Annotated in this window: 63 protein-coding genes and 1 pseudogene; 20 read left to right on the top strand and 44 right to left on the bottom strand. The window is 38.7% G+C overall.

Going from position 1 to position 56,878, the window contains the following annotated elements; all coding sequences use genetic code 11:
* The 3 genes from DRW42_RS29095 to DRW42_RS17880 form a co-directional block, all read left to right on the top strand.
* Nucleotides 1-253: hypothetical protein (locus DRW42_RS29095; RefSeq protein ID WP_208643584.1), on the top strand; the 253-nt coding region annotated here is incomplete at its 5' end.
* 176 nt (nt 254-429) lie between these two features.
* Complete coding sequence (locus DRW42_RS17875; protein WP_158544365.1) at nt 430-1,386, top strand: lipid A deacylase LpxR family protein; 957 nt, start codon at nt 430-432, stop codon at nt 1,384-1,386.
* Nucleotides 1,386-2,495 (top strand): acyloxyacyl hydrolase, encoded by a 1,110-nt coding sequence (locus DRW42_RS17880; RefSeq protein WP_113950199.1) that lies wholly within the window; start codon nt 1,386-1,388, stop codon nt 2,493-2,495. The genes DRW42_RS17875 and DRW42_RS17880 overlap by 1 nt, the downstream gene beginning before the upstream one ends.
* Here DRW42_RS17880 and DRW42_RS17885 read toward each other — a convergent pair.
* The 3 genes from DRW42_RS17885 to DRW42_RS17895 are packed head-to-tail and all read right to left on the bottom strand — an operon-like array spanning nt 2,492 to nt 4,905.
* A complete protein-coding gene (locus DRW42_RS17885; protein ID WP_113950200.1) occupies nt 2,492-2,851 on the bottom strand; it encodes a CoA-binding protein in 360 nt (119 codons plus the stop codon). The two genes, DRW42_RS17880 and DRW42_RS17885, sit on opposite strands and share 4 nt — an antisense overlap.
* A gap of 11 nt (nt 2,852-2,862) precedes the next feature.
* Nucleotides 2,863-3,330, bottom strand: coding sequence for a DinB family protein (locus DRW42_RS17890; protein WP_113950201.1), 468 nt, complete (start codon nt 3,328-3,330; stop codon nt 2,863-2,865).
* 33 nt (nt 3,331-3,363) lie between these two features.
* Nucleotides 3,364-4,905 carry an NAD(P)/FAD-dependent oxidoreductase gene (locus DRW42_RS17895; protein ID WP_113950202.1) on the bottom strand — a complete coding sequence of 514 codons (1,542 nt, stop codon included), beginning with the start codon at nt 4,903-4,905 and terminating at the stop codon, nt 3,364-3,366.
* 440 nt (nt 4,906-5,345) lie between these two features.
* On the opposite strand from DRW42_RS17895, the gene DRW42_RS17905 reads away from it, so the two are divergent.
* The 5 genes from DRW42_RS17905 to DRW42_RS17925 all read left to right on the top strand — a co-directional run bounded on the left by DRW42_RS17905 (nt 5,346) and on the right by DRW42_RS17925 (nt 8,433).
* A complete protein-coding gene (locus tag DRW42_RS17905) occupies nt 5,346-5,927 on the top strand; it encodes a LemA family protein (RefSeq protein ID WP_113950204.1) in 582 nt (193 codons plus the stop codon).
* An 82-nt stretch (nt 5,928-6,009) separates the two neighbouring features.
* A complete protein-coding gene (locus tag DRW42_RS17910; protein WP_113950205.1) occupies nt 6,010-6,453 on the top strand; it encodes a TPM domain-containing protein in 444 nt (147 codons plus the stop codon).
* Nucleotides 6,454-6,539: 86 nt separating this feature from the next.
* Nucleotides 6,540-7,316, top strand: coding sequence for a TPM domain-containing protein (locus DRW42_RS17915; RefSeq protein WP_113950338.1), 777 nt, complete (start codon nt 6,540-6,542; stop codon nt 7,314-7,316).
* Between the two features lie 140 nt (nt 7,317-7,456).
* A complete protein-coding gene (locus DRW42_RS17920; RefSeq protein WP_113950206.1) occupies nt 7,457-7,846 on the top strand; it encodes a hypothetical protein in 390 nt (129 codons plus the stop codon).
* Nucleotides 7,847-7,884: 38 nt separating this feature from the next.
* The gene (locus tag DRW42_RS17925) at nt 7,885-8,433 is read left to right on the top strand and encodes an NUDIX hydrolase (protein WP_208643585.1); all 549 of its coding nucleotides are present in this window, start codon (nt 7,885-7,887) and stop codon (nt 8,431-8,433) included.
* Nucleotides 8,434-8,688: 255 nt separating this feature from the next.
* Here DRW42_RS17925 and DRW42_RS17930 read toward each other — a convergent pair whose 3' ends face one another.
* Nucleotides 8,689-9,705 carry a S41 family peptidase gene (locus tag DRW42_RS17930; RefSeq protein ID WP_113950207.1) on the bottom strand — a complete coding sequence of 339 codons (1,017 nt, stop codon included), beginning with the start codon at nt 9,703-9,705 and terminating at the stop codon, nt 8,689-8,691.
* Between the two features lie 23 nt (nt 9,706-9,728).
* A complete protein-coding gene (locus DRW42_RS17935) occupies nt 9,729-11,504 on the bottom strand; it encodes a S41 family peptidase (protein WP_113950208.1) in 1,776 nt (591 codons plus the stop codon).
* A gap of 210 nt (nt 11,505-11,714) precedes the next feature.
* On the opposite strand from DRW42_RS17935, the gene DRW42_RS17940 reads away from it, so the two are divergent.
* A complete protein-coding gene (locus DRW42_RS17940) occupies nt 11,715-12,758 on the top strand; it encodes a sensor histidine kinase (protein ID WP_113950209.1) in 1,044 nt (347 codons plus the stop codon).
* Nucleotides 12,755-13,474 (top strand): LytR/AlgR family response regulator transcription factor, encoded by a 720-nt coding sequence (locus DRW42_RS17945; RefSeq protein ID WP_113950210.1) that lies wholly within the window; start codon nt 12,755-12,757, stop codon nt 13,472-13,474. The genes DRW42_RS17940 and DRW42_RS17945 overlap by 4 nt, the downstream gene beginning before the upstream one ends.
* Nucleotides 13,475-13,575: 101 nt before the next feature.
* Here DRW42_RS17945 and dnaA read toward each other — a convergent pair whose 3' ends face one another.
* The 3 genes from dnaA to DRW42_RS17960 form a co-directional block, all read right to left on the bottom strand.
* Nucleotides 13,576-15,006: a chromosomal replication initiator protein DnaA gene (gene dnaA / locus DRW42_RS17950; protein ID WP_113950211.1), complete on the bottom strand. Its 1,431-nt coding sequence runs from the start codon at nt 15,004-15,006 to the stop codon at nt 13,576-13,578.
* A 518-nt stretch (nt 15,007-15,524) separates the two neighbouring features.
* Nucleotides 15,525-17,072 carry an acyl-CoA mutase large subunit family protein gene (locus tag DRW42_RS17955; RefSeq protein ID WP_113950212.1) on the bottom strand — a complete coding sequence of 516 codons (1,548 nt, stop codon included), beginning with the start codon at nt 17,070-17,072 and terminating at the stop codon, nt 15,525-15,527.
* Nucleotides 17,073-17,281: 209 nt separating this feature from the next.
* Nucleotides 17,282-17,812, bottom strand: a complete 531-nt coding sequence (locus DRW42_RS17960; protein ID WP_113950213.1) for a DUF7935 family protein — start codon at nt 17,810-17,812, stop codon at nt 17,282-17,284.
* A 92-nt stretch (nt 17,813-17,904) separates the two neighbouring features.
* On the opposite strand from DRW42_RS17960, the gene DRW42_RS17965 reads away from it, so the two are divergent.
* Together DRW42_RS17965 and DRW42_RS17970 are read left to right on the top strand one after the other, a co-directional pair.
* Nucleotides 17,905-18,258, top strand: coding sequence for a HesB/IscA family protein (locus DRW42_RS17965; protein ID WP_113950214.1), 354 nt, complete (start codon nt 17,905-17,907; stop codon nt 18,256-18,258).
* Nucleotides 18,259-18,416: 158 nt separating this feature from the next.
* Nucleotides 18,417-19,646: an ABC transporter permease gene (locus tag DRW42_RS17970; protein ID WP_113950215.1), complete on the top strand. Its 1,230-nt coding sequence runs from the start codon at nt 18,417-18,419 to the stop codon at nt 19,644-19,646.
* A 92-nt stretch (nt 19,647-19,738) separates the two neighbouring features.
* Here the strand turns inward: DRW42_RS17970 and DRW42_RS17975 are convergent, their stop codons facing one another.
* From DRW42_RS17975 to DRW42_RS17995, 5 genes are read right to left on the bottom strand one after another with little or no spacing between them, the layout of a single operon-like run.
* A complete protein-coding gene (locus tag DRW42_RS17975) occupies nt 19,739-20,476 on the bottom strand; it encodes a tyrosine-protein phosphatase (protein WP_113950216.1) in 738 nt (245 codons plus the stop codon).
* A 17-nt stretch (nt 20,477-20,493) separates the two neighbouring features.
* Nucleotides 20,494-21,051 (bottom strand): hypothetical protein, encoded by a 558-nt coding sequence (locus DRW42_RS17980; protein WP_113950217.1) that lies wholly within the window; start codon nt 21,049-21,051, stop codon nt 20,494-20,496.
* Nucleotides 21,052-22,074: a UDP-glucose 4-epimerase GalE gene (gene galE / locus DRW42_RS17985; protein ID WP_113950218.1), complete on the bottom strand. Its 1,023-nt coding sequence runs from the start codon at nt 22,072-22,074 to the stop codon at nt 21,052-21,054. It abuts the gene before it with no gap.
* A 1-nt stretch (nt 22,075) separates the two neighbouring features.
* On the bottom strand, nt 22,076-23,065 hold the full coding sequence (locus DRW42_RS17990) for a UDP-glucuronic acid decarboxylase family protein (protein ID WP_113950219.1): 990 nt from the start codon (nt 23,063-23,065) through the stop codon (nt 22,076-22,078).
* A 1-nt stretch (nt 23,066) separates the two neighbouring features.
* Complete coding sequence (locus tag DRW42_RS17995; protein ID WP_113950220.1) at nt 23,067-24,377, bottom strand: UDP-glucose dehydrogenase family protein; 1,311 nt, start codon at nt 24,375-24,377, stop codon at nt 23,067-23,069.
* A gap of 137 nt (nt 24,378-24,514) precedes the next feature.
* Here DRW42_RS17995 and DRW42_RS18000 point away from each other — a divergent pair, with 137 nt between their 5' ends.
* Nucleotides 24,515-25,747, top strand: coding sequence for a 3-deoxy-D-manno-octulosonic acid transferase (locus tag DRW42_RS18000; RefSeq protein ID WP_113950221.1), 1,233 nt, complete (start codon nt 24,515-24,517; stop codon nt 25,745-25,747).
* On the opposite strand, the gene DRW42_RS18005 is transcribed toward DRW42_RS18000, so the two are convergent.
* The 10 genes from DRW42_RS18005 to DRW42_RS18050 all read right to left on the bottom strand — a co-directional run bounded on the left by DRW42_RS18005 (nt 25,725) and on the right by DRW42_RS18050 (nt 32,829).
* Nucleotides 25,725-26,231 carry a gluconokinase gene (locus DRW42_RS18005; RefSeq protein WP_113950222.1) on the bottom strand — a complete coding sequence of 169 codons (507 nt, stop codon included), beginning with the start codon at nt 26,229-26,231 and terminating at the stop codon, nt 25,725-25,727. The genes DRW42_RS18000 and DRW42_RS18005 overlap by 23 nt on opposite strands.
* 14 nt (nt 26,232-26,245) lie before the next feature.
* Nucleotides 26,246-27,256 (bottom strand): ferrochelatase, encoded by a 1,011-nt coding sequence (gene hemH, locus DRW42_RS18010; RefSeq protein WP_113950223.1) that lies wholly within the window; start codon nt 27,254-27,256, stop codon nt 26,246-26,248.
* Nucleotides 27,257-27,461: 205 nt separating this feature from the next.
* Complete coding sequence (locus DRW42_RS18015; protein WP_113950224.1) at nt 27,462-28,136, bottom strand: fatty acid desaturase; 675 nt, start codon at nt 28,134-28,136, stop codon at nt 27,462-27,464.
* A 175-nt stretch (nt 28,137-28,311) separates the two neighbouring features.
* Nucleotides 28,312-29,163: a 4-hydroxy-3-methylbut-2-enyl diphosphate reductase gene (locus tag DRW42_RS18020; RefSeq protein WP_113950225.1), complete on the bottom strand. Its 852-nt coding sequence runs from the start codon at nt 29,161-29,163 to the stop codon at nt 28,312-28,314.
* A 16-nt stretch (nt 29,164-29,179) separates the two neighbouring features.
* Complete coding sequence (locus DRW42_RS18025) at nt 29,180-29,461, bottom strand: Txe/YoeB family addiction module toxin (RefSeq protein ID WP_113950226.1); 282 nt, start codon at nt 29,459-29,461, stop codon at nt 29,180-29,182.
* A complete protein-coding gene (locus DRW42_RS18030) occupies nt 29,443-29,649 on the bottom strand; it encodes a DUF2683 family protein (RefSeq protein WP_113950227.1) in 207 nt (68 codons plus the stop codon). The genes DRW42_RS18025 and DRW42_RS18030 overlap by 19 nt, the downstream gene beginning before the upstream one ends.
* A 32-nt stretch (nt 29,650-29,681) precedes the next feature.
* Nucleotides 29,682-30,356 carry a carotenoid biosynthesis protein gene (locus DRW42_RS18035; protein ID WP_113950228.1) on the bottom strand — a complete coding sequence of 225 codons (675 nt, stop codon included), beginning with the start codon at nt 30,354-30,356 and terminating at the stop codon, nt 29,682-29,684.
* Nucleotides 30,326-31,423, bottom strand: coding sequence for a glycosyltransferase family 2 protein (locus tag DRW42_RS18040; RefSeq protein ID WP_113950229.1), 1,098 nt, complete (start codon nt 31,421-31,423; stop codon nt 30,326-30,328). The genes DRW42_RS18035 and DRW42_RS18040 overlap by 31 nt, the downstream gene beginning before the upstream one ends.
* Complete coding sequence (locus tag DRW42_RS18045; RefSeq protein WP_113950230.1) at nt 31,420-32,043, bottom strand: 1-acyl-sn-glycerol-3-phosphate acyltransferase; 624 nt, start codon at nt 32,041-32,043, stop codon at nt 31,420-31,422. The genes DRW42_RS18040 and DRW42_RS18045 overlap by 4 nt, the downstream gene beginning before the upstream one ends.
* 279 nt (nt 32,044-32,322) lie before the next feature.
* Nucleotides 32,323-32,829, bottom strand: a complete 507-nt coding sequence (locus tag DRW42_RS18050; protein WP_113950231.1) for a phosphoribosyltransferase family protein — start codon at nt 32,827-32,829, stop codon at nt 32,323-32,325.
* Nucleotides 32,830-33,020: 191 nt separating this feature from the next.
* On the opposite strand from DRW42_RS18050, the gene DRW42_RS18055 reads away from it, so the two are divergent.
* Entirely contained in the window at nt 33,021-33,725 is a 705-nt protein-coding gene (locus DRW42_RS18055) for a head GIN domain-containing protein (RefSeq protein ID WP_113950232.1), read from the top strand.
* 146 nt (nt 33,726-33,871) lie between these two features.
* Here DRW42_RS18055 and DRW42_RS18060 read toward each other — a convergent pair whose 3' ends face one another.
* The 3 genes from DRW42_RS18060 to DRW42_RS18070 all read right to left on the bottom strand — a co-directional run bounded on the left by DRW42_RS18060 (nt 33,872) and on the right by DRW42_RS18070 (nt 36,134).
* A complete protein-coding gene (locus DRW42_RS18060; RefSeq protein ID WP_113950233.1) occupies nt 33,872-34,285 on the bottom strand; it encodes a hypothetical protein in 414 nt (137 codons plus the stop codon).
* Nucleotides 34,286-34,415: 130 nt separating this feature from the next.
* Nucleotides 34,416-35,825, bottom strand: a complete 1,410-nt coding sequence (gene rlmD / locus DRW42_RS18065) for a 23S rRNA (uracil(1939)-C(5))-methyltransferase RlmD (protein WP_113950234.1) — start codon at nt 35,823-35,825, stop codon at nt 34,416-34,418.
* A 198-nt stretch (nt 35,826-36,023) separates the two neighbouring features.
* On the bottom strand, nt 36,024-36,134 hold the full coding sequence (locus DRW42_RS18070) for a hypothetical protein (RefSeq protein WP_025145553.1): 111 nt from the start codon (nt 36,132-36,134) through the stop codon (nt 36,024-36,026).
* A 199-nt stretch (nt 36,135-36,333) separates the two neighbouring features.
* Here DRW42_RS18070 and DRW42_RS18075 point away from each other — a divergent pair, with 199 nt between their 5' ends.
* The 3 genes from DRW42_RS18075 to DRW42_RS18085 all read left to right on the top strand — a co-directional run bounded on the left by DRW42_RS18075 (nt 36,334) and on the right by DRW42_RS18085 (nt 39,689).
* Nucleotides 36,334-37,389 (top strand): serine hydrolase domain-containing protein, encoded by a 1,056-nt coding sequence (locus tag DRW42_RS18075; RefSeq protein ID WP_113950235.1) that lies wholly within the window; start codon nt 36,334-36,336, stop codon nt 37,387-37,389.
* A 92-nt stretch (nt 37,390-37,481) separates the two neighbouring features.
* Nucleotides 37,482-37,940: a DoxX family protein gene (locus DRW42_RS18080; RefSeq protein ID WP_113950236.1), complete on the top strand. Its 459-nt coding sequence runs from the start codon at nt 37,482-37,484 to the stop codon at nt 37,938-37,940.
* A gap of 45 nt (nt 37,941-37,985) precedes the next feature.
* Nucleotides 37,986-39,689, top strand: coding sequence for a M28 family peptidase (locus DRW42_RS18085; protein ID WP_113950237.1), 1,704 nt, complete (start codon nt 37,986-37,988; stop codon nt 39,687-39,689).
* Between the two features lies 1 nt (nt 39,690).
* Here DRW42_RS18085 and DRW42_RS18090 read toward each other — a convergent pair whose 3' ends face one another.
* Entirely contained in the window at nt 39,691-40,674 is a 984-nt protein-coding gene (locus DRW42_RS18090; protein ID WP_113950238.1) for a virulence RhuM family protein/type II toxin-antitoxin system death-on-curing family toxin, read from the bottom strand.
* 39 nt (nt 40,675-40,713) lie between these two features.
* Here DRW42_RS18090 and crtD point away from each other — a divergent pair, with 39 nt between their 5' ends.
* Nucleotides 40,714-42,201: a 1-hydroxycarotenoid 3,4-desaturase CrtD gene (crtD, locus tag DRW42_RS18095; protein WP_113950239.1), complete on the top strand. Its 1,488-nt coding sequence runs from the start codon at nt 40,714-40,716 to the stop codon at nt 42,199-42,201.
* A gap of 109 nt (nt 42,202-42,310) precedes the next feature.
* Here crtD and DRW42_RS18100 read toward each other — a convergent pair whose 3' ends face one another.
* The 5 genes from DRW42_RS18100 to DRW42_RS18120 are packed head-to-tail and all read right to left on the bottom strand — an operon-like array spanning nt 42,311 to nt 46,087.
* A complete protein-coding gene (locus DRW42_RS18100; RefSeq protein ID WP_113950240.1) occupies nt 42,311-42,814 on the bottom strand; it encodes a shikimate kinase in 504 nt (167 codons plus the stop codon).
* Between the two features lie 20 nt (nt 42,815-42,834).
* The gene (locus DRW42_RS18105; protein ID WP_113950241.1) at nt 42,835-43,281 is read right to left on the bottom strand and encodes a DinB family protein; all 447 of its coding nucleotides are present in this window, start codon (nt 43,279-43,281) and stop codon (nt 42,835-42,837) included.
* Nucleotides 43,282-43,284: 3 nt separating this feature from the next.
* Nucleotides 43,285-44,340, bottom strand: coding sequence for an ABC transporter permease (locus tag DRW42_RS18110; protein ID WP_113950242.1), 1,056 nt, complete (start codon nt 44,338-44,340; stop codon nt 43,285-43,287).
* A gap of 1 nt (nt 44,341) precedes the next feature.
* On the bottom strand, nt 44,342-45,493 hold the full coding sequence (locus tag DRW42_RS18115; protein WP_113950243.1) for a BT_3928 family protein: 1,152 nt from the start codon (nt 45,491-45,493) through the stop codon (nt 44,342-44,344).
* A 48-nt stretch (nt 45,494-45,541) separates the two neighbouring features.
* Nucleotides 45,542-46,087, bottom strand: a complete 546-nt coding sequence (locus DRW42_RS18120) for a DUF1599 domain-containing protein (RefSeq protein WP_113950340.1) — start codon at nt 46,085-46,087, stop codon at nt 45,542-45,544.
* A 99-nt stretch (nt 46,088-46,186) separates the two neighbouring features.
* Between DRW42_RS18120 and folP the strand changes: the two genes are divergently transcribed.
* Both folP and cdaA read left to right on the top strand, forming a co-directional pair.
* Entirely contained in the window at nt 46,187-47,038 is an 852-nt protein-coding gene (folP, locus tag DRW42_RS18125; protein WP_113950244.1) for a dihydropteroate synthase, read from the top strand.
* Between the two features lie 127 nt (nt 47,039-47,165).
* Nucleotides 47,166-47,957: a diadenylate cyclase CdaA gene (gene cdaA / locus DRW42_RS18130; protein ID WP_113950245.1), complete on the top strand. Its 792-nt coding sequence runs from the start codon at nt 47,166-47,168 to the stop codon at nt 47,955-47,957.
* A 285-nt stretch (nt 47,958-48,242) separates the two neighbouring features.
* Here the strand turns inward: cdaA and DRW42_RS18135 are convergent, their stop codons facing one another.
* The 12 genes and pseudogenes from DRW42_RS18135 to recJ form a co-directional block, all read right to left on the bottom strand.
* Entirely contained in the window at nt 48,243-48,653 is a 411-nt protein-coding gene (locus tag DRW42_RS18135; protein ID WP_025145566.1) for a BrxA/BrxB family bacilliredoxin, read from the bottom strand.
* A 103-nt stretch (nt 48,654-48,756) separates the two neighbouring features.
* Nucleotides 48,757-49,263 (bottom strand): CCC motif membrane protein, encoded by a 507-nt coding sequence (locus DRW42_RS29100; RefSeq protein ID WP_208643586.1) that lies wholly within the window; start codon nt 49,261-49,263, stop codon nt 48,757-48,759.
* A gap of 8 nt (nt 49,264-49,271) precedes the next feature.
* A complete protein-coding gene (locus DRW42_RS18145) occupies nt 49,272-49,592 on the bottom strand; it encodes a DUF2752 domain-containing protein (RefSeq protein WP_113950246.1) in 321 nt (106 codons plus the stop codon).
* Nucleotides 49,573-50,007, bottom strand: coding sequence for a YkvA family protein (locus DRW42_RS18150; protein WP_113950247.1), 435 nt, complete (start codon nt 50,005-50,007; stop codon nt 49,573-49,575). Before DRW42_RS18150 ends, DRW42_RS18145 begins: the two co-directional genes overlap by 20 nt.
* 17 nt (nt 50,008-50,024) lie before the next feature.
* The gene (locus DRW42_RS18155; protein ID WP_113950248.1) at nt 50,025-50,909 is read right to left on the bottom strand and encodes a YARHG domain-containing protein; all 885 of its coding nucleotides are present in this window, start codon (nt 50,907-50,909) and stop codon (nt 50,025-50,027) included.
* A gap of 22 nt (nt 50,910-50,931) precedes the next feature.
* Complete coding sequence (locus DRW42_RS18160; protein WP_244215312.1) at nt 50,932-51,558, bottom strand: DUF2306 domain-containing protein; 627 nt, start codon at nt 51,556-51,558, stop codon at nt 50,932-50,934.
* On the bottom strand, nt 51,559-51,966 hold the full coding sequence (locus DRW42_RS18165) for a hypothetical protein (protein WP_113950249.1): 408 nt from the start codon (nt 51,964-51,966) through the stop codon (nt 51,559-51,561).
* Nucleotides 51,967-51,978: 12 nt separating this feature from the next.
* Nucleotides 51,979-52,290: pseudogene (locus DRW42_RS29520) on the bottom strand (putative toxin-antitoxin system toxin component, PIN family); the annotation flags it as partial.
* Nucleotides 52,291-52,392: 102 nt separating this feature from the next.
* Nucleotides 52,393-52,617, bottom strand: a complete 225-nt coding sequence (locus DRW42_RS18175) for a hypothetical protein (RefSeq protein ID WP_208643587.1) — start codon at nt 52,615-52,617, stop codon at nt 52,393-52,395.
* Between the two features lie 31 nt (nt 52,618-52,648).
* Nucleotides 52,649-54,166, bottom strand: a complete 1,518-nt coding sequence (locus tag DRW42_RS18180; protein WP_113950250.1) for a GH3 auxin-responsive promoter family protein — start codon at nt 54,164-54,166, stop codon at nt 52,649-52,651.
* Nucleotides 54,167-54,338: 172 nt separating this feature from the next.
* A complete protein-coding gene (lptB, locus tag DRW42_RS18185) occupies nt 54,339-55,079 on the bottom strand; it encodes an LPS export ABC transporter ATP-binding protein (protein ID WP_113950251.1) in 741 nt (246 codons plus the stop codon).
* A gap of 57 nt (nt 55,080-55,136) precedes the next feature.
* A complete protein-coding gene (recJ, locus tag DRW42_RS18190; RefSeq protein ID WP_113950252.1) occupies nt 55,137-56,837 on the bottom strand; it encodes a single-stranded-DNA-specific exonuclease RecJ in 1,701 nt (566 codons plus the stop codon).
* Nucleotides 56,838-56,878 lie beyond the last annotated feature (41 nt).

The raw sequence follows: 56,878 nt of genomic DNA on the forward strand, positions 1-56,878 counted from the left end.
GCTATTAATCGAGTGTTTTACCGTAAATACATGGTTTACAGCAGGAAAAAGTTTTGCCTTCGGCAAAACTTTTTTGAAAGATGAGTGTTTGGCGCCTGCTAAACCTATCAGGTTTCGGAAACCTGATAGGTTTAAACTGCTTCAGACTTCCGAAGTTTACCTACGCTCCGCCCTTTCAAACTTCGGAAGTGGTAGCCAAATAAACCTGATAGCAGCGGAAAACCCGAAGGTGAGGAACGAGCCAAGGCTTTGAAGCGGATAGCAGGAACACACCTATGTAGTAGCACGGAACCTGCTTTACTGAAAAAAAGAAAAATACATTTCGACTTCCGTAGCTATCCACCCGCGCTATACCTAATCAAACTTCGGAAGTATAAACAATATTTAATACTTTTACGCTTTTAAAAATAGGCAATATAGATGAAGCTAATGCTTAAATTATATGTTATACTGCTATTTATCGCTATAGCAGAAACCAGTTATTCTCAAAATTATAAAAATGAGCTCGTTGTGATTTCTGAAAACGACGCTTATATTGATATCACCAGCGACCGCTATTATACGAATGGTGCTTTTATTAAGTACCGACATGCTTTAAACGGAGAAAAGTTAAAAGCCGGCAGAAGTAAAGAAATTATGGGGTTTGAGCTTGGCCAAAAAATTTACAATCCATATTATAGTTTTGTACCGAACCCGGCATTACACGACAGGCCTTTTACTGCATATTTATATGGAGAGGCAAATTATAGCCGGTTTTACGAAAATAAACAAATGTTAAAGGTTTCGGCACAGGTTGGGGTTACAGGAAAAGATGCACTGGGCGAAAAATTCCAGAAAGCGTTTCATAAACTGGTTGGCCAAAACCAGATTGAAGGATGGGAATATGGCTTAAATAGTGAACCAACACTTAACCTGGGTGCAGAATACAACAGGCTTTTATTAAGCACTTACAACAAAATTTTCGATGTTACCGGAACAGCTTCGGCCGCGGTTGGTAACGTAATTACGAAAGCCAACCTTGGTGCAATGCTGCGTTTGGGCAGATTTAATGATATGGAAGCCTCTTCTGCCTTTAACAGTTTAGTAAGTAATAATAATAGTTACAAAGCCCAGCGTAAATACGAACTTTTTCTTTCGGTTAGTCCACAATTGCACGCCGTAGCTTTTGATTCGAGTTTACAGGGTGGCCTATTCCTGAATGATAAGGGCCCCATCACATTTAAACCAAAGCCTTTTGTTTTTACTACCCAGGTAGGCTTAACTTTCGCCATTGCACGGTGGACGGCTAATTATACGGCCACATTTACATCAAACGAGGTTAAAAACAGTGCTACTGGTTACAGATATGCCTTTTATAGTCTTGCTTACCGTTTTAGTAAAAGCTAATGAAAAAACAACTACTCGCTATTGTTATGATTATTGTGGGCATTGCTTCGGTAAATGCCCAGATTGCGCCAGAAAACCATTCAATTATCTTTAAGCCAATATTTGGCACACACATTAATAATGATCAGGGACATTTGTTCCAGGATCAGATTACAGGATTTGATGCAGCTTATTTTAAAGATATTAGCCAAAACAGCGATAAATGGATCGGCTTTAGTGGTGCCAAATCGTATGGGATTGGATTTATTTTTAGGGATCTGAGCAAATTAAAAGGCACAAAAGATACATCTGAACATGCATTTGGGCAGGTTTATGGCTTGGTGGCCCAAATGGATTTCCAGTTGTTTAAAATCGGAAAAGCTAAATTTAACTTTACACCAGGCGTGGGCTTGGGTTATACCAACAAGTATTACTACAATAATACTAAAAACAGGTTTCTGGGGAGTCCGATTAATGAAACCATCAAGGCCGATTTAGGTATGGAATTACCATTTAGCAAATACGCCGATTTATTACTGGGTTTTGGCTTTTTACATGTATCAAACGGAGGGGCAACGGTACCAAACGGAGGTTTAAATACCGGCAATGTTTATATCGGGCTGAAACTGAATAACCCAAAAGCATTAACTGCCGAGCGAAAAAGTACCTATACTACTTTACAAAGAAACGCTATTGAACTTAGTGCCGGCTTAGGTGCCAGGGGTATATTTGGAAACAGGGATAAGAGTTTATATAAAAGCGGGCTATATGCAGGGTATAATTTCTACCTGAATGAAGTAATGTCGCTTAAAGCCGGGGCAGATGCCGTTTATTATTACACCACCTTTGATCCTAATAACTATGGAGATACTTTCCAGAATTACGGAACTTCTTACGATAGGTGGCGAACCGGTGTAAGTATTGGTGCCGATATTAATTTATGGCGAATAACCGTTGCTGCCCAGATTGGGAAATATATCCACTACTACAGACTGATGGAAAAGGCAACCTGGTACTGGACATTCGGCCCAACCTTTAATATTACGCCGCACATCGGCCTGCAAGCCAAAACCTATATGCATTTTGCACAGGCTGATTTTGTAAACTGGGGTGTAATATACCGGTTTTAATATTGGCCGGTACTTAACAATACAAGCGTACAGGCCTCAACAGGCTCAATATCGTGCTGATCCAATAATTTTTCGAGCTCATAATTTTCTGTCCCCGGGTTGAAAATCACGCGTTTTGGTTTTGTAGCCAGGATATAATCGTGGTACTGAGGCTGCAAAGCAGGGCCTATATACAAAGTAACCGTATCGATATCATCATGGATTTCACCTGGTTTTTCGATTTCTACCCCTGCAACCTCGCCCCTCTTTATGCCTACATTAACAATTTCGTGGTTGAAACGCTTGAGCATGTGGGCCGCTTTATACGAATATCTTGAAGGATCTGGCGATGCACCAATAATCAGTGTTTTCTTCATCTTATTAATTGTTAATATTTTGATAATAACGCTATTTGTCCTGAGTGGTATGCATGATGCTGTGCCAAACCACTTACCAACTCTACATTGCTTACCCCTGAGCCTAGAACCGGATTTCGCTCACTTTTCACTTCATCATTCCACTGGTTATCTTTAAGTGCTTCGCAAGCACGAATGAGTTCCTCGTTGGCAATTTTAAAATTAAAAATAATGCGCTCCCAGGCTTGTGGGGTTGTGGCTTCAGGCTCCGGCCAATCGCCCATTTCGGGTTCTGCAGCTGGTTTACCAGTTAATCTTGAACTTACTTCCTCCGTCCAGGCAGTTAAATGCAGTGCAATTTCTGCTATTGAATGCGCTCCCGGCACAAAATGGCTAAATGCTTTTTCGGGATCAACATTATTCAAGGTTTGCATTACATGATTGCCATGCCATGCATCGCCATTGAAAGCTTTTTTGATTTCGTTCGTGATATTAAACATACCAAAACAACAAATGGTATAATATAAAGTTTGCTAAGATGCGGTCAATATTGCGTTTGCACAGTTGATTCCATCAATAGCTGCCGATACAATTCCGCCTGCATAACCCGCACCTTCGGCACATGGATATAAACCTTTTACCTGTGGGTGCTGATAGGTTTCTTTATCCCTCGGGATCCTTACGGGCGAAGAAGTTCTGCTTTCTACCCCTACCAAAATGGCTTCGTTGGTATAGTAACCCCTTATTTTTTTTCCGAATAATGGCAATGCTACACGCAAACTATCGGATACGAAACCAGGCAGGATATTATCGAGCATGGAACTTTTAGTGCCTGGTAGGTAAGAATTTTTTGGCAGATCGAGCGATAATTTATTATTCACAAAATCGACCATACGTTGTGCCGGTGCAACCAGGTTGCCTCCGCCGGCCTCAAAGGCAGCTTTTTCGATTTCTGATTGAAAGTTCAACATCCTTAACGGATCATAGCCCTGAACATCATTCAGGGTAACCTGAACCACCGTGCCGGAGTTAGCATAGGGATTATTCCGCTTGGATGGAGACCAGCCGTTTACCACAATTTCATTTTCGCCGGTAGAACAGGGTGCGATAATCCCGCCCGGACACATACAGAACGAAAATACACCCCTGGCGCCAACCTGCTCTACTAAACTATAATATGCCGGTGGTAAAAATTCCGACCGGATATCGCAATGGTACTGCGCAGAATCGATAATTTCCTGCGGATGCTCAATGCGCACACCCAAAGCAAAAGGTTTTGCCTCGATCAGGATGTTTTTACTGTTCAACAATTCGTACACATCCCTGGCCGAATGACCTGTTGCCAGGATAATATCATCGGCAAGGAGTTTTTCTTCAAAATTAATTTCGATGCCCTTCACCTGCCCGAATTCGATTAAAATATCAGTCATCCGGCTATCGAACATCACCTCACCACCGGCATTTAAAATGGTATCTTTTATAGCCGTGATGATATGGGGAAGTTTGTTGGTACCAATATGTGGACGGGCATCAATGGCAATATCAGGCTCTGCCCCATGGTTTACAAAAACCTGCAGTACTTTATTAATGTCGCCACGTTTGTTGGAACGGGTATATAATTTACCATCAGAATAGGTTCCGGCTCCACCTTCGCCATAACAATAGTTCGATTCGGTATTGACTAAACCCTGCTTATTTATAGCGGCCAGATCCCTGCGGCGCTGTTTAACATCCTTACCACGTTCGATAATAATGGGTTTTAATCCATTCTCGATGCATTGCAAGGCAGCAAATAAACCAGCCGGACCAGCCCCGATGATGATAACGGGCCTGGCATTGCTCACATTAGGATAATTGACGGTATAAACTTGAGGCAGGGCTTCTTCATCTATAAAAACCTTTACCTGCAGGCGGAAAATCACTTTTCTGGAGCGGGCATCGATTGATCTTTTCAGGATTTGGTAGCCTTTTACTCTCGATTCAGGTAGTTTTAACCCTTCGGCAAGTTTCTGTTTGATAACTTCAGTTTGCTCAACCTGGTGTGGGAGCAAGGTAATTTCGATGTCTTTTTGCATATCAAGTCGGGTTTTTATCCCGAATGGTACAAAGATAGGCAACTACAAAGAATAATTAATACTATTTAGCATTCTGTTGCTAAATGTTATTATTTCAGGATTTTAACCACAGATGCACACAGATAAACACGGATTTTTACATCTGTGCATATCCTTTTTATCTGTGGTTAAATTATGTTTACCTGTGCTGGTTTTCTGTGCCACAAACGGAAGTTTTTAGCCCCGATCGGAGCGGACACGAAGTATAGCGAAGAGCGGGAACAAACATTAAAAAAAGCGAAAGACTTTGCGCTTCAAACAAAAAACATCAGTTTAAACTTTATCCTAAGCTTGTCAACCTGGCAGATAATTATCGAAAGTGTAACAAAGGCATGCAATTTGATATCTAATTCGTAAATTGAACTATAATCGATTTGCTTAAAAAGACAAAAATCATAAAAATGAAAAGATTAATATTTGGAATTCTGGCTGCAGTAATTGCGGTAAGTACTTTAAGTTCGTGCGGATATAACAGCATGGTTAAACTGGATGAGAACGTTAAATCGAAATGGGGAACAGTGCAAACGCAATATCAAAGAAGGGCCGATCTGATTCCTAACCTGGTTGCAACTGTAAAAGGTGCCGCTAAATTTGAGCAGGGAACATTAACCGCGGTAACCGAGGCACGTGCAAAAGCGACTCAAATGACCGTTAAAGCTGATGATTTATCACCGGAAAACATCCAGAAATTCCAGGAAGCACAGGGCCAGTTGAGTCAGGCTTTGGGTAAATTATTATCCATCACCGAAAATTATCCTGAATTAAGGGCTACACAACAGTTCAGCGATTTATCGGCACAGTTAGAAAGTACCGAAAACAGGATTACGGTTGCACGTAAAGATTTTAATGATGCTGTACAGGAATACAATGGTAAAATCAGGTCGTTCCCTACCAATTTAACAGCAGGAATGTTCGGATTTAAACCAAAAGGCTATTTTGAGGCTGATGCTTCTGCAAAAAATGCGCCTAAAGTAGAATTTTAAGAACCTATTAAAACATAGAGGGTAATAGATGTTTATTAATAAGCATTTATTACCCTTTTTACTTCTTATAAAAAATAAGCACATGTCATTATTTTCGGATATAGAACAAGAAAAGATCGCAAACGCCATATCAGATGCCGAAAAAGCAACTTCGGGAGAGATCAGGATTGCCATTGATAAACTTTGTGAAGGCGATCCCTATGAAAAAGCCATCGAATATTTCCATCAACTGGATATGGACAAAACTGCCAGAAGAAATGGCGTACTGGTTTATCTCGCTCATGCCGATCATAAATTTGCCATCATTGGCGATGTTGGCATTAATCAGCAGGTACCTGAAGATTTTTGGGAAACGACTAAAATTGCCATGACGGCCCATTTTGCAAAAGGCAATTTAGCCGATGGCATTATTGCCGGGGTTGCACTGGCCGGAGAGAAACTGGCTTTATTTTTTCCTCCGCAAAAAGGTGATATCAACGAATTGCCAAACGATATCGTTTTTATGGATAACTTAGAAAACAAATAAGCGATGAAACCATTATGGCTTTCAAAATTACTCAGTGGTAAATGGAACACAATAGCCTCATTGCCAGTGAAAATAAATTTATACCAATGAAAAAAATATTCCTTTTATCCTTATTTAGTTTATTATCCGTTTTTGCTTTTGCGCAGGATTTTCCTGAAAAGCCAACTACACTGGTTAATGATTATAGCAATGTGTTATCTGCCGACCAAAAACAGGCTTTGGAAAATAAACTGGTAGCTTTTAACGATTCATCATCCACACAGATTGCCATCGCCATTTTAAAATCGGTTGGCGATTACGACATTAACGAATATGCGGTAGAACTGGGCAGAAAATGGGGCGTTGGCCAAAACGGTAAAAACAACGGAATTATGATCGTTGTAGCTGTTGGCGACAGGAAAATTTCGATTCAAACCGGCTACGGCTTAGAAGGCGCCCTGCCTGATATTTATGCTAAACGCATTATCGATGATGATATTAAGCCCAATTTTAAGGCTGGCAATTATTATGCAGGTTTAGATGAAGGCACTACATCTATTATTAAATATACCCGGGGTGAATACAAAAATGATAACCCAAAAGCTGCTTCAAAAGGCAGAGGCGGTTCGGGCAGCATTGCCATTATTATCATCATTGTTATCATCATCATCATTATTATGAGGAAAGGTGGCGGAGGCGGCAGTCAGGTAATAGGCGGCAGGGGTGCATCTAATGCTTTATTCTGGGCCATGCTTTTCGGAAGCGGCGGTGGCGGCCGTAGCAGCGGAGGCTGGGGCGGTGGCTCATCAGGCGGTGGTGGTGGAGGATTTGGCGGTTTTGGCGGCGGGAGTTTTGGCGGTGGCGGATCAAGCGGAAGCTGGTAGGTTGGTTCATTAGTCATTAGTTTATTGGTTTGAATGGATAATTGATCGCGATACGCACAGCGCCAAACTGGTTAATTGGTTTTGGATCGTAAGAACATTACAACTTTCCAACAAAACAACATTTCAACATCACAACATCCATGTACAGAAGAGATTTAATTACAGCCGAAATACAGAAACTTGCCCAGGTTTTGGCGCGTATAATGGGGCTAAAATTGGAAGGTAAATTGGCAGAGGCCAGCCTTATTTTCGACGAAACAATGCAAAATGGCTTTCAGCTTCCAAAAGAAATCCTTGAAAGCGAAGATATAACTGATTTTGAAAAATGGCTGAACGAAGATGATCTCCCTCCTGAAAAACTGGATTCGTTAAGTGAGTTTTTATACTACGAACTGGGTATCAGCGAAGAACGGAATAAACTGATTGCTCCAAAACTTAATCTGGTTTATCAATATTTGTCCGATCAGCATAAGATTGTACATTTGGTAAACCTGCACCGTCAGAAAACAATACAACAATACCTGCGCTAAGCGCTTATCGCCCAGCGCCAAACAAACAAAGTAGATAAATGATTATAGGAAAGTGGCAGAAATTAGCCTCTAAATATTTAGTAAGAGAAAAGTGGGCTACTTTAAGGGTAGATGAAGTTAAACTTCCGGGTGGGGTTATAAAAGACGATTATTATGTACTCGAATATCCGAACTGGGTAAATGCGATTGCCTTAACAGTAGAAGGAAAGTTAATTATGGTGCGCCAATACCGCCATGCAGCCGATATTATTTCGCTCGAAGTACCGGGAGGTGTAATAGATGGTGATGAATCACCAGAATTTGCAGTTAAACGTGAACTTTTAGAAGAAACAGGCTACAGTTTCGAAACTTGTAAATTTATAGCAGAGCTTTATCCCAATCCGGCAACATCAGATAACCGGACCTTTACTTATTTTTTAACCGGTGGGGTTAAAACCCACGAACAGCATTTAGATGAACACGAAATTTTAAATGTAGAAGAATATACGGTTGAGGAAGTGAAACAATTGATCAAGGAAAATAAAATAGCACAGGCGCTGCATGTTGCGGCGCTGTTATATGGTTTGGATGAAATAGAAAAAATGTAAATTTATTAAAATAATCGTCACCCTGAATTTATTTCAGGGTCCTTCATGCTAAAAAGATACGGATTTCGATATGAAAATTGGGACGTCATGACGATCAATCTGAAATAGGTATTTCTAAAACACTAATTTCGTAATATTAATCGAACTCACTAGAAATTATAAGTCAGAGATTGTAGTTGAAATGCCTCTTGCAATGTTAAGGTAGATCCTTCGACAAGCTCAGGATTGACAATTCTAATGACATATCCTATTTTTTTAGCGCTCCATCTTCTTTTCCAATACTTGATAAGCCTTTTCGAGATATAACTGTGTGTCTTTTTCAGTATTTCCGGTAAGCTTTCCAACTTTAACATCCCCTATCAAACCTTCCCCTAATTTTTCGTAACGTTTTAAATTACGGTCGATGGTAATGCCTTCTGTTAGTACCAAAAATGCACCGTCGCTAAGTTTATGCTCCTGGTTCGCAGAGGTTAATCCATTGGTCTTATTGCCTACAATTGTGGTATTTTTTTGTCCGGCAAAACATATTGCTGCAAACTCTCCGCTGCTGGCTGTTTTTTCATTAATCAGTACCGCCAGGTTAGTGCTTTTGATTTTTATTTTTTGAGGATCGAGTTTAATCATATAAACGGCTCTCTTATTTTCGAACAGTTTATCATCCTTAAAATTAAAAAAAATGTTTTTCCCATTTCCATTTACCCACCCTATAGCATCAGGCTGATCGATTAAAGGTGAAATTGCAGCAAACATGGGCGCAAACATGCCACCTTCGTTATCCCGCAGGTCCAGTATCCATCCTTTTGGCTTTTCTGCTGCCAGTTTTGATAAAGCCGATCTGAAATCATTTACAAATTCACGCCATTCGTTCATATTATAGCTGTAAAACGCAGGTAAGGAAATATAGGCATAACGGTTTTCCAGAATTTTCGCTTCTATTTCCGGAAAGGATTGCCCCGTTGCCCGGTACCCTTTTACATACGCTTCGACCATTTCGGGCGGAAAAAATTTGGAGTGGGAATCACCTAGTCTCTCCAATACTTCTTTTATAATCGGGTAAGTTTCCCTGATCGTTTTTACTTGATCCGTTTTTTGTTCTGCATCAAGATAGATTTCGTCCCAATTCATTTTAGAACTGTTTACCGCTCTCTTTTTGATCATGTTAAGCGCATTTTGCACATAAACTTTAATACTATCGCGCTCAGTTTTTAGCATTTTATTACTAAAAGATTTAAGCGTGATAAAGAGAAATACCATTATCAGGATTTTTTTCATAATAAGTTATATTTTATAAAAGGTTATTTAATGGCATTAACAGCAAAAATGAGTTGAGTATCCGCACCAGTAAGTATATCCGAAATCTTTGATTTTACAGTCTGGTTGATTTTTACTCCCTTTCCTTGGGCAAGCGTACCATCAGGATAATAAATTGCATTACCAGTGAAATGAATACTGTAGTTACCGGGAATATTGATTGATTTTTCGTCGCCATCTGCACCCGATGTTTGTTCGCCTATGGTAATTGCATTTGGAAATACAAACTGTAAGTTCATGGTATTCCATTCAGATAAACTATGGGTTTGGGCGTTAACAATAATATAAACCTTGCCTTTATAACTGTAATGATCAGTAATTTCTCCATCAGGATAATAAGTAAAAGTACCGGGGATTGAAGAAAAGTGTCCCAGATTTTTAACATCAGCCTGAAAATACTGTGCAAAAATGTTATGCTGTTTGGCAAATTTTTTATAGATATAATGGAAAACAAAACCACCCCAATGTGGATATCCGCGCATATCGAAAATTATACCTTTTTGCTGGGCAGCCAGGTTAAAAATAGAATCCATTCTGGCATCAACGCGATCTTCATTTATCCCATTCAAAAGTTCATGTATGCTATCGATATTGAAATAGGCAATTTTATTGTTTAATATCCGAAAAGGCTCATTTGTTGCTTCAACTTTAGCCTTAGTAATAAGATAATTACTAATGGTTTTCCGCTCAGCTTTGTTCTCGGGAGTTACAAATAATGCATTGATCAGCTTTTTCTTACCTGACGAAGAAATTTCCAATTGAAAATGAGCAGAATCGCCAGCCCAAATAAAATTGGTTACATAATCATTCAATTTAAAAACCAAAGTATTGCGGTTTGAAGCAGAAAGCAGCTCACCCAATCCGTTTATTCGCTTAGTTACCGATTGTTTGTTAATTGCAGTAATTAAATTGCCAACTTTAATGCCAGCTTCAGTACACAAGGTTGGTACGATAACTTTGGTCACCAATATTTTATCATCTAAAATCTTATAGGCAAAAGGCGGATAATAACTATTTTTAAAAATTTCTTTCTTATAAATTAATGTATTATAAAATCGGTTGTAGGCATGACTATCGTTTAATTTGGCAACAATTTTTAATAACAGGATCTCATAATCCATTCGTGAATTACACTTTTTAAATAACAGGATATTGTTTTTAACCGTTTGATCCCAGTTTTCATTCATTAAACTTTTGTGCGGGTAAAGATAATCGATCACCCCCTGGAGTTTTGCAAGGGTAAGTAACCTCATTTCAGGAGGTAAATTTGTACTGTCGGGATATTTGTAAACCCTCTCGTTGGGAATCTCGGAATCATAATTTTTTGCAGGCACATAATGTTGGCCTAATGTATCACGCTGGAGATAGCTACTTAACAATCTCTTTTTTAATGTGCCATTTATCAAATCATTTTTCAGGTACCACTTGTGCAGCAGATTATTTTCCAAAGTTTTAAAATCGGCGTTTTTTAAATCGCCAGCAGTGCTACCATCCAAATCATCAATCATTCCAGCCAACAAGGCATTCAGCTCTATTCTATTGCTTACCTTGTTTAATAGAAACTGCTTATTTAGAAAAAAAGAATCGGCGTCTTTTTTTCCACCTGCAAATTGTGGGTGATAATATTTAAGAAAATTCCATGTTTTAAAAAAAAGAAAGCATTTATCGGTTTCGTTAATTGCCTGTGCATTTACCCGGTTAAAAGCAACTATCAATACCAAAGTATACAGGATGTATTTTAGCTTCAATAAATTAGCCATATTCTGATTATATATTTCCTCAAAATTGACAGAAAAAGAAAACAACAATGGATGTAATTGACTAAAGCCCGAATTTCATTGCTGAAATCCTTCTTTCAGCCTGAAAGGCCAAAACATTACAATTACGGTTTTTGTGTATAAATTTTACCTGTTCGTAATTTTTAAACTCGCCTTATAAGGTGATTATGCTATTTTTAGCAAATTTAGGAAATGAAGAAAGCGTATTTTATATACTTACATATTGGCTACTGGCTCATTTTATGGCTAAAAGAATTTTTGTTCGGTTTCCAGACTTATAACCTTAACGATTTAAGTTTTGCAACCGTTGTATCAACCCTAAGTGTTAAACTCATTGTTCTTTTTTTTCCGGTATGCATTTTTTACACCAGCTTTCTGCTATTGGTACCCAAACTGGTGAGGACAAAAAAAATTGTACTTTACATTATAAGCCTTTTTGTACTTTTCTCCCTGCTCGCCCCCATCCACAAATATGTATACGCAACACTGCTGCCACAAAAATTCGGCTGGTATTCTTACGTGTACATCGATAAACTAAATTTCTGGCTATCGTTTCAAACATTGTTATTTGAAAACTACGTATACATTTTTTTTAGCATTGCGATAAGTTATGTTGACGAATATTTTGAAACGCAGAAAAAACAACAGGAACTGGAAAAAGAACAGGCCATAACCGAACTGGCTTACTTAAAATCGCAGATCAATCCGCACTTTTTATTTAATACCCTAAACGATATTTATTCACTCACCTACCAAAAAGCGGAGATGGCACCCGAAGCCGTGTTAAAATTATCGGAACTGTTAAGGTACATGCTTAAAGAAAGTAACGATAGGTTTGCGTCAGTTGAAAGGGAGATTGCCTACCTGAAAAATGTAGTCGAATTATACGAAATAGGGCAAAAAGGTATTGCCTATATCAATCTGGAAATCAATGGCGATTATAAAGACAGGGAGATTGCACCACTGATATTGATCAATTTTATAGAAAATGCTTTTAAACATGGTATTGTAAATGATCCCGAGAATCCGGTGAGGATTAAACTTTCGATCAATGAAAACGATTTTGATTTTGAAGTTTTTAATAAGAAAAACAAAGATTATAAAGATAAAACCGGAGGAATTGGGCTGGCCAATGTACAGAGAAGGTTAACGCTGATTTATCCTGACCGGCACGAAATCAGCATTATTGATGAAAATGATACTTTTACCGTTCACCTGAATATAAAAAATATATGATCCGTTGCGTTGTTGTAGATGATAAGCCGCTTGCTATCGATATCCTGAATGATTATATCGGCAAAATTCCGGATTTAACACTGGCTTTTAGCAGTACCAACCCATTGGAGGCTTTGGACTTTGTGATGAAAAATGATGTGGAACTTGTTTTTCTGGATATACAGATGCCGCAACTTAATGGCGTACAGTTTATGAAAATCGTGAATGAAAAATGCCAGATTATCCTCACTACGGCTTATGCAGAATATGCTTTGGATGGTTTTGAAAACAATGCAATTGATTATCTGCTTAAACCTGTTTCTTTTGAGCGCTTTTACAAGGCGGTACAAAAAGTAATCCGCCATTTTAGTTTAACCGTAGCAACGCAAACTACAATCGCCTACCAGCCGGCTGAACCCGAAAATGATTTCATTTTTGTGAAAACGGAATACAAACTGGTAAAAATCAATACAGATGATATCCTTTTTGTAGAGGGCATGCAAAATTACGTAGCTATACAAACCAAAACCGAAAAAATACTATCGCTTCAAAGCATTAAAAAAACCGAAGAGCAGCTTCCCAAAAAGCAATTTATCAGGGTACACCGGTCTTTTATTGTTGCGTTAAAAAAGATAAACAGTATCGAAAGGGCAAGGATTTACATCGGCGACGCGGTTATTCCTTTTGGTGATTTGTACAAGGATGATTTTTATAAATTAATAGAAGGCAAAAAGTAAAGGCCCGATAAATATCAGGCCTTTATTATTGTGCATAAACTTTGAAGATGGACGAAAGATTTTACTTTTAAACCCTTCACCTTTCTGCCCATAAACCAGGTTTAGCTCATTTTTAGTTTCTTTTGGATATCGTGTACGTAAGCTTTAAACTTTTTGTCGGTATCGATTAAATCTTCTACGGTTTGGCAGGCATAGATTACAGTACTATGATCGCGGCCACCGAAGAAAGCTCCAATTGTTTTTAATGATGATTTGGTATGGCTTTTTGAAAGGTACATCGAAATCTGACGTGCCTGAACAATCTCGCGTTTACGTGTTTGCGATTTAACCATATCAACAGGAACCTCAAAATACTCGCAAACTAATTTCTGGATGTACTCCATTGAAATTTCTTTAGAAGTATTTTTGATAAAGTTTTTAAGCATCTGTTTAGCCAGTGCCAAATCAATTTCCTTTTTATTTAAGGTAGCTTGTGCCAGAAGTGATACCATGGCACCTTCGAGCTCACGTACGTTGTTATCAATGTTGTGTGCAACATATTCTACAACCTCGCCAGGTAACTCAATACCATCGGCATACATTTTCTTTCTTAAAATGGCAATACGTGTTTCAAGATCAGGGATCTGCAGATCAGCAGAAAGTCCCCATTTAAAACGGCTTAACAAACGTTCTTCCAAACCAGCTAAATCTTTCGGTGCTTTATCAGATGTTAAGATCACCTGTTTGCCCGATTGGTGTAAGTGGTTAAAGATGTGGAAGAAGATATCCTGTGTTTTTTCTTTTCCCGCAAAATTGTGTACATCATCCATAATGATTACATCCATTGCCTGGTAAAAGTTAACGAAATCGTTAATGGTGTTGTTTTTTAATGAATCTACAAACTGTTGGCAGAATTTCTCGCAACTTACATAGATCACCAATTTATCCGGCATGCTGTGCTTAATCTCGTTACCGATTGCCTGCGCCAGGTGGGTTTTACCCAAGCCCACTCCACCGTAAATCATTAAAGGGTTAAAAGACGTACCTCCTGGTTTAGCCGCCACAGCGTAACCTGCAGAGCGTGCCAGACGGTTGCAATCTCCCTCAATATAATTTTCGAAGGTGTAGTTGGCATTTAATTGTGGATCAACGTTTAATTTCTTTAATCCGGGGATAATAAAAGGGTTTTTAATATCCTTATTAATGGAAACCGGAATCGGCATCGATTGTACCTTTGCCTCCGCTCCATTTCCATTTGAGGGCATATTGGTAGTATAAGGATTACCGCTGTTTGATGATTTATCTACAACGATGTTATATTCCAACCTGCCATCCTCTCCAAGTTGTTTCTTTACAGTCTTGCGTAGCAAGCCTACATAATGTTCTTCAAGCCATTCGTAAAAGAACAAACTTGGCACCTGTATGGTTAAAACCTTACCTTCCAATTTAAGGGCAGTTATTGGCTCGAACCAGGTTTTGAAACTTTGGTTCGGAATATTATCCTTAATAATTTGAAGACAGTTCTTCCACACTTCTGTACAAGTTTTTTCCATTGCGATTTCTATAATTTATTGGTTTACAGTGCCGATTCGAAATAAAGGGACGGTCCGTTTCGGGACTACGAATATTGAGAAAATTATCAACATTTTAAACAAAAATTTCAAATAAATCGTAACGCACTGATAAGGAATATAGTAGCCTGCTTAACCTCAATTTTTTATGTTGATAACTATTTATTAACACTGGTTATCCACATTACAATTATTTAACCTGATTATCTCCGTTTAATTTCAAATCGCTTTTAAAAAGCAAAATCCAAGCCATTTTAAGCTCAAAATAAGCCTTTTAGCTCCTGTTAAATCTGAATAGATTGAAAATCAACATCATAGTTAAAAGAAACAGGCATCTTTTTAAAGCTAGTGTTAATATATGGTTTATGCAAATTCAACATTGCATATATTTGTATAAGTTTTACGACAGTTTTACTCCGTAACCTAATGGTTAGCGGATAACGTTGCGGAAATACTTTTATCAGTATATTAGGTCGAAAAAGAACCTCAATAACATGAATTTAGTAAACACCAAAAGTGTTTCTGAATACATCGGCAATTTCGCCGAGTGTAGCATATTTTTCAACTGCATCTATAATCAGTGGCATCAGGTTGGTATCACTTTTTGCAGCTTCGTTTAATTTATGCAATGCCTTTTCTACGGCAGCATGATCACGTATGGTTTTTAAATGCTCCAGTTTTTCAGACTGTAGTTTCCGGATCGAATCGTCGATATTGAAAACTTCGGTTAAACCTTCTTCCTCCTGGGTAAATTTATTTACACCAACCGAAATCCGATCTCCGTTTTCGATTTCCTTTTGATATTGATAGGAAGCACCGGCAATTTCATTCTGCATGTAATCGCTTTCGATGGCATTAACAGATCCACCCATGGCATCAATACGATCGATATAAGCCCATGCAGCAGCCTCAACCTCATCAGTCAGGCTTTCTACAAAGAACGACCCGGCCAGTGGATCTACGGTATCGGTAACGCCACTCTCAAAAGCAATAATCTGTTGGGTTCGCAGTGCGATCTTTGCCGCAGATTCTGTCGGAAGCGAAAGTGCCTCATCGTATCCATTGGTATGTAAAGATTGTGTTCCACCTAAAACCGCGGCCATGGCCTGGTTACTTACCCTGATCACATTGTTTAAGGGCTGTTGTGCGGTTAAGGTTGAGCCCCCGGTTTGCGTATGGAACCGCAGCATCTGGGCTTTTTCGTCAGTAGCGCCTAAATTTTTGGTAATTTTTGCCCACATCCGCCTGGCAGCCCTGAATTTGGCAATCTCTTCGAAAAAATTATTGTGGCAGTTAAAGAAAAATGATAAACGTTTTGCAAATACATTAATGTCCAAACCTTTATCCAAAGCAGCTTTTAAGTAAGTTTTTCCATTGGCCAGTGTAAAAGCGAGTTCCTGTACCGCTGTTGATCCGGCCTCGCGGATGTGGTAACCTGAAATAGAAATCGTATTCCATTTGGGTACTTCTTTGCTGCAGAATTCAAAAATGTCGGTAATTAACCGCATCGATTGCTTTGGCGGATAAATATAAGTGCCCCTGGCAGCATATTCTTTTAATATATCATTTTGGATAGTGCCCGAAATCTGTTTCAAATCTGCACCCTGTTTTTTAGCCAGTGCAATATACATGGCCAATAAAATGGAAGCGGTAGCATTAATCGTCATCGAGGTGGTGATATCTTTCAGCTGGATACCGTCGAATAAAATTTCGATGTCTTTTAACGAATCGATGGCTACCCCAACTTTTCCAACTTCTCCATCTGCCATTTCATGATCAGAATCGTAACCAATCTGTGTAGGAAGATCGAACGCAACCGACAAACCTGTTGTGCCCTGGGCGAGTAAATAATGATAACGTTTGTTCGATTCTTCAGCGGTCGAAAAACCTGCATACTGTCTCATTGTCCATAAGCGCCCACGGTACATATCTTTCTGGATACCCCTTGTAAACGGAAATTCGCCAGGGCGCTCTTCCATTGGCTTTGCCTCCGTATACAACGCCTTTATCTCAATGCCCGAAGTGGTAGTATGTTTTTTATCGCTCATTTGTTTTTTGGTTAATTGTACAAACCGGTTAATTGGTTAATTGTATTGCAGGGTTAATCGCATCAAGGGTTAATTGTCGAAACTGGTTAATCGGTTAATTGCCCTCCTAGGTTAATCGTTCGAACTGGTTAACTGGTTAATCGTAAAGTGGTATATTTCAATCCATGCAACAGTTAACCAATTTAAACAATTAACCAGTTAACCCAAGCTTAAAACAATCGCTGGATATCTTTCTTAATCAGCTCGATGGTTAAATCGTAAGGATTCTCCTCAATACTCGCCATGTGCTGTAAAATCGCTTTACTTAGTTCAATTCCGTTTGCATCTGCTGGTAAACCTTGTACGGCATTATTGATCATGGCAATGGTATCGTCTTTTAATTTGCGTACCACATTCCAGGTTACACTATCTACGTATAGTTGCTGGGTAATGTTATGCTGATATTCTGACCGCACTTCGTTTAAGATTCCGGCCTGCAAAGTACCTATTGCAATACCCTGCTGATGTAATCGCACAAGCAGGTTGGCAGGGTTAATACGATCAATAAATATGATTAAACGTTCGTGTGCCTGTAATCTTAACGGCAAAATGTGTGCACGGCTTTCTTTATTGAGTTCGATGGTTTTTAAGTTGAAAAATTGTTGGATATCGCTCTTTAGGATATAATAAACGGCCATTAACGCGGCAAAAATGCCTGCAAATAAGATCACTACATCAATTAAAATCTGTTGGGTATTCATAAGTATTGTTTAAATACGGTAATATTAACGAACCGTTAAAAGCAAAAATGTGCATTATTATTTATATTTGTAACAGATAAAATTTAAATAACATGAGCACAACAGTTGATACAGCATTTGCACCCGTTACTTTTTCTGAAGGCGCAGCTAAAGAGTTATATAAATTAAAAGATCAGCAGGAGATCGGTGAAGATTACGGATTACGTGTTGGCGTAGAAGGCGGTGGTTGTGCCGGCATGAACTACGTTTTGGGTTTTGACCAGAAAAAAGACGGTGATCAGGAATATTTCATCGACGGCATTAAAGTTTTCATGAACAAAGCACACCAGATGTACTTAATGGGCATGATGATCGACTGGCAGGATGGTTTAAACTCTCGTGGTTTTACCTTCGTTAACCCTAATGCAACCAGCACCTGTGGCTGTGGCACGAGTTTCTCGGCATAAATAAAATATTATTGTAACATATAGTGCAGTCCCCTTGTCTAAACATCGGGACTTTTTTTATTTTTACACATAAAGGTTTAAGGCAAAAGGTGTAGCGTATAGGGTAAACCCCATCCCTCATGCTTGATACTCGATACCTGACTTGATACTTACAATAAATGAATTACAGAGAAAACATCAGACTGGCATTAGAATCTATTAAAGCTAACCGCTTGCGTACCATGCTTACTGCTTTAATTATTGCCATCGGTTTAATGGCCCTCGTTGGGATCTTAACCACACTTGATGCTGTAAAAAAAAGTATGACAGATGCTTTTAGTAGCATGGGGGCCAACTCGTTTACCATCAGGAACCGTGGTACGGGCATCAGAATCGGTAACGGTAAAAGGCCAAAACCTTTTAAAGCCATCCGCTACGAAGATGCCCTTAAGTTTAAAGATAGCTTAAATACGCCTGCTACGGTAGCAGTAAGCGTTTTCGCCAGTGGTGGTTCTACAGTAAAATACGGCAGTTTAAAAACAAACCCGAATATCAATGTGCAGGGTATTGATGAGAATGGTTTAGCCTCGCAAGGGTTAAATCTTTCGCAGGGAAGAAATTTTGGCGTTTCTGAAATTAAACTGGGTAGCAATGTTTGTATTGTGGGTGGTGAGGTTGTTGAAAAACTTTTTAAAGGCGCCGATCCATTGGATAAACTGATCAATGTAGGAAACAACCGTTTCAAAATTGTTGGTGTGCTGGAGAAAAAAGGATCGAGTATGGGTTTTAGCGGCGATAGGGCCGTATATGTTCCGCTATTGAAAGCAAAGCAGATTAATGCCAATGCCAATCCTTCTTATACGATAACCGTTATGGTTCCGAGCAATGAAATGCAGGAAAACATCATTGGCGAATCAACTGCCTTATTCAGAAATATCCGTAAGGTAAAAGTAAACGAAACCAATAACTTCGAAATTACCAAAAGTGATGCAATTGCCCAAACACTGTTCGAAAACCTGGCATTTGTTGCCATTGGCGGTGTGGCGATTGGTATTATCACCTTAATTGGGGCCTCAATCGGTTTAATGAACATCATGCTGGTATCGGTAACGGAGCGTACACGCGAAATCGGCATTCGTAAGGCCATTGGTGCAAATCCAAAGGTTATCCGCCGTCAGTTTTTAATTGAGGCAGTAGTAATCTGTTTAATGGGTGGTGTATTTGGTATTTTCCTCGGTATTGTTTTGGGTAACTTAATTTCCCTCGCCATGGGTGGCTCATTTTTAATCCCCTGGTTATTTATTATCGGCGGCTTTGTGCTTTGTGTACTGGTAGGCATCTTATCGGGATACTACCCAGCTAAAAAAGCTTCGAGACTGGATCCGGTAGAAGCGTTGAGGTACGAATAACAGAAGGTTAATCGGTTAATTGTTTAAACTGGTTAACTGCAGGGAAGTGTTATACAGTTAACCGATTAACCAATTTAAACAGTTAACCTAATCTATAGCAATGCATTATTAAGCTGATGTTGCGTAAGCAACTGTTGCATTAATGGCATTGTGAGGCTCTCTTCAAGTGCAGCGGCATGTTTTAAATGGTGCATATCGCTCCCCAAAAAGTCGATCATGTGGTTATCTACCATTTCTTCGGCTATTTTTTCCGCTCCCGAACCGTAGTAACCGGTTAAAGCAATCGAATTTAATTGTAATAAACAGCCCGTTTCCCTGATCTGGTGGTAATTTTCGAATGAGCTATAATAGTATGGATACCTTTCGGGATGGGCCAAAACGGGTTTATAGCCGGCGTCTTGCATGATCTTAATAAAACCGATCAGGTTTTGTGGCGGATTGATATAAGATAATTCGAACAAAAGGTAATTTTCTCCAAAAGTGAGCACTTCCTTCTGCCTGATTTTCTTTTCCAGCGTTTCATCAAGATAATATTCGGCAGCGGCATCAACCTCTAAATCGAGTTCATTTTCCAGGAGGCCTTTTCTTAAAATATCCAGTCCACGGTTTATGGTATCAGGAGTATTGCGGAAATAATCGGCCATGATGTGTGGTGTAGCAATTAGTTTTTGATAACCTAATGCTTTAAACTTTTTGGCCAATAAAAGAGCATCTTTCAATGTTTGTGCCCCATCATCAATCCCCGGGATAATATGCGAGTGCATATCCGTTTTAATACCGGAGAAATTAAATTCGGGTGCTATTTTCTTCTTTTTAAATAATCCGAACATAATGGCAGGTCATAATTTTAACTGATCTCTTTGGGCAGATTACTGGCTTCGGCAGCACCTGCCAATTTAGAAGAATAGATTTTATCGAGCAGATGATTTGCATCTTCACTTAAATCAAACTGCAGGTCTTCGTGCAGTTTTTTAAACTTATTTAAAGTTACCGCAACCGTTTTGATGTAATATATACTAAAAAGCATCATAAAATCGCGGTAACCAAAAATTGATTTTTTATAGTCAAAAGGCACGGCATTGAGGATAAACAATTTAAGCTCTACCTCCCCAACAGGATCTTTGGTTACTTTATAAAAGTGGTTAACCGAAGTAATCATTTTCCGAACCTTTACCAACGCTTCTTTGGCATTCAGCTTTTTCAGTTCGGCAATTTGTTCTTCTACATCAGTTTTGATCTTCTCTTTCCGGTCTTCCAGATCCGTTTCGTCCTCTAATAATTTATAATGAAGGTGTTCGGTAAGCACTTTATCTTTAGCCACCAAACGCAGCAACAGCTTGTCTTTTTCTTTAACAGGCAGTTCTGTAATGGCGGTCTTTAAATCTTTGTGCTCCGATAATTTCATTTAAAAAGGGTTAGCCTTAATGTATTTTTCCCATTCCCATGCCGAGCGCATCATTTCATTGATATCCAGATTGGCTTTCCAGCCGAGTTCGTTGTTCGATTTCTGTACATCGCCATAAATCTGCACAATATCACCTGCCCTCCTCGGACCAATCTTATAATCCAGTTTCTCACCGTTCACTTTTTCGAAGGCTGTAATAATCTCTAAAACTGAAGATCCTTTACCGGTACCGATATTGAAAACATCGTAATTACCGTTCGGGTTTCCGTCTTCTAATTTTTTGATAGCGGCAACGTGTGCTTTTGCAAGATCTACCACATGGATATAATCGCGGATAGCCGAACCATCTGGTGTATTGTAATCATTACCATAAACGGTAATCGGGCCGCGTTTACCAATGGCCGATTGAGTAATGAAAGGAACCAGGTTTGCAGGAATACCGTTTGGCAATTCGCCGATCAAAGCGGTTTCGTGTGCACCAACCGGATTAAAATAACGCAATGCGATTACATTTAAATCAGGTGTTACCGCAGCTGTTTCTGCCAAAATTTCTTCAGCAATCTGTTTAGTATTACCATAAGGCGATTCTGCTTTCTGCACCGGAGCAGCTTCGGTTACCGGCAAAGTTTCTGGCTGACCATAAACGGTACATGATGAAGAAAATACAAAGTTGATCTTCCTGTTAAAAGAAGTTAACAAGTTGATTAAGCCATAAAAATTGTTCCTGTAATATTTTAATGGTTGCTCTACCGATTCGCCAACAGCCTTTGAAGCTGCAAAGTGAATAATCCCATCAATATCGGTATGGTTTTCTGCAAATTCCTGCACCGCTTTATCATCCTGAAGGTCGATTTCGTGAAAATCAAACCATTTGCCGGTGATGGCATGTAGCTGGGTTAAGATTTTGATATTCGAATTAGAAAGATTGTCGATAATTACAACTTCGTATCCTGCGTTGTGTAATTCTACAGCTGTGTGCGAACCTATGTATCCTGTTCCACCGGTAACTAATATTTTTGCCATTTTAACGGTTAAATGTGGTAAAATCTTTATGTTCTATTTTTTCCAAAGCCTCTGCAGGCAATGATTTAAAATATTCGTATGTAATTTTTAATCCTTCCGCACGTCCGATTTTGGGTTCCCAACCCAATAGCTCCCTGGCCTTTGTAATATCCGGTCTGCGTTGCTTCGGGTCATCCTGGGGCAGTTCTTTGTACACAATTTTCTGTGTGGTGCCCGTAAGTTTGATAATTTCTTCGCAGAACTGTTTAATGGTGATCTCGTCGGGGTTACCGATGTTTACGGGCTGGGCATAATCGCTCATCAATAAACGGTAAATCCCTTCAATCAGATCGTCAACATAGCAGAAAGAACGGGTCTGGCTTCCATCCCCAAATATAGTTAAATCTTCTCCCCTCAAAGCCTGTCCGATAAAAGCAGGTAAAACACGGCCATCATTCAAACGCATTCTTGGTCCGTAAGTGTTAAAAATCCTCACAATTCTTGTCTCTACCCCATGGAAAGTATGATAGGCCATGGTGATGGCCTCCTGAAAACGTTTGGCCTCGTCGTACACGCCACGCGGACCAACAGGATTTACATTGCCCCAGTATTCTTCGGGCTGTGGGTTTACATTTGGATCGCCGTAAACTTCGGAGGTTGAAGCAATCAGCATCCTTGCTTTTTTACTGCGGGCCAGCCCTAAAAGATTGTGCGTACCCAACGAGCCTACTTTAAGCGTCTGAATCGGGATTTTGAGGTAATCTATCGGACTTGCAGGTGAAGCAAAGTGTAAAATGTAGTGAAGCTCGCCGGGAACGTGTACAAATTTGGAAACATCGTGGTTATAAAATTCAAAATTATCCAGTTTGAACAGGTGTTCGATATTTGCCATATCTCCGGTAATCAGGTTATCCATTCCGATAACGTGATAGCCTTCTTTTATAAAACGATCGCAAAGGTGTGAGCCCAAAAATCCGGCTGCACCTGTAATCAATATCCTTTTCTTCCCCATTTTAATCTATTAACTTTCTGCCGATACTGTTATAATAATAGCCAAGATCGATCATTTTTTGCAGATCGTATAAGTTCCGGCCATCGAAAACCACTTTATTTTTTAAAATATTATCGATTTTGTCGAAATCAGGGTTACGAAAAACCGACCACTCTGTTGCAATTAAAAGGGCATCGGCACCTTCTAAAGCCTCGTATTGGTTTTTGGCATAATTTACCTGGTTGCCGATTACACTTTTCACGTTGCCCATAGCCTCCGGATCGAATACGGTAACGGTTGCACCGCTTTTAAGCAATGCATCGATAATATACAGGGCCGGAGCTTCGCGGATATCATCGGTTTCGGGTTTAAAAGCCAATCCCCATAATGCAAAATGCCTGCCACTAATATCGCCTTTGTAATATTTCAGTACCTTATCAACAAGGATCGTTTTTTGTTTCTCATTAACTTCCATTACCGATTTCAGGATCTGGAAATCATAGGCATAATCATCAGATGATTTTACCAAGGCTTGTACGTCTTTAGGGAAACACGAACCGCCGTAACCTACGCCCGGAAAAAGGAAACGTTTACCGATGCGTTCATCAGATCCAATTCCTTTTCTTACTGCATCAACATCAGCACCTACCAGCTCGCAAAGGTTGGCCACCTCGTTCATAAAGGTAATTTTTGTAGCCAGAAAAGAATTTGCAGCATATTTGGTCAGCTCAGAAGAACGCTCATCCATAAAAAGGATCGGATTGCCCTGGCGCACATACGGTGCATATAGTTCGGCCATCAGTTTTTTAGCTTTTTCGCTTTTGGTACCCAAAACCACACGGTCGGGTTTCATAAAATCGTCTACCGCTACACCTTCCCTTAAAAATTCGGGGTTCGAAACCACATCAACTTCTATCGAAGTATTTTCGGCAAAAACCGCTTTTACCTTATCGGCAGTACCAACAGGAACGGTTGATTTATTTACGATTACCTTATATTCGGTAATGAGTTTTGAAATATCTTTTGCGGCACCCAAAATGTAAGAAAGATCGGCGGCACCATCACCACCCGGAGGCGTTGGCAAAGCCATAAAAATAATCTGCGCGTCTTTTACCGCATCAGCAAGGTTTGTAGTGAAGGTTAACCTTTCCTGTTCGATATTCCTATGGAACAAAAGATCTAAACCAGGTTCGTAAATCGGCACTTCGCCGGCCTGCATCTGTTTTACCTTTGTTTCGTTAATATCAACACAAATTACATCATTTCCTGTTTCGGCTAAACAGGTCCCGGTAACCAAACCTACGTATCCGGTACCAATAACGGCTATCTTCATTCTGTTTTATTTTATTTTTAGCTGCTATGGAGCAATCATCGAAGCCTTTTTATTCAGTTGAATATTAAGCAAAATCCAGATGGATCCATATATTTTTAAGCTTTTTAAATATATTCCTTTTATCTTGGCACGAAGATATGAAATTACTTTACATCATCGGAATCCGGGCCTATACTTTACTCATCAGGATATTCTCATTATTTAATCCTAAGGCTAAATTATTTATAAACGGACGCAGAAATATCTATTCTTTAATTGAACAAAAAATTAACCCTGCGGAAAAGCATATTTGGTTCCATTTTGCATCATTGGGCGAGTTTGAGCAGGGCCGGCCGGTTTTAGAGAAACTGAAAACACTTTATCCCGACAAGAAAATTGTGGTTACTTTTTTTTCGCCATCGGGATATGAAATCAGGAAAAATTATGCACTGGCCGATGTTTTTTATCTCCCGGTTGACAGCGCTGCAAACGCAAAACGTTTTATAATCAGTATTAATCCCGAAATGGCGATTTTTACCAAGTATGAATTCTGGCATTTTTATTTTAAAGAGCTGAGCGCACGCGAAATCCCCCTATATTTAATTTCAGGCATTTTTAGGGAAAATCAGGCATTTTTTAAATGGTATGGTGGTTTTTACCGTGATATTTTAAAGTCGGTTACTTATTTCTTTGTTCAGAATGAGGAAAGTAAAAATCTTTTGAGATCCATCGGAATAAACAATGTAACCATTAATGGTGATACGCGTTTCGACCGTGTTTACGAAAATGCTCAGGCCCCAAAGCAACTCGCCATTATCGAAAGTTTTATTGGCAACTCACCAACATTCGTTTGTGGAAGCACCTGGCCTGAAGATGAAAAAATATTATCGGTTTTGCCGGAAAAATATCCGGATTGGAAGTTCATTATCGCCCCGCACGAAATCCACGAAAGCCATATCGAAAGCATAGAGAAACAGTTTTCGGTTAACAGTGTGCGGTTTTCAGTCCTCAGTTCGTCAACTCAAACGCCAAACGCAAAACCCCAGACGCTTATCGTCGATAACATCGGCATGCTTTCTTCCCTGTATCAATACGGAAAAGTGGCTTTTATTGGTGGCGGTTTCGGAACAGGTATACACAATACGCTAGAGGCCGCAGCATTTGGGTTACCGGTAATCTTCGGTCCTAAATACGATAAATTTCAGGAAGCAAAAGATTTAATCGCCATAGGTGCAGCAAAAAGTGTCAATTCAACCGATGAATTAATCAATACTTTTGAAAGTTTTGCAAAGGATAAAAATGTAGCAGAATTGGCCAGAAAATATGTAGCCGATAAAAAAGGGGCAACCGATCAGATTATTTCGATGATTACGAAAGCAGATCTGCCTTAGCTATTTCTTCCACGATTTCGGCGATACTTTGATCGATGGAAACCGTAAATACATCCGTTTCATCAGCCTGAGGTTCTTCGAGTGTTTCGAACTGACTCTCAAGCAAACTGGAAGGCATATATTGATGCGATCGCCTGGTGATCCGATCGTGGATCAGATCAAAACTTCCCTTTAAATATACAAAGCGGATGGAAGCATTATCTTCCCGAAGTAAATCGCGGTAAGATTTTTTTAATGCTGAGCAAGCAATGATACAGGTGGTTCCGTGCGCAGCGTGCTCGCGACCGACTTTAGCAATCAGCTGCAACCAATCTAACCGATCGGCATCTGTTAAAGGGATTCCGGCAGCCATTTTGTCTACATTACGTTGCGAATGCAGGTTATCGCCATCTATAAATTCGGCATGGAGCTTTGGTGCCAAAGCCTTTCCGATAACAGTTTTACCACTCCCTGAAACACCCATTAAAATGATAAAATTCGCCATCCCTAAATCTAGAATTATTTAACCATTCCGGCAAGTGCCTCAATAAATACCGGACTATCGTTCAGGCTTTCTACCAGTTGAACGTGTTCGCCGCCTAATGCTTTAAATTCTTCGTGGTACTCTACTGTAATTTCGTAAAGGGTTTCCAAACAATCGGCCACAAAAGCCGGACTAAATACCAGTAAACGTTTTTTACCTTCGCCGGCCAGTTTTTTTAACACATCGGTAGTGTAAGGCTGTACCCAGGGCTCTTTACCTAAACGCGACTGGAAACAAACCGTATACTGATCTTTAGATAAATTTAATTCTTTCGCAATTAACCTGGCTGTATCATGCCCCTGGGCTGAATAACAGAATTTATTGGTATCGTTTAAAGTCTGGCAGCAATCGGCGCTTTTTAAACAATAACTTCCGGTATGATCGCATTTTAACAACTGGCGCTCTGGCAAGCCGTGGAAGCTAAACAATACATGATCATAGCTTTCTACATTATGCTTTCTGGCATTTTCAGCAAAAACTTTAATCATCAGTTCGTTATCATGAAATGAATTCACAAACGATATCGGCGGAACAGTTGGCCATTTACTCACCAGCTCCATTACCAGTTGCATTACCGAACCGGTACTTGCCGAAGCGTATTGCGGGAACATCGGGATGACCTGGATGCTTCCTACCAAACCTGCCTTTAAATTGGCAAGGGCCGATGCAATTGATGGACTTTGGTAACGCATCGCCAGTTCGACATGGTAATCGTCGCCCAATCTTTCTTGCAGCATTTGAGTCTGCAATTTGCTGTAATACAAGAGTGGAGAACCGTTTTCGTTCCAGATTTCTTTGTATAATTTGGCAGTTTTAGGGCTACGGAAAGGTACAATGATTCCTTTTACCAATAATGTTCTGTTCAACTTTGGAATATCGATTACCCTCTCGTCCATTAAAAACTGATCCAAGTATTTTTTAACGTCGGCAGTTGCCGGACTATCAGGTGTTCCTAAGTTTACCAGTAAAATTCCCTTTTTGCTCATTTATACAATATATGTTTTGTGGCGCAAATATCGCCTTTTTATTGTTTTTTACCTATGGTAAAAATGTGATAGGGGACATTTTTTGGTCAAAAAATTCGGCGTTACTCCCTTCCGAAGTCTAAAATGGACTGAGCGAGGGGAAGACTTCGGAAGTCTAAAGAAAAACTGATTCAGTGTCAGATGGTAACATCTGACACCACCGCAACTATTCCTTTACTTTATATAGCTGCCACCAGGGCATACCCGGTTTTTGATGGTGTTCTAAATGATACCCAAAAAAGTAGCAAGTAATAAAAGCGATAAAATGGTTTTTCTGTAAGGTGGTAGAATGGTATTCGTTATCGTGTTCGCCCTTATGCGGTAAATAGGTACCGAAATAGAATAACTGAAAAGTACTTAGTAGCGAAGGCAAAACCCAAAACAATAGTAAATTCTTCTCATCCACCCATATTTTGAGCAGATTATAAGCTATTGCCATAATGACGAGCTGGATGATGGTAACATAATTTAGCATGAAACTAAAATACCATTTCCAAAAACCGTGCGGGGCAAAATCAGGATCTTTTTCGGTATGCACATGGTGATGGTGCTGGTGGTGTTTAGCATATAAGCGGTTATAGAAAAAACCTGCATAGAGAAAAACAACAAGGTAACCTATAAAATTATTGGCTTTTTTGTTTGGAGAGATGGTACCGTGCATGGCATCGTGCGCCGTGATAAACAAACCGGTATAGAGATGCATCTGTACAAAAACCATCAGATAAACCAGGGGATTACTCCAATTGAAATGCCAGTTTAAAAGGAAAAAGAGCGAAGCAAACCAACAGGCAATTACAGCTAAGGCAACCAGGATTCCAGTATGTGGGTTTATCTTTTTCAATTATGGTTTTATTTAGAAGATGAATTTTTAAGTATCCTCACTCGCAGTCGTCATGCTGAACTTGTTTTATTAGCTGCTTTTATATTTTTAAAGGCCTAATAGCTACTACGTGGTCAGCATCTCTTTCGTAATTGAGACCCTGAAATAAATTCAGGGTGACGGCCAAGAGAGAAATCTAATACTGCTCCAGCGCAGCTTTTACCTTCTCCATTAACCACATTGGTGTAGAAGTGGCTCCACAGATACCTACTTTATCGTTTTCGTTAAACCAAACCTGTTCTAATTCTTCAACGTTAGAAATGAAGTAAGAATTATCGTTATGCTTTTTACAAACATCATAAAGCACTTTTCCGTTAGATGATTTTTTGCCCGAAACAAACACAATTTTATCGTAATGGCTTACAAATTCTTCGAGTTCTTCGTAACGGTTAGATACCTGCCGGCAAATGGTGTCGTTAGCTTTTACTTCATAACCTCGGCTTAACAGTTCATCCTTAATGTGGTAAAATTTATCGGTGCTTTTAGTGGTTTGACTATATAGGGTAAACTTTGCAGGAAGTTCTACATTATCGAGTTCGGCTAAATCCTGGAATACAATGGCTTTACCATCGGTTTGTCCTTGCAGGCCAATCACTTCAGCATGACCATGTTTACCAAAAATCAACACCTGCTCATCATCATCATGCGAGTTTTTAATCCTGTTCTGCAGTTTCAACACCACAGGGCAAGAGGCATCAATCAGGGTAAGGTTATTTTCTAAAGCCAGCTGATAGGTTGAAGGAGCTTCGCCATGAGCCCTGATCAAAACCTTTTCGTCGCGTAAATTTTTTAAAACTTCGTGATCAATGATTTTTAATCCACGTTTGGTTAAACGTTCTACTTCTTCATCGTTATGCACAATATCGCCCAGACAGTATAGATAACCTTCGTTATCCAAAATATCTTCTGCCATTTCTATGGCATATACTACGCCAAAGCAAAAGCCTGATGATTTATCGATGTTAACCTGTAAGTTTAAATTGCTCATTTGTTTTTAGGATTAGTTATTTATCGCCATAATGTCCCTTTGCAGAAATTACAAATACTGTAATAATCTCTTCATCGATCCTATAGACTAACCTATCTTTTTTATTTATCTGTCTAGACCAATAGCCTGAAAATCCGAATTTTAATTTTTCAGGCTTACCAATACCTGATGCTGGATGGATACTTAATTCTATAAAAATTTGTTGGAGTTTCTTTATTGAAGACTGATCTCCAGATTTAAGGATGGCAGCCAATTGTTTTTTAGCCTGATCAGTAATAGCTACAAAATACTTTCCCATATATTCTGAACATCCGTAATCCTGGTTAGGCGTCCATTTTTTATATCCTCTTCCCCTTTAGCTATTTCATCTATAAATGCCGGACTGTAGCTTTTTTCTTTTTTAAAAGTCACATTCAACGCTTTTAACACAGCCTCAACTGCCAAAAGTTGTTTTTTAGTTTTAGGCTGTACGATTAGTGTTTCCATGTTATAAAGTTAATTAAAATAACATCACAAAATTAAGCAAAAATATTTGTTCCGGTTGTCATGTATAAGACAACAAAAAAGATTAACTGCGAAACGAACATCACTGTACCGATATACTTCTGCTGTTTTAAACCCAGGGCGTAATAAAATTTCAACAAAATTACTGAAACAATAAACCAGGCTATATAATTTTGAACGGGGATTTCGTGCCAGTCCCAATGCCAGTAATCGAATTTCATGGCCACTGGTTCCAAAAAGAAATCGAGTCCCACCAGTATAAATGCTCCAATAACCGATGCTAAAATACTATTCCTGATTTTCAAACTTTTCATCATCTGCCCAATGCTGAAAATCAGGATTACCCAATTTACACCCATCAGCAAAGGAACCGCAGCAATTTTGTAGCCCAGGGTATCGCCATAATAGTAGCTGCCGAATATTTTTCCGGTATTTACGCCCAGTACTTCTACCAGAAAGCCACAAAGAAAAACGCCTGAAACAAATAACAATAAGCGCTTAACATCTGCACTATAGGCAAAAACAATTACAGCAAACATCAACAGTAAATGGAACGGAACCAGCTTGATAAAATAAGGTTGTGCAGCGGGGATCAAAAAGCCAAGCAGACCAACCAAATGAAAAACGATGATTATTGCGACCGCAATCTTTTTAACCTTTAAATCGTTCTGATCGTTCTGCCCTTCCATGTGCCTGTTTTAAAAATATGCTTCTTTATAGATATAAATGAAATGATCAAGAAGAACAGCATCTGAAACGGATGCAAGACCAGATTTACCAAAACGTTTTGTCCTGATAAATAAGAAATCATAATTCTGCTTAATACTATTAAAGTTAATGGTAATACAAGTAAAGCAACATTAAAGTTTAATATTAAAATTACCGGGCCTATAGTTACCAAAAGCTGGTAAAGTAATAATATTATGATGTTATTACCAAAACCTGCGAGTAAATTTTTACCAAACCCGTTTAGGCTTTCGCCCAGGTTTTTATACATCCTGCAATAGATCAAGCCATTGGCTAAAAGCGCTTCAGTATTAAATTTTTCCTGTTTTACCAGTTTCATAATTTCTACATCCTCTACCACCTGGTTTTTAACACGCTCGTGCCATTGATTGTCTTTATAATTTTTGGCATCAAAAAACATGCACTGTCCGCTTGCTGCCGCAAAAGCCGGATTTTTTGAAAGTTTAACCAAACGCAAAGGCAATAAATTTAGCAGGATGAAATGCATCAAAGGCACAGTTAACCGTTCTCCTATCGATTTCATGGTTTGATTGGTAAAAACACTCAAAAGTGCAAGATTTCCAATTTCCATCCTCGCAATTAAACTATTAATCAATCCTCTTTTAACTGATTCGTCGGCATCAACAAACAACAGGTATTTCCCGGTAGCCAATTCGCTAAGCTGATGGCAGGCATAGTTTTTACCCAACCAGTTTGGGGGAAGTTCTTTTCCCTTTACGACCTTAAAATGTGGATTAGAAATGCAAAAACTTTCAACTATCGAAAAAGTTTCATCAGTGCTGTTATCGTCTAAAACAATCACTTCATAATTGGCATAATCCTGTTCTTTTATCGAGATGAGCAATTCTAAAATATTATCTGCTTCATTTCTGGCAGGAATAAGAATGGAAACTTTATCCTGATAGTGTTTAATTACACGCGGCAACTTCGGATTGGAAAGAAAATTAAAAACGGTAACCGAAAACCTGATGACGAGAAAAATTAAAACTGCGTAAATAAAAATGGTCATTCGATAATCTGATTTTGTTTAACAAGCGATTGATCGTAATGTTTATTATAGGCACTTTTCAGTAATTGTAAGCTAACATATTCTTCATTCTCCCAATGCTGCAGATAGGCGTAGGCCGATGGTTTTCTCTTTGCAAAATAATCGATAAAGGTGGCGGCAAAAATAATGTCAATTTTTTTCTGGCTTGCGTTGATCATCTGCATTACTCCTTTCTCAAAACTGATACCCTTTAAATGGTTGGAATATAATTTGCCCTGTGGAAATACGAGTACAAGATTTGCAGGATCATCCAGCAGTTTACCGGCATAATTTAAAGTATCCAATACATCTCTGCCTTTATTTTCGGCAGCAAAAGCACCGAGATATTTCAGAAAACCCACTTTATTATAGTTCTCGGCATTTACCAATACATGAAATTGTTTTTTAAATACTTTTTTGTTGATGTAAAAGAGGAAAAAACCATCCCACCAGCTAAAATGATTGGCCAAAACCAATACAGAAGCATCAGGTTTAACCTCTATCTGATCATAATTAAATGCTGCAAAATCTTTTTTGATGATCAACTGAATGTACCAGGAAAAAAATTTAAAGATCAGATTATTTTTTCGGGGATGGTACATGTTGGGAAATTGCAAAAAATTGGGCTTAATTGCAAATTTTGGTACAGTTGCAAATCCAAAAAAGCTATCATTAGATAGTTTTCATTAAAACGGGTCGTCATCTCGACTGAAACGAAGTGGAATGGAGAGATCTATCAAGACAGATTTCTCGGCTACGTTGCACTCCGCTCGAAATGACGGTAACTCGAGGGAAACTGTTTAATTATGAAGATTTCGATTATAGAAAAAAATTTCCCATCCCACCTCTTCCATCTTACATCATCCATCTTACATGCTCTTTTAGCTCAAATAAACCCTGTCTTCTTCGCCTTCTACATCCATTACCACATCAACATGTTCTTTTAGGATCGTGGCCAGTTCTAGACCTACAAAATCGGTGGCAATCGGGAAAATTTTATGACTACGGTCTACCAGAACAACGGTACGGATTTTTTTATGCGGAGTATTTAAGAAAACACCCAATCCATAAGCAAGCGTTTTGCCGCTATTCAGCACATCATCAACGATAATAATGACCTTGTTTTTCCAATGGCTTTCGTCTAGATCAGTTGAAGCAACCAATTTGCTGCTTTCTTTTTGCAGATCGATTCGCAGTAAGGTTAATTTAAAGCCAGAGATTTTTTTTAGTACTCTCTCCAACCTTAAAGCTAACTTATAGCCACGATCCCAGATACCGGCCAGCACAATTTCTTTTTCGTTCAGGTTGTCTTCCAAAATCTGATAAGCGATGCGGTCTATTTTCTGCTGAATCTGTTTCTTGTTAAGAATAAGTAATTGCGATGCCATTGTATAAAAAGGATTGAATACAAAAAGAACGATTTTAAGGATGAAATTCAAACTATTTGAAAAATAATTTCGATTGTTTGCAACGTTTCGTGTAGAGATGCGTCTAATGAATAACCAAAGCACAGAATCATGAAACATCTTTCTTTGTACATCCCTGAAGATACTTCAACATCATTTAACAAAATACAATTATGAAAATCTTTATTAAATCATCCGTTTTTTTATTTATAGTGGTTACCAGCTACATGAGCAAGGCGCAGGAAACCAAAAACTACAGTGTAAAAAACTTTAACAGCATAGGTGTAAGCAGTGGAATAGATTTATACTTAACTCAGGGCAATAGCGAGGCAGTAAGTATAAAATCTGATGCTGAAACCTTAAAAGATATCGTTGTTGAACAGAATGGTGAAAACATCAACATTAAATTCAAAGATGGCTTTAAATGGAGCGGCGTTTTTAAAAACCGTGTAATTAAAGCTTATGTAAATTTTAAAACCTTAAATACACTTGCAGCATCGGGTGGATCGGATGTTTTTACACAGAACCAGATTAAAACCGATAAGCTTGCCATCCGTTCTTCGGGCGGGTCTGATTTAAAATTAACGGTAATCTGTAATGATTTATCTGTGCAGTCGAGCGGTGGCAGCGACCTGGATCTGAAAGGCAAAGCCCAAAATATGACGATCCAGTCAAGCGGTGGTAGCGATGTTGATGCCTACGAACTGATTACCGAGTATGCAAAAGTTCAGGCGTCTGGTGGTTCTGATGTAAATGTATATGTAAATAAAGGTCTGGAGGCTGCAGCAAGTGGTGGCGGTGATGTAAGTTATAAAGGAAATGCATCACTTAAAAAAACATCTAATTCGAAAAGTGGTGATGTGCACCACGTAAATTAAGAACTTTAGTTTAGTTAATAATAACTCGCCGTTTTGTGGATGCAAAACGGCGTTTTTTTTTTATAAAAGGATTGCACAGATAGTAATTCTTTATACGCATAAACTTCCGACTTTAGACTAAGGCCTGTGGACTTAAGGACTAAAGTCTACCCTCTACCTTTTTTGTACGGATAATATATAAAGTTGGCGCCTTCTGGAACAATTACAAATACACACATAAAATCTTCTGGCTTTTTGTAAACCTTTAAAAACGATTCTTTTTTCTCCTTGTTGATGATTCCTTTTTCTATAAATTCTTCTAAAGTGGAAGCCTGGATGGTCCATTCGGTATTGAGTTCTTCTTTATTCAGGATCATTTCGCCAATATTTACCTCATGCTGGTGCGCAATAAAAATCGGGTAGGCCGAAATGCCCTCAACCATAATTTCTATGGCCACCTCTTTAACTGCATCAGCGTAAAACGCTAAGTCTTTCTCCAAACTCACCAGCGGACTTTCCTGTTTTTTCTGCGGTTCTCCGCTATCTTCCGGTGTTGCGTGTAATAATTCTTCTCTATCCATACCTTAAATAATAATTGAATTTTTGAATGAGAATGATTGAATGTTTACAAGCGGTTAGCCCATTCTCTAATTCAATCATTCCCTCATTCAGCCATTCTCTAATTCTATCATTCAGTCATTTAATCATTTCTTATTTCAACCTTAACAATACTACATTCTCTACATGCTGTGTATGCGGGAACATATCAACCGGTTTAATGCGAACAACATCGTATTTTTCTTTTAACAGTTCCAGATCACGTGCCTGCGTAGCTGCGTTGCAACTTACATACACAATTTTCTCCGATTCCATTTCCAGCAAGCGTTGTACCACATCTGCATGCATACCTGCACGTGGTGGATCGGTAATGACCACATCAGGTTTACCATGTGCCAGAATAAATTCTGAAGTAAGAATATCCTTCATGTCTCCGGCATAAAAGATCGTATTATCAATCCCGTTCAGCTCGGAGTTAAATTTTGCATCCTCAATAGCGGTTGGCACATACTCTACTCCTACCACCTGTTTTACATTTTTTGCGATAAAATTTGCGATGGTTCCGGCACCTGTGTATAAATCGTATACCAGTTCATCGCCTTTAAAACCCGCGAAATCTCTTGTGATTTTATAAAGTTCAAAAGCCTGTTCAGAATTGGTCTGGTAAAAAGATTTTACCCCGATTTTAAACCGGATACCGTCCATTTCTTCGAAAATATGATCGCGACCGGCGAAAACCACCACATCCTGATCAAAAATAGTATCGTTTTTCTTTTGGTTAACGATGTATAACAATGAAGTAATCTGCGGAAATTCATTTTTAAGGAATTCCATTAAACCATTAACCTGTGCCTGCTCCGGATAAGCAAAAACTACGGCCACCATCACTTCACCAGTGGTAGAAGTACGGATAATCAGGTTGCGTAAAACACCTTCGTGATTACGGAGATCGTAAAACGACAAACCATTTTCCAACGCATATTTGCGAACGGCATTTCTGATCGAATTAGAAGGTTCGTCCTGAAGATAACAATGTTCGATATCTAAAATTTTATCGAAACGCAACGGTACGTGAAAACCCAATGCATTCATATCGAAATCTTCATCGCGTTCTACATCGGTTTTCTCTAACCAGCGTTTGTTCGAAAAAGTAAATTCGAGCTTATTGCGATAATATCTGTTCTTTGCCGAACCTAAAATAGGCTCAGTACCCGAGGTATCGATTTTGCCCAGGCGTTGTAAAGCAGCCTCAACATTTTTTTGTTTAAATTTTAATTGCGAGTCGTAACCCATATGTTGCCATTTGCAACCACCACAGGTTCCGAAATGAGGACAAAATGGATCGGTACGCAATGCCGATTTTTCGTGCAGCTGTTCAATTATGGCTTCAGCAAAATTCTTTTTCTTTTTGGTTAAGCGTACATCTGCCACATCGCCGGGAACAGCTTTATCAACAAAAATCACCAATTCGTCGGCTTTACCAACACCTTTTCCTTCTTCAGCGATATCGATTATATGTACATTTGGAACTATCGTTACCGTACCTGGTTTTTTTCTACTCATTATTTTGCAAAGATAAGGCAAAAGCCTGAAAGACTAAAGCTGAAAGGGAAAAGTAAGAATGAGTATAAATAACCTGCTTGAGAAAGGCTGAAGGTTGGAGGCAGAAAGCAGAAAGGTTTAATATGCCAATAGAAAAAAATAGACAATATCAACCTGATCGAACTAGATTTGTCCGTTTTAAAATTCAGATTTTAAAAATTATTTTCCAAAAAATTTAAACGCGGCTCCCCAGAAACCATCCAGCCAGTTAAATTTTAGGTCAAATTTTTCATCTACCTGTACTGAAAACTCTAATATTTCTTTGCTCATGATAAAAAACCTATCTATTTAAGCAATAATACAAAATTTATACCAAAAACCAAAACGGTACAAATTAACTTTATGTTAATTTGTACGTGGAATAATCAAATCGGCCTGATTAATTTTGAAATTTGATTGTAACTAATTTAATAGGCACTATAATGTAACGAATAAACTTTCACCATGTCTTAAAAACAAATAAAAGTCTATGAACAAACATTATAAAAGTACCACCGTTATTTTTTTAATCACATTTTTAACAGGACTGCAAACATTTGCACAAAATAATAGAGCAGCGGCCTTAATAAATACCTTTTTAGAAGAAGCAAATCGATCAGGTGTTTTCAATGGAAACATATTAATTGCCGATCATGGAGAAGTAATCGTCAGAAAGGCAATCGGATATGCAGATGCATCAAAAAATATTCCCCTTACCACATCATACCGCTTTCACATCGGGTCTGTATCAAAAGAATTTGATGCAGTAGGGATCATGATGCTTCAAGAACAGGGTAAGCTCAGCATAAATGATAAAGTATCTAAATTTTTCCCAGAGTTACATGCCTGGGCAAAAAAAATAAGCGTCAAGAACCTATTGCAGTATACCAGCGGATTACCAGATATTAAATACCAGACGGTTCATAGTGATGCTGATAACTGGAAAGATCTCCAAAGATTACAAAAACTGGATTTCGAGCCTGGAATCAGTTATGCTTATAATAACAACAATACTTTTTTACGCAGACAGATCATTGAAAAAATAACAGGTATCTCTTTTAACCAATTCGTACTGCAGGATATGCTCAAAGTGGCAGGTATAAAAAATGGTGTATTAGATCCTTCTGAAACCGACTCATTGATAGCCAGATCTTTCAATAATGACTTTAAACAGGATGGTTTGGAAGTACCTATTTCTGGTTGGACATGTTTAACGATAGACGATCTTTACAAATGGTCGCAGTGTATCAACAATTTTTGCCTGATCAACCCCGCATCAACGCACAAAATCATTACTCCAGTTTCCATTGATAAGCAATCTGGCCTGGGTGGTGGCAGGATGAAAGGCAACAGGGTTATCACACATACACACGATGGCACCGCTTTACATTACCAGGCACTAGAACTAACTGACGCGACCAAAGGAAGGGCCATTATCATCCTTTCTAATCAAAGGCAGGGAAATGTTTATGATATTGCAACTGCGATACAAGCAATTTTAGATAATAAGCCTTATCAGGCATTATCAAAAAACAGCTCTAAATAACTAACATTCAAAACAATAAGGTTTCATTATTTGATTTTATGATATAATTCCGTAACTTAATATATCATTCACATAAAAAATGGAGGTTCACTATGAACGTTATCCGTAAAATTGAACATTGGGGAGATGTTCATCACTCAAAATGGCTGGATTATCTGCGCATTATCCTTGGCCTGGTCATTTTTGGAAAAGGTGTTTCTTTTATCAGCGACACATCTGTACTTCAGAATATGATCACACAAAACAATGTATTTGGTTTTTCAGGAGTACTGATCAGTGTAGCCATCCATGTTGTTGCTTTTGCACATCTGGTTGGTGGTATTTTAATTACACTAGGGTTGGTAACCCGCTTTGCGGTGGTTATACAGATCCCGATCTTGCTGTTTGCCGTGTTTTTTATTAACCTTACACCAGGTTTCTCTACACCAAATTCTGAATTATGGTTTTCGGTGCTGGTGTTGTTTCTGCTTATCACGTTTTGGGTGGTTGGATCTGGTCCGTTATCGGTTGATGAAGGATTAAAAAACAAAACAGGTAAGCGTTACGCATAAGCAAGCTTAAATATTCTTAGTATCTTTCGTTTTTACAGATAAATCATGAAAACGAAGATACTTTTTATACTGCTTTTTGCGGGATTGTCGGGTTATGCCCAGAATCCTACAGACAATTATTTCAGATTAACACGCACTGGTTTCAATGAAAAAAATGCTTATGAGACCACTGGTTTTGTAGAGCAATACTTTCGTGTACCGGGCAATACCGGTTTTAATGCCAGCATCCATTACGTTGAAAATATCCTTAAAAAAGCTGGTTTTGTAGAACAGAAACAAAACGAATTTGAAGCACCTTTAACCTATCGCATCGAAAAAAGAGCGATGAAAAACAATACCTGGGAACCTGTTGATGCCAATATCGATATTGTTGGAGAACCCCAGCCGCTTATTTCTTTTAAAACGAACCGCAACATGATCCCCATCAACTGTGTTTCAACACCGGTTGGTGGAGTTACGGCCAATGTGGTTTTTATTGAGAAGATAAATCCGGCAGAAATAGAAAAAATGGACCTTAAAGGAAAAATTCTGTTTTCAGAGAATAATCCATCACGTTTACTTCAAATCGCAACCAAAGCAGGCGCGATAGGTGTTTTGGGTTATTCGATGCCAAAATATACCCAGCCAGAAATTCATCAAACTTCTATTCAGTTTGGCAGTATGAAAGCCAACAGCGAAGTATGGACTTTGCTCCTTTCTTATACCGCTAAAGAAAAACTAAAAGCAAGCTGTTTAAAAGGTGAGACGAAATTAAAGGTAAATATCCAGACCAAAATCTACCCTTCGGAAGAGTTAACCATTGTGGCAAATGTTAAGGGCAGTGTAAACCCTACCGAGCGTTTTGTATTCAGTGCGCATGTACAGGAGCCAGGAGCTAATGATAATGCCAGCGGAGTGGGTACACTGGCTGAAATGGCGAGATTAACGGCTGAACTGTACCAGGCAAAAAAAATCAGCCCAAAGCGTACTTTAACCTTTTTGTGGGGGGATGAAATTGTATCAACCAGAAGATATATTACCGAAGATACTACCCGTGCTAAAGGCATTTTATGGGGTATGAGTTTAGATATGGTTGGAGAAGACACAAAGAAAACCGGAGGTTCTTTCCTGATCGAAAAGATGCCCGATCCATCCGCCATCTGGACAAGAGGGACAGACAAACACACCGAATGGGGCGCTGGCGATGTAGGTGAAAAAGAACTCTTTCCTCATTATTTTAACGATTTTATTTTCGACATCTGTAAAACACAGGGCAAATTTGCCAACTGGACGGTTAATTACAATCCTTTTGAAGGCGGCAGTGATCATACCCCGTTTTTACAGCATAAAATTCCAGGGTTATTGATGTGGCACTTTACCGATGTATTTTACCATACGGATAACGACAGGATTGACAAAGTTTCGCCAACTGAAATGAAAAACGTTGGCATAAGTGGCTTAACTGCTGCTTATACTTTAATTTCGGCAGACGAGAGTACCGCTACGGCTACCGTTTCGCAGGTTAAAGCCGATGCCTTGGTACGTTTAAAAACCGAATTTGAACTAAGCAAAAAAGCAATAGCCGAAGGAAAAGCTGCTGCAGATGAAAAACACATTATCGAAGTTTGGTGCAAATGGTATGTGGATGCTTTGGCAACCATTAATAAAATGCCGGTAAAAACAGAAACAACAAGGGTTGGTTCGGCAATTAAATTTGCCACAAACGAGATCGAAAAACAAGCTAAAGTGTATCTGGAGGAGTTGAAATAGATTAATTTTTATAGTTAATCAAATTAATAACCACTTTAACCATCATTTCTTTTTCTTTGGGATCGCTCTCTGCTATAAGTAAGGTAAGGGCAACTAATGCATTGTCGGCAACTCTTTTTGTACCGTCTTCTCGATAGAGCATCTTATTTTTATCCAAAAACCAAACGAATAAAAAGGCAGCGATCCGTTTATTGCCATCAGAAAAAGAATGATTTTTAACTACAAAATACAATAGGTTAGCTGCTTTTTCTTCCATACTCGGATAAAGCTCTTCTCCGTCAAATGTTTGATAAATGGTATACAATGAACTTTTAAATGATTGATCCTTTTCATTGCCAAAAAGCTTGCTTCCACCAAATTTTACCCTTAAATCATCTATGGCTTCAAGTGCAGAATCGTAATCTATTTTAAAATCACCCCTATGGCCAGAAACTTCATTTTCTAGCTGCTGATGGTCGTAACGATCAAGAACATCTAAAGCATAAACATAATCTATAAGAATTTTAAAAGTATCTTTTAGCTCATCATTATTAAGCAAGTGGCTATTTTGAACAGCACCAACCAACTTAATGGCCTGCTTCAATTCTATGAGTTGCTGGGTCTGTTCCTGTAATTTTTTATGATTTAAAGCATAGCCTTTTATTAAATAATCTTTTAAAATCTGGTTGGCCCATATTCTGAATTTCGTTCCCTCTACCGATTTTACCCGATAACCTACAGAAATAACTACATCAAGTGAATAGTAAAATGTATTATAACTTTTACCATCCAAGGCAGTTGTCAAGGATTCCTTGACAACTGAATCTTTTACAAGTTCATTTTCATTAAATATATTCTTAATGTGGAGACTTATATTCTGTTTAGTTTTATTAAAAAGCTGTTGCATCTGCTGCTGAGTAAGCCAAACAGTATCATTACCGAAAACCACATCTATTGTCGGCAGTCCTTCTTCATTTTTATAAATTATAATTTCATCTTTAACCATCGCTTTAAGTTAGTAAAATATTTAACCTATTTTCGCATTATGTCTAAACCAAAAGCCATAGTTATCGGTGCGGGTATCGCCGGGATTGCATCTGCCATCCGCCTTGCGGTTAAGGGATACGAAGTTGATATTTTCGAAGCCAATTCAAAACCGGGCGGTAAACTGGGTGAAATAAAAATGAATGGTTTCAGGTTTGATACTGGTCCGAGTCTTTTTACCATGCCACAATACGTGGATGAACTTTTTAAACTGGCGGGTAAAAATCCTGAAGATTATTTTGAATACATTAAACTAAAAGAAGTTTGCCGCTATTTTTATGAGGATGGATTAAAATTAAAAGCCACCGCAGATCTTGATAATTTTGCGAAAGATATAGAAGCAAAAACCAGTTCAACTGCAGCAGAAGTTAAACATTACCTCAAAAAAAGTGAAACCATTTACGAGGTTACCCATCGTGTATTTTTAGAAAGGAGTTTGCACAAGCTTAAAAGTTACCTGCATTGGGATACTTTAAAATCAATTTTCCGCTTTGGCCAGATTGATGCCTTTAGGACACAGGCAAAAGCTAACCACTCATTTTTTAAAGACGAACGGATTACGCAACTTTTTAACCGTTATGCTACTTATAATGGCTCCGATCCCTATCAGGCACCGGCTACATTAAATGTAATTCCACATTTCGAGTATCATTTTGGCGCTTTTCTGCCTAAAAACGGAATGTACAGTATTATTACGGCCCTGGTGAAACTGGCAGAAGAACTGGGAATCAGGTTTCATTATGGCCAAAAAGTTGAAGAAATTTTATACACCAATAACGGTAAACCCAAAATACAAGGGGTAAAGGTTAACGATAAAAACTACCAGGCAGATGTAGTGGTTTCTAATCTCGATATCTGGTTTACCTATAAAAACCTGCTTAAAAACCTTCCCGAACCTAAAAAATTATTAAACCAGGAACGCAGCAGTTCCGCCTTGATTTTTTACTGGGGTATGGATGGCAATTATAGCGACTTAGGCCTGCATAACATCTTTTTCAGCAAAGATTACCAAAGTGAATTTAATGCCATCTGGAAAGATAAAACCATTTGCGCCGATCCTACCGTTTACATCAATATTACCTCCAAACATATTAGGAATGATGCACCGGCAAATAGTGAAAATTGGTTTGTGATGATTAATGTGCCAGCCAACAACGGACAAAACTGGGATCAATTGATTAAGGAAGCCAGGGCAAATATTATTAAAAAACTCAACCGTATTTTAAACCGGAATATAGAAAAAGATATTGTTTCCGAACAAATCCTTGATCCCAGGAGCATTGAAAGCAAAACGGGCTCCTACCAGGGTTCTTTATATGGAAATAGTTCGAATAACCAGTTTTCTGCTTTTTTAAGGCACCCTAATTTTAGTTCGAAGGTTAAAAACCTATACTTCTGCGGAGGTAGTGTGCATCCGGGGGGAGGAATTCCTTTGGCGTTATTGTCGGCAAAGATAATAGACGACGATATTAGTTCAGTGGTTCATTAGCCATTGGTTTATTGGTTAACTGTTTACCCTTCGACTACGCTCAGGAGGTTAACTGACTCAAGCACTGGCGAAATAAGTCGACTAAGGACTGTGGACTAAAGACTGTGGACTAAATAACCCCCTTAATCGCTTCTTCCAGCTTCTCTCCATCCAGATCAAATGCATCTACAATTATTTTTGCCTGGGTGTAAAAAGGATCACGTTCCTGAAGTTTTTCTTTTATAAAGACCAAAAGTTGTTCATCATCCAGATCTTTAATCAAGGGACGTTTTTGGCGATTATGTAAACGCGACACCAAAGCTGCGGGTTCCATTTGCAGGTATACGGTTTCGCCATGTGCGTTCATCCATTCCATATTATCGAAAAAACAGGGTAATCCACCACCGGTAGCCACCACACAAGTTTCGGGATAATCGTATGTTTTAAGCATTTCGCTTTCGTAATCACGGAAACCGCTTTCTCCAAATTCGGCAAAGTATTCTGCTATGGTTTTACCTGTTTTTGCAACAATTTCGGCATCCAGGTCAATTACGGGACAATCTAAACGATGCGCCAGTTGTTTCGCCTTGGTGCTTTTACCGCAGCCCATATATCCGATAAGGAAAATTTTCATCTGTGTTTCTTATAGCCGACCTATAATAAGTGGTCGCGTTTTAACATAATATAGTCGGTTACAGGTGGCGTAAAACCTGCCTTTTTCAACAAAGTTACAACCTGTCCGCGATGATAGGTAGAATGATTAAATAAATGAAATAAAATTTCATCTATACGGTTTTTATATTGATCACCTCTCGAATTACTATACGAAATTATTTTGTCCAGAGCACTTTCGTTCAACACTGCCCTAATCAGTTTAAAATTATCAGCAGAAAGGCTTTCAAAATTCTCTTTTGGGTGGATATCCCAAACACCATAAAGCGGCTGTAACCCCGAAATGCGTTGTGCCCAGATATGTTGCGCATTAAGCACATGACTGAACAATCTTTCTGCTTCAGGCAGTTTTATAGTCGCCTCTTTAAATATTTCGATAATCCGGCTATCCGCAAGCTCGGTATAACTGATGATTTCTTCTTCCTGCATTTCTTAACTTAATTTAACCCTTGGATCGACATAAGCATATAAAATATCAACCAGAATATTGATCACCACAAATACGAAAGCGATGAAAAGAATAGATCCCATCACTACCGGAAAATCTGACATTTCCAATGCAGTTACCGTTGTTCTGCCCAGTCCGTTATAACCAAAAATGTATTCCACAAAAAAAGAACCAGCCAATAAAGAAGCAAACCATCCTGAAATGGCCGTAATTACCGGATTCATCGCATTTTTTAAGGCATGTTTATAAATAATTGCATTCCGGCTTAATCCTTTAGCTCTTGCTGTTCTGATGTAATCCTGCGCCAATACATCCAGCATGGCGCTCCGGGTAAGCTGTACAATAATGGCCAGCGGCCTTAACCCCAGCGTAATCATCGGCAACCATAAATTTCTTAAAGTTAATATTTCGCCGTTAAAGGGATCGTAAGAATACAAGCTGCCACTCATTTTTAAACCTGTATAACTGCTCAGCACAAAGCCAAAAAGCCAGGCAATGATGATTCCCGCGAAAAATGATGGAGCAGATATACCCAAAATGGCAAAGGCATTGGCCGATTTATCAATCCATGAATCTTTATATACTGCCGATACAACGCCTAAAAAAACACCGATTAGGGTTGCGAAAATCATTGCAGTTAGCGCAAGGATAAAAGTATTCGGCACCGTTTCGGAAAGAATGGCTGTTACATCGCGTTTGGTTTGATACGAACTACGCAGGTAAGGCCATTTTAAGGCCAGTACCTTTTTATCAAATGTAATGAGCTTTGCATAATGGTATTTCTGCCGACTAATACTATCGTTATCCAGCACACTAACCGGTGATAAATCGTTGAGGTATAAAATAAACTGAACAGGTTTGGAACGATCTAAACCAAATTCTTTACGAACGGCTTCAAGCGACTGGACATCTGCACGCTGCCCCATTGTCATCCGTGCCGGATCACCCGGTAAAATATTAAACAGCACAAAAACAACCATTACCACACCACCCATTACCAGCAGTCCGTACATTAGTTTTTTAAGTGCGTAGGCAATCATGTTATTTATCGAAATATTTTCTGCTCAACTGATCAAAAGTAGGCACATTGTGGAAATGCCATTTATTGATCACTACACCGTTTTTCATTAACAATACACCCGGGTTTGCCCTCACCATACTTTTTAAGGGTACGGCATCAGCATAAAAAACTTCAGAGAACAGATTGTTCTTTTTAATAAAAGCCTGAGCATCCTGTGCCGAATTGGAAGTAAGCAATACGGTACGGATGTTAAATTGCTGTGTAGCATTTATGGCCAGGGCATTTAATTTGCCAATGGCGGCTTCGTTTGTTGCATGCAGATCGTAAGCCACAAAAATTAAATTATAGTATGGATTTTCGATCAGTTCTTTTGTATAGTCGGTGCCGGAAGCATCAGTAATATTTAAATCTTTTATTTTAGGTTCGAATCCCTTTTTTACCAGTTTTTTAGTGGGTTCGCCAATAATTTCCCAATTACTATCCTTCCAGATTTCCGTTTTAAGGTAATCCTTATCACTCATATCCTTCTCTTCTTTGGTTTTCTTATTTTTGAGGTGGTACATGATCTCAAATTCATCCGGTTTTTCTCCCGGAGGGATTACCATTAGCGACGGAATGTGCGCACCAACTTTATAAGGCAGAAAATCAAGGATCGGAAGTACATTATAAGTATAAAGGCCAAAACCCAACGAAAGAACGGTTACTGCAATGGCAATATTTCTTTGCGTGGCTTCTTTTTTAAATAAAGGTTGTATCAGATCTTTTTTTAAGAAAATCACAATAATCAGTACCAATAGGATCAGGTCTTTACTAAACGATTGCCAAGGCGTAAGCGGAATAGCATCACCAAAACAACCGCAGCTGGTAACCACTTTAAATGCGGCAGAGATAAAGGTTAACAGGGTAAAAAAGATGATCAGCAGCAACAAACCCCAGGCAACTTTTTTGCTCCAGAAACCCAGTAACAATAATGCGCCAAGCACAATTTCTAAAGTACAGAGTAAAATGGCAATGCCTGTGGCCATTCCGCTAAGGAAATTCATGTGAAAAACCTCAAAATATTCCTGTAGCTTATAGCCAAAACCAAGTGGATCGTTCGCTTTGATCAACCCTGAAAATATGAATAAAGCACCAACAAAAAATCGGGAAAATCTTAAAAGTACGTTTTGCATCGGTATATATTTTTCTGTGGTTTACAATATTTAAAGGCCTCTGGATAATTATTTCACACCTAACTTAATCAATGCAAAAACCGAATAATTCAGCATATCCTGATAGTTCGCTTTTACACCTTCTGAAGCCAGGGTTTGCCCTTCATTATCTTCAATCTGTTTAACCCTGAAAATCTTCATCAAAATCAGATCGGTTAAAGAACTAATGCGCATATCGCGCCAGGCTTCTCCATAATCATGGTTTTTGGCAAACATCAAATCTTTGGTCTCTGTTACTTTTCCCTCAAACAGTTTTTCAACTTCAGCATAAGGTATTTCGTTCGGATCGTTTTCCGTCAGTTCTAACTGCATCATAGCAATTACACAATAATTTACAATACCAATATATTCAGATACCACACCCTCTCCCACTTTGCTTACTTTTTTTTCTTCCAAAGTCCGGATGCGCTGTGCTTTGATAAAAATCTGATCGGTGATCGAACTTGGTCTTAAAATCCGCCATGCAGTGCCGTAATCTTTAGTTTTTTTTAAAAATAATGATCTGCAAACCGCAATCACTTCATCAAATTCTGTAGAGGTATTTGTTTGTGCCAAAGCCAATAATTATTTAGTTTTTAGTGTATTTTTGTTGTGAAAAAACAAAAGCTAAAGATACATTTTTAAAGCGAAACCCAAATCCCGAAAGGGTTTATTATGGCAGAAAAAAACTTTTTTGAGCCCAAACAAAGCTTAAACGTCAACGGTAAACTTATCGATTTAAGTACGCCAAAAGTAATGGGGATTTTAAACATTACCCCCGATTCTTTTTACAGCAACAGCCGCACAAAAACAATAGATGAAGCATTAACTAAAGCTGCCCGGTTTTTAAATGAGGGCGCTACTTTTATCGATATCGGGGGATACTCATCACGCCCGGGTGCCAAAGATATTTCAGCTGATGAAGAAACAGACCGTTTAATTCCAGTTGTTGAAGTATTAGCAAAAGAATTTCCGGAAGCAATTATTTCTATTGATACGTTTAGGGCAAAAGTAGCGGAAGAAACTATTCGGGCAGGTGCGCACATCATTAACGATATTGCCAGTGGTGATATGGATGATAAAATGTTCGAAACTGTTGCCAGGTTACAAGTTCCCTATATGATAATGCACATGCAGGGCACGCCACAAAATATGCAGCAAAATCCAGTTTATAACAATGTGCTGCTTGAAGTGATCGATTACCTGGCAAAAAAAATTGCGGCATTAAAAGCATTGCATGTTCACGATGTAATTATCGATCCGGGTTTTGGTTTTGGAAAAGCAACCCAACACAATTACGAATTGCTGAAACAGATGGAAGCTTTTAAAATTTTTAAACTCCCGATTCTGGTCGGTTTCTCGCGTAAAGGCATGATCTATAAAACACTCGGCACTTCAGCAGCAGAAGCCCTTAACGGAACTACAGTACTGAATACGATTGCACTGCAAAAAGGTGCAGGTATTTTAAGGGTACATGATGTGAAGGAAGCTGTGGAGTGTGTGCGGTTGGTGGGGATGTTGCGCTAAGCGCTTAGCGCCAGGCGCTTTTCCCCTTCATAGTAATTTAAACCAGTTTAAAGAATTACCCCCATTTGCCACTTTAAACGATCAACCCATATTGTAAACTGACAACCGTTTTACTATCTTGCCACTGATGAAAGGTTTTGATTTTGATTTTCTTAAAGTATCGCCAACAGATATCATTGATATTATTTTAGTGGCCCTGTTAATTTACTACGTTTATACATTAATACGTAATACTTTAGCCGTAAATCTTCTTGTCGGGATGTTTATTATCACAGTTTTTTACTGGATAGTGAAAAGTTTGCACATGGATTTACTCACCACCATCATTGAGAAATTTATGAGTGTGGGGATTATTGCACTGATCGTAATTTTCCATCCTGAAATCAGGCGATTCCTCTTATTAATCGGAAAAAATGCCTTTTTGCAGAAAAATAAAGCCTGGTGGGGTTATTTATTTGGTCGGAAAGAGATAGAAAGAAACAATTTAACCCGCATAAAACCCATTATTGATGCCTGTAAAAGCATGAAAAAAACCCGTACCGGGGCATTAATGGTATTTGTTAAGTTTTACGATGAACAGTTTTTCGCCAATAGTTGCGAGATTGTAGATGCCAAAATATCAAAACGTTTGTTGGAAAGTATCTTCCAGAAAAACAGTCCGCTGCATGATGGTGCCGTAGTGATTTCAGAAAATAAAATTAAAAGTGCCAGTTGCATCTTGCCCTTAACCGATAACGATCAATTGCCCTCGCAGTTTGGCTTAAGACACCGAGCCGGCATTGGTGTTTCGGAAACTACTGATGCTGTTGCAGTAATTATTTCTGAAGAAACCGGGGAAATCTCCTACGCAAAACAGGGCCGGGTAAGGATGAATGTTTCTTTTGGGGAATTGGAGAAGTTGTTGAATAAGGACTTTTAGTAGACACAGATTAACAGATCTAACCAAATGTCGTCATCTCGACTGAAGCGTAGAGAAACGGAGAGATCTATCTCGAGTTAGATTTAGCTCCGCTGAGCACTTACGTGGTTCTCGACTGCGTTACACTCCGCTCGAAATGACGGTATTTTTTTGATTTATCCAATAAATTATTCCTCGAGAAAACGGAATCTCATAAACAAAAAATGGCGAATGTTTCCATTCGCCATCTCTATATTTCTTAAGAATTACTCATCAGTGTAATCCTTCAATCTGTGTAATCATTTTCTAGCAATATTGCTCAAAAGCACCAATCAGGTTATCGGCGATCATTTGTGCCGGACGACCTTCGATCTGGTGACGCTCGATCATGTGTACCAATTTACCATCTTTAAACAAAGCCATTGCTGGTGATGACGGAGGAAAAGGCATCATGTAATTTCTGGCCTGGTCTACCGCTTCTTTTTCCATACCTGCAAAAACCGTAACCAATTTATCAGGGTGTTTTTCGTGTGCTGCTGCTGCTCTTGCCGCCGGACGTGCATTTGCTGCCGCGCAACCGCAAACTGAGTTTACTACTACCAACACCGTACCTTCGCCTTTAATGGCCTGATCAACATCTGCTGCGTTTTTTAATTCCTGGAAACCAACGTTGGTTAATTCTTTACGCATTGGCTCTACTAAATATTCTGGATACATTATTTTAATTTTTTATTTACAATTTTGAACGTTACAAAAATAAGAAAATCGGATGGCATGCACCACCCGATTTATATTTTTAAGGTAAAATTAAAATGATGTTTTACTGAAGACCTTTTAAAATTTCCTGCATTTTATTTGGATCACTTAACATGCCCATACCGAACATTATAATGATAAAAACATAATAAAGCAGGGATAAAATATTTAAGATTAAACCTATAATGGCACATATTCTGCCTGCATTTAGGTTTTTATATGAACTTAAAGTATAAAGTGCGGGATTAGTGGCATATAGATTTCTGTCTTTTTTACTTAAAACCAAAGCAATAATTGCAGGGATTAAGCCTAAAATACCATAGCAGCAGCAAAATGCAATAGAAAGAATGCCTAATACAAGCACTACAGTTGAGTTTGGTAAGCTTTGCTGACCAAAACCTCCTCCACCAAACTGGCCAAATGGCGGTTGTTGAAAAGGTGGTGGTTGCTGAAATGGCGGAGGTGTTGCAGTCCCCTGATCAAGTGGCTGAAAGGGTGCTGGTTCCGGATTCTGATTCTTTGAAAGATCGATGGGTTTATTTTCCTGAGGGTTTTCCTGTTCTTCTGACATGGCTTTATTTAGATCAATTGATGATTGTATATTTTGTAAATGTAACTGATTAAGATAATTACTGCAACACCTGCATAAGTGATTTTTATTAACTGTGCACCAAATTTAAAATCAACTTTTAAGTGAATAATGGTAAAAAGCACCACAAAAACCAAAGGTATTGTAGCTGGATAAAGTTTAAATGAACCGATCAAATCTCCTTTAAAGAGCGCCAAAACAGAACGCTGCAAACCACAACCCGGGCAATCAAATCCAAAATTAGCTTTAAACGGACATGTTAAGAGGTGCCGCTCTACCCAATCAAAAAAACTATGTTGCTGTTGAGCCATCAATATCGCCTATAAATTTTACCTGGGCATCTTTCCACACCTTATATTTTTCAAGATCTTTAAGCACTTGCCTGTACACCAGGTTTAAAATATAAATATCATCAATAAATCCCAAAACAGGTACAAAATCAGGAATTACATCAACAGGTGATAAGAAATAGATCAAACCGCCCAAAATGGCAATGATCGATCTTTTAGGGATTTCGGTATAATCGCCATTCACATAATCCTTGGATACAGCAAAAAGCAATACCAGTTTCGACCAAACGCCCTCCAGATCACCTTTGTTGGTTACTGCTTTCCCTAAAGCATCTTTTATCGTATTACCGGCTTTGGTTTTATCGCTCAGGATTACCGAAGCTTTGCTCTGCGATTTTTTAAAGAAACCCAATATTTTTTCCCTGTTCAATTTCATGGTTAATGCTTTACAAATTAACGGCCAAAAGCATCATAGTTGTCTTCCGCGTATTTTGTAAAACGATCTAATAACTTAATATTTTTATTTTCAATTGCCGTTAAATCATGATCCACGTTGTTTTTAACAGGAACATACCATTCTACAGGATCGAAAAAATTTCTGAAAGTCTGCTTTTTAAACGCATAGCCGTGTCGGGCGAAAATTGTATTTTTTATAATCTGCAGGTCGAGTTTTCTTAAATTCTTTACATCTTCTTCTTTAAGTGCGGTGGTAGAAGCATTTAATTTAAAAATCTGATCGGATGCACTTCTGAAAAAAGGATTAACCCCTAAAGTATCTACCGTTCCATCTTCCAGCGTATCTAAATTTTTTATCATTTTATGATCGCTCCAGTCTACATAACTCGCTTCTGTTGGCAACATCAGGCTGGCATTATATTCGAATGTTTTTTTAAGTAATTTAAATTCCTTTTCAGGCCATTTAAGTCCTTTTTTATAGGCGTTCCATTTACCGATCAGCGTATCGCCAACAAGGGAGATTTCAAATTTTCCGTCATATTTATCAGTTCCGGGCTCGTCTAAAACAAAGGTAATTTTACCTCCATCTTCTGATAATTTACCTAATAACGGCCTGCTGTTACCAGAAACTACGCTTTGCGCAATTACAGTATCCTTGGTGATTTTTTTGATATTAATATTCAGTTTTTCAAAAGCATCCTGCATATCCCCATCGTATTCCAACTGTTCTGCTGTATAAAAATCGCCAACCCAAAAGCCATAAAGTTCTTTGTGTATTTCGGTTTGGGCCACAGCGGTGTTTTTTGCATTATCGGTTTTTTTGGTATCTCTGCATGATAGCATCAAAAAAGGGATCAGAGCGAGTAATAAGATTTTTTTCATTTTAGGTATCTGTTTTTATAGGTCAAACAATTTTCTTTTTAATCAGCCATTCGGCGATCAATAAATTGGGTATCCAGCCCAACCAGGCAATAATCTGGTATACATCCATTGGTGCCGGGTGGAATAAATATACTAAAATAACTTTCCACAGCCTTAAAGTGATGGCCGAAGCTGCCAAAGCAAAACTGCGGTACATAAACTTTTTATGGGCAAGTATTTTTCCTTTTAAGATCAACAGCAGCGCTTTTAAGGTAAACCAAAACCATAAAACACCCAAAATAATAAATGAAGTTTTGGCTACTAAACCACCGTTTGCAAACCAGCCGATAAAAATGCCTGAAGGTGATGCCAGCAAAAGCACGAAGCCAACATACAGATAGCCCAAGCACCGGTGTATTTTGGGAGATTGAGCTAAAATTTTGTGACTAAATTGTGTAAAACCGGCTAGCAATACAAATATCGCACTGTATACATGCACGTAAAATATGGGCAGATAAGCTTTAATTCCGGATACTTCGGTCTGTTTGATCTGCAGAAAAGACACCTCGCTGCTAAAAGGGATGTAGCGTAAAGTAATCTGCACCATCAGCATAAAAAAATAGGCAAAAAACAATAGCCAGGCCACCTGTTTATAGCTGATGCTTTTCATTTATTTTTTGTTGAAAAGCAAGAGTAATTTTTTATCAAAAGGTATGACAACCAATTGCGCATTTACCACATCATCTTCGTAAAGCTGCTGTTTCTTTGGATCGAAAACAAAGCGGGCAATAACAGGCATTCTATCAGCATAACTTTCGTGCAGGTTAAAATCATAGGTTTTAGAATAGCCGTTTGAAGGATCGGTTTTAGGATTGGGACTGCTCTCGAGCATAATGCCGTAAGAGGTTCCTCCATTTTTCACAATCCGCTCATAAAGCCCTTTGGTTAACTGCTTACACCTTGGCGATGTTTCTACAATTTTATAGGCAATCTGTGCTTTGTAACTCTCTTTTACCTGAGCTTTTGATTGATATGCAGAAAATACCAGCGTTAAAAGAAGAAATAGGATGTTTTTCATTGTTGAGTAGAGTTAATCTTCAATTAGTGATAAAAACTCATCGATTGATAAGATGTTAACTTTTGGAAATTCTATTTGCTTGAGCACTCTGAAATGATTATCATTTGTTATCATGTAATCTGCATTTCCAGCGATATAAGCATCAACAAATTTATTATCATCAACATCTGAGGATATTAACTTCCATTCAAAATAAACATCAACTTTTACTACGCTACGGAGATTTAATAGAGATTCGGCTATACTGGCCGCAATAAGAAAAGTAGTTTTTTGCTCAATAATTTCAATGTACTCTGAAAGAATTTCATTACTAATTATGGCATTAAACTGTCCATTTTATTAACGCATCAAAGATGGATCTATACTTTGATTTTTTAGGAATTGAAACAAGAAGCACGTTGGTATCCAGTACAACTCTCATTTATATTATTTTTTTCTGAGGTGCTCATTTTTCCAGGTTTCAATTGTATTTTCATCCCAATTGTTTTCTTCCCAAAGTTTATCCATTTCATCAGATGCTAAATTTGCAAAGTACTTTGCCAGAATTTCTTTAATATCATTCAATTGAGCATCAGGCAAATTATACTGAAATAATTTTATTAGCTCAAGCTGAACATTGGTTAATTTACCTGTAGCTTCCATATTTTTCATTGTGACCTAAACAAATATAATCAATAATATTTTAAGCTGATTTCATCATATCCAAAATATCATCAACATACTTACGTTCGTTGGCCAAACGAGGTACCTTATGCTGTCCGCCAAGTTTATTTTTTGCCTTTAGCCAGTTATAAAAAGTATTTGCGGGTGCATTATGCACTTTTGGCCGTGCCAGTGCCATATCTTTAAAACGTTTGGCATCATAATCGGAGTTTACCTCACGCAGTGTATTATCCATAATATCGACAAACTTCTCAAAATCGTTGGGCTGTTTATCAAATTCGATAATCCATTCATGTCCGCCTGCTTTTTCATCTTTAAAATAGATTGGTCCGGCGGTATAATCTTTTATTTCGGCACCAGTTTCCTGGCAGGCTTTTGTTAGGGCTTGTTCTGCATTATCGATGATTACTTCTTCGCCAAAGGCATTGATAAAATGTTTGGTACGTCCGGTAATTTTAATGCGATAAGGAGAAAGTGAGGTAAACTGGATGGTATCGCCAATCATGTAGCGCCACAAACCACCATTTGTAGAAATTACAATCGCATAGTTTTTATGTAATTCTACTTCGCCCAGCAATAAGGCTTTTGGGTTTTCTTCATCGATGTTTTCCATGGGAACAAATTCGTAGAAAATCCCATAATCGAGCATCAATAACATTTCTTCCGAGTTGTCCTGATCCTGGATGCCAAAAAAACCTTCGGATGCATTATACGTTTCGAGGTAATACATTTCGCCGGAAGGGATGAGCTGTTTAAACTGCTCTCTATAGGGTGCAAAGTTTACCGCGCCATGGATATAAAGTTCCAGATTTGGCCAAACTTCGAGTAAATTCTGTTTTCCGGTAAGTTCGAGCACCTTTTTTGCCAGTACAATGGTCCAGGTGGGAACCCCCGAAATACTGGTTACGTTTTCATTAATGGTGGCTTCGGCCATTCGATCCATCTTGATCTCGTAGTTATCCATCAAAGCGATAGACATATCGGGCGTGCGGTAATATTCGGCCCATATAGGCAGGTTTTTGATCAGTACAGCCGATAAATCGCCATAAAAACAATCTTCGTTTAACTGGTTAACCTGATGACTTCCACCCAAAACCAAACCTTTGCCGGTAAACATCTGGTTATCGGGCTGGTTGTTGCAATAAATGGAAAGCATATCCTTACCGCCTTTAAAATGGCATTCTTCCAACGATTCCTGCGAGACCGGGATAAATTTACTCCTATCGCTCGTAGTACCTGATGATTTTGCAAACCATTTGATATCGGATGGCCAAAGAATATTCTGTTCGCCATTGAGCATACGCTCGATATATGGCTTTAAGGTATCGTAATTTTGGATGGGAACGCGTTCCTGGTATTGTTGCGGGGTTAAAATCGATTTGTAATCATATTTTTTGCCCCATTCTGTATTTTCGGCACTATCAATCAGTGTATGGAACCACTCTTCCTGAACATCGTAGGGATATTTCATGAAAAGCTCGATCTGGTGGATCCGCTTTTTCATTAACCAGGTAAAAATTGAATTTACAAATGCCATCGTTAAATGTTAAAATGAATGAGTATCATTTTGTTACAGACTTTTACACCTGCCACTTGGTTTAATGGGGACACACGCAGATTTTTATACACAGTAAATTATTTTATATCTTTTGGTTTAATATTGCGATTAGGCAACACACCAAGGTTAAATTTTGTTTGTTGATTATTGCCTAAACATCAAATTTCTTACGTTTCAGCACGAAATTCGATCCTAAATACACTTTTCTCACCATTTCGTTCTCGGCCAGTACCTCGGGAACACCCTGCTCGAGGATTTTTCCTTCGAAAAGGAGGTATGCCCTGTCGGTAATCGAAAGTGTTTCCTGAACGTTGTGATCGGTAATTAAAATGCCGATATTTTTATGCTTCAGCTTGGCTACAATACTCTGGATTTCCTCTACGGCAATGGGATCTACGCCTGCAAATGGCTCATCCAGGAGGATAAAGTTAGGGTTAGCAGCTAACGCACGGGCAATTTCGGTACGGCGACGCTCGCCACCCGACAATAAATCGCCACGGTTTTTACGTACTTTATGCAAACTGAACTCATTAATCAACTCTTCGAGCTTATCTCTTTGTTCTTCCTTACTTAAATTACTCATTTCCAGAATGGCCAGAATGTTATCTTCTACTGTAAGCTTTCTAAAAACAGAAGCCTCCTGAGCCAAATAACCGATACCTTTTTGCGCCCTGCGGTACATGGCATCTTCGGTAATGTCTTCTTCTTCCAGGAAAATGCGGCCTTCATTTGGTTTGATCAAACCTACGATCATGTAAAAAGAAGTTGTTTTACCGGCACCGTTAGGACCTAATAGCCCAACAATTTCCCCCTGACTTACGTTAAAAGAAACATTGTTTACAACAGTACGTTGCTTATATTTTTTAACCAGATTTTCGGCTCTTAGTATCATATATCTTAATACTAAACCTCGCAGGTTTTAAAAACCTGCGAGGTTTGAATAGTTTATTTAATTAACTTTTATTCCTTTAATATTTAACTGCAAACGTTTTTTATCACGCCAAACGTTTTCTTCTAATGTATAACAAATCGAAAATGGCACCTTTGGTTGTAAAAGATTTTGAAATTCTGCCAATCCGAACGCAATGCCTTCAAAAATAGGCGAATTTTGTTGTTTTATATTAATTTTTAAATGATTTTGACCAACTGCCATGGCATGTTGCGCGAGGTACACATTGTGTGTAACAAAAACCGGTGACATATTTTCCGGTCCGAACGGTCCCATTTGTGATAAAACCCTATAAAATTTACCGTCTATCTGCGCAAGTTCTATTTCTGCATCGATCCTGATCATGGGGGTAAGCAGTTCTTCGGTAATGCTTGCAGCTACAATTTCTTCAAATTTATCGGCAAAAGCATCAATATTATGCTCCTGCATGGTTAAACCTGCTGCAAATTTATGTCCGCCGTATTGATCCAATAAATGCGCACAACCGCTTAACGCCTCATACAAATCGAATCCTACTACTGAGCGGCATGAGCCTGCCACATGCCCGTTAGATTTAGTAAGCACAATGGTTGGGCGATAATACTTTTCGGTTAACCGCGAAGCCACAATGCCGATTACCCCTTTATGCCAGCTCTCGTTAAATACTACGGTTGTTTTCCTGTTGATGAGGACTTCACTTTCGCCAATCAGGGCCAAAGCCTCGCGGGTAATATCCTGATCGTAGGTTTTACGTTCAGTATTTTTGAGGTTGATGAGTTCGCTTTGTTCTAATGAATTGCTATCTACCTGGCAAAGCAGCATGGCAACAGCGTGTTTTGCGTGGTCTATCCTACCAGCGGCATTAATCCGCGGACCGAGGGTAAAAACCACATCGGTAATGCTATAATTTTCGGTTTTGCCCGAAACTTCCATCAAAGCCCTTAAACCTTCGCATGGATTGCTATTTAATTTTTTTAAGCCATAATAAGCCAAAATCCTGTTTTCGCCCACTACCGGGACAATATCGGCAGCGATACTCACCATCACCAGATCTAAATACTGCAGGTAAGTTTCTTTGGCAAGACCGTGTTTTTGTGCATAAGCCTGTGCCAGTTTAAAACCAATACCGCAGCCGGCAAGTTCTTTAAAAGGATAAGCGCAATCGGTACGTTTGGGATCTAAAACGGCAATGGCTTTAGGAATTTCCTCGCCCGGCAAATGGTGGTCACAGATGATGAAATCAATCCCCAAAGTATTGGCATAATCAATTTTATCAATCGATTTTATGCCGCAATCCAATGCGATAATGAGCGAAAATCCATTCTCATTTGCATAATCAATGCCAGCTGTTGAAATGCCGTAACCTTCCAGATAGCGATCGGGAATGTAATATTCGATGTTTTTAGTAAGCTGCGAAAAGAAACTGTAAGCAAGGGCTACCGAAGTTGTGCCATCTACATCGTAATCGCCGTAAATCAGTATTTTTTCGTGGGTGGCCAACGCGGTTTCGATACGGGCAATAGCAATATCCATATCCTTCATTAAAAAAGGATCGTGAAGATGATCCAGATCCGGTCTGAAAAAATTTTTCGCCTGATCGAAATCGCAAATATTCCGCTGCACAAGTATCTGTGCCAAAGAGCGGTCTATGTTAAGTTGTTCTGCTATGTTTGTTATCGCGTCATCATCACAATCCGATGCCGGCACCCATCTTTTTTCCATTTATTCTGTCTCCGAACAGTAAATATACATTTTAATTGGAT

Source organism: Pedobacter miscanthi, assembly GCF_003315595.1.
Lineage (GTDB): Bacteria > Bacteroidota > Bacteroidia > Sphingobacteriales > Sphingobacteriaceae > Pedobacter > Pedobacter miscanthi.

Coding starts and splice junctions, on each gene's coding strand:
- DRW42_RS17875 (WP_158544365.1), top strand. CDS start 430: ATGCTTAAATTATATGTTATACTGCTATTTATCGCTATAGCAGAAACC.
- DRW42_RS17880 (WP_113950199.1), top strand. CDS start 1,386: ATGAAAAAACAACTACTCGCTATTGTTATGATTATTGTGGGCATTGCT.
- DRW42_RS17885 (WP_113950200.1), bottom strand. CDS start 2,851: ATGAAGAAAACACTGATTATTGGTGCATCGCCAGATCCTTCAAGATAT.
- DRW42_RS17890 (WP_113950201.1), bottom strand. CDS start 3,330: ATGTTTAATATCACGAACGAAATCAAAAAAGCTTTCAATGGCGATGCA.
- DRW42_RS17895 (WP_113950202.1), bottom strand. CDS start 4,905: ATGCAAAAAGACATCGAAATTACCTTGCTCCCACACCAGGTTGAGCAA.
- DRW42_RS17905 (WP_113950204.1), top strand. CDS start 5,346: ATGAAAAGATTAATATTTGGAATTCTGGCTGCAGTAATTGCGGTAAGT.
- DRW42_RS17910 (WP_113950205.1), top strand. CDS start 6,010: ATGTCATTATTTTCGGATATAGAACAAGAAAAGATCGCAAACGCCATA.
- DRW42_RS17915 (WP_113950338.1), top strand. CDS start 6,540: ATGAAAAAAATATTCCTTTTATCCTTATTTAGTTTATTATCCGTTTTT.
- DRW42_RS17920 (WP_113950206.1), top strand. CDS start 7,457: ATGTACAGAAGAGATTTAATTACAGCCGAAATACAGAAACTTGCCCAG.
- DRW42_RS17925 (WP_208643585.1), top strand. CDS start 7,885: ATGATTATAGGAAAGTGGCAGAAATTAGCCTCTAAATATTTAGTAAGA.
- DRW42_RS17930 (WP_113950207.1), bottom strand. CDS start 9,705: ATGAAAAAAATCCTGATAATGGTATTTCTCTTTATCACGCTTAAATCT.
- DRW42_RS17935 (WP_113950208.1), bottom strand. CDS start 11,504: ATGGCTAATTTATTGAAGCTAAAATACATCCTGTATACTTTGGTATTG.
- DRW42_RS17940 (WP_113950209.1), top strand. CDS start 11,715: ATGAAGAAAGCGTATTTTATATACTTACATATTGGCTACTGGCTCATT.
- DRW42_RS17945 (WP_113950210.1), top strand. CDS start 12,755: ATGATCCGTTGCGTTGTTGTAGATGATAAGCCGCTTGCTATCGATATC.
- dnaA (WP_113950211.1), bottom strand. CDS start 15,006: ATGGAAAAAACTTGTACAGAAGTGTGGAAGAACTGTCTTCAAATTATT.
- DRW42_RS17955 (WP_113950212.1), bottom strand. CDS start 17,072: ATGAGCGATAAAAAACATACTACCACTTCGGGCATTGAGATAAAGGCG.
- DRW42_RS17960 (WP_113950213.1), bottom strand. CDS start 17,812: ATGAATACCCAACAGATTTTAATTGATGTAGTGATCTTATTTGCAGGC.
- DRW42_RS17965 (WP_113950214.1), top strand. CDS start 17,905: ATGAGCACAACAGTTGATACAGCATTTGCACCCGTTACTTTTTCTGAA.
- DRW42_RS17970 (WP_113950215.1), top strand. CDS start 18,417: ATGAATTACAGAGAAAACATCAGACTGGCATTAGAATCTATTAAAGCT.
- DRW42_RS17975 (WP_113950216.1), bottom strand. CDS start 20,476: ATGTTCGGATTATTTAAAAAGAAGAAAATAGCACCCGAATTTAATTTC.
- DRW42_RS17980 (WP_113950217.1), bottom strand. CDS start 21,051: ATGAAATTATCGGAGCACAAAGATTTAAAGACCGCCATTACAGAACTG.
- galE (WP_113950218.1), bottom strand. CDS start 22,074: ATGGCAAAAATATTAGTTACCGGTGGAACAGGATACATAGGTTCGCAC.
- DRW42_RS17990 (WP_113950219.1), bottom strand. CDS start 23,065: ATGGGGAAGAAAAGGATATTGATTACAGGTGCAGCCGGATTTTTGGGC.
- DRW42_RS17995 (WP_113950220.1), bottom strand. CDS start 24,377: ATGAAGATAGCCGTTATTGGTACCGGATACGTAGGTTTGGTTACCGGG.
- DRW42_RS18000 (WP_113950221.1), top strand. CDS start 24,515: ATGAAATTACTTTACATCATCGGAATCCGGGCCTATACTTTACTCATC.
- DRW42_RS18005 (WP_113950222.1), bottom strand. CDS start 26,231: ATGGCGAATTTTATCATTTTAATGGGTGTTTCAGGGAGTGGTAAAACT.
- hemH (WP_113950223.1), bottom strand. CDS start 27,256: ATGAGCAAAAAGGGAATTTTACTGGTAAACTTAGGAACACCTGATAGT.
- DRW42_RS18020 (WP_113950225.1), bottom strand. CDS start 29,163: ATGAGCAATTTAAACTTACAGGTTAACATCGATAAATCATCAGGCTTT.
- DRW42_RS18025 (WP_113950226.1), bottom strand. CDS start 29,461: ATGGGAAAGTATTTTGTAGCTATTACTGATCAGGCTAAAAAACAATTG.
- DRW42_RS18030 (WP_113950227.1), bottom strand. CDS start 29,649: ATGGAAACACTAATCGTACAGCCTAAAACTAAAAAACAACTTTTGGCA.
- DRW42_RS18035 (WP_113950228.1), bottom strand. CDS start 30,356: ATGGAAGGGCAGAACGATCAGAACGATTTAAAGGTTAAAAAGATTGCG.
- DRW42_RS18040 (WP_113950229.1), bottom strand. CDS start 31,423: ATGACCATTTTTATTTACGCAGTTTTAATTTTTCTCGTCATCAGGTTT.
- DRW42_RS18045 (WP_113950230.1), bottom strand. CDS start 32,043: ATGTACCATCCCCGAAAAAATAATCTGATCTTTAAATTTTTTTCCTGG.
- DRW42_RS18050 (WP_113950231.1), bottom strand. CDS start 32,829: ATGGCATCGCAATTACTTATTCTTAACAAGAAACAGATTCAGCAGAAA.
- DRW42_RS18055 (WP_113950232.1), top strand. CDS start 33,021: ATGAAAATCTTTATTAAATCATCCGTTTTTTTATTTATAGTGGTTACC.
- DRW42_RS18060 (WP_113950233.1), bottom strand. CDS start 34,285: ATGGATAGAGAAGAATTATTACACGCAACACCGGAAGATAGCGGAGAA.
- rlmD (WP_113950234.1), bottom strand. CDS start 35,825: ATGAGTAGAAAAAAACCAGGTACGGTAACGATAGTTCCAAATGTACAT.
- DRW42_RS18070 (WP_025145553.1), bottom strand. CDS start 36,134: ATGAGCAAAGAAATATTAGAGTTTTCAGTACAGGTAGATGAAAAATTT.
- DRW42_RS18075 (WP_113950235.1), top strand. CDS start 36,334: ATGAACAAACATTATAAAAGTACCACCGTTATTTTTTTAATCACATTT.
- DRW42_RS18080 (WP_113950236.1), top strand. CDS start 37,482: ATGAACGTTATCCGTAAAATTGAACATTGGGGAGATGTTCATCACTCA.
- DRW42_RS18085 (WP_113950237.1), top strand. CDS start 37,986: ATGAAAACGAAGATACTTTTTATACTGCTTTTTGCGGGATTGTCGGGT.
- DRW42_RS18090 (WP_113950238.1), bottom strand. CDS start 40,674: ATGGTTAAAGATGAAATTATAATTTATAAAAATGAAGAAGGACTGCCG.
- crtD (WP_113950239.1), top strand. CDS start 40,714: ATGTCTAAACCAAAAGCCATAGTTATCGGTGCGGGTATCGCCGGGATT.
- DRW42_RS18100 (WP_113950240.1), bottom strand. CDS start 42,814: ATGAAAATTTTCCTTATCGGATATATGGGCTGCGGTAAAAGCACCAAG.
- DRW42_RS18105 (WP_113950241.1), bottom strand. CDS start 43,281: ATGCAGGAAGAAGAAATCATCAGTTATACCGAGCTTGCGGATAGCCGG.
- DRW42_RS18110 (WP_113950242.1), bottom strand. CDS start 44,340: ATGATTGCCTACGCACTTAAAAAACTAATGTACGGACTGCTGGTAATG.
- DRW42_RS18115 (WP_113950243.1), bottom strand. CDS start 45,493: ATGCAAAACGTACTTTTAAGATTTTCCCGATTTTTTGTTGGTGCTTTA.
- folP (WP_113950244.1), top strand. CDS start 46,187: ATGGCAGAAAAAAACTTTTTTGAGCCCAAACAAAGCTTAAACGTCAAC.
- cdaA (WP_113950245.1), top strand. CDS start 47,166: ATGAAAGGTTTTGATTTTGATTTTCTTAAAGTATCGCCAACAGATATC.
- DRW42_RS18135 (WP_025145566.1), bottom strand. CDS start 48,653: ATGTATCCAGAATATTTAGTAGAGCCAATGCGTAAAGAATTAACCAAC.
- DRW42_RS29100 (WP_208643586.1), bottom strand. CDS start 49,263: ATGTCAGAAGAACAGGAAAACCCTCAGGAAAATAAACCCATCGATCTT.
- DRW42_RS18145 (WP_113950246.1), bottom strand. CDS start 49,592: ATGGCTCAACAGCAACATAGTTTTTTTGATTGGGTAGAGCGGCACCTC.
- DRW42_RS18150 (WP_113950247.1), bottom strand. CDS start 50,007: ATGAAATTGAACAGGGAAAAAATATTGGGTTTCTTTAAAAAATCGCAG.
- DRW42_RS18155 (WP_113950248.1), bottom strand. CDS start 50,909: ATGAAAAAAATCTTATTACTCGCTCTGATCCCTTTTTTGATGCTATCA.
- DRW42_RS18160 (WP_244215312.1), bottom strand. CDS start 51,558: ATGAAAAGCATCAGCTATAAACAGGTGGCCTGGCTATTGTTTTTTGCC.
- DRW42_RS18165 (WP_113950249.1), bottom strand. CDS start 51,966: ATGAAAAACATCCTATTTCTTCTTTTAACGCTGGTATTTTCTGCATAT.
- DRW42_RS18175 (WP_208643587.1), bottom strand. CDS start 52,617: ATGAAAAATATGGAAGCTACAGGTAAATTAACCAATGTTCAGCTTGAG.
- DRW42_RS18180 (WP_113950250.1), bottom strand. CDS start 54,166: ATGGCATTTGTAAATTCAATTTTTACCTGGTTAATGAAAAAGCGGATC.
- lptB (WP_113950251.1), bottom strand. CDS start 55,079: ATGATACTAAGAGCCGAAAATCTGGTTAAAAAATATAAGCAACGTACT.
- recJ (WP_113950252.1), bottom strand. CDS start 56,837: ATGGAAAAAAGATGGGTGCCGGCATCGGATTGTGATGATGACGCGATA.